This window comes from Lysobacter sp. Soil_N_23 (genome assembly GCF_057656135.1).
The window spans coordinates 111010-168443 of record NZ_JBDGKY010000006.1 but is presented as its reverse complement, the minus strand read 5'-3'; the positions used below and the strand labels follow the sequence as shown (position 1 = coordinate 168443).

Annotated in this window: 49 protein-coding genes and 1 pseudogene (2 of these 50 only partly in view); 32 read left to right on the top strand and 18 right to left on the bottom strand. The window is 67.4% G+C overall.

The genetic code is table 11. The features are described from left to right. From kdpC to AC3A3X_RS07185, 4 genes are all read left to right on the top strand, one after another. Positions 1-189 carry the 3' portion of a potassium-transporting ATPase subunit KdpC gene (kdpC, locus tag AC3A3X_RS07200; RefSeq protein WP_487582343.1) on the top strand. Its footprint begins 435 nt before the window's first position, so only the last 189 of its 624 coding nucleotides appear in the window; the start codon falls outside the window, past its left edge; its stop codon occupies positions 187-189. Positions 190-454: 265 nt separating this feature from the next. After that, positions 455-3088 (top strand): ATP-binding protein, encoded by a 2634-nt coding sequence (locus AC3A3X_RS07195; RefSeq protein WP_487582342.1) that lies wholly within the window; start codon positions 455-457, stop codon positions 3086-3088. A gap of 130 nt (positions 3089-3218) precedes the next feature. Beyond that, entirely contained in the window at positions 3219-3953 is a 735-nt protein-coding gene (locus AC3A3X_RS07190) for a response regulator (RefSeq protein ID WP_487582341.1), read from the top strand. Positions 3954-4024: 71 nt separating this feature from the next. Continuing rightward, the gene (locus tag AC3A3X_RS07185; RefSeq protein WP_487582340.1) at positions 4025-5854 is read left to right on the top strand and encodes a sulfatase-like hydrolase/transferase; all 1830 of its coding nucleotides are present in this window, start codon (positions 4025-4027) and stop codon (positions 5852-5854) included. 38 nt (positions 5855-5892) lie between these two features. On the opposite strand, the gene galE is transcribed toward AC3A3X_RS07185, so the two are convergent. Continuing rightward, positions 5893-6975 (bottom strand): UDP-glucose 4-epimerase GalE, encoded by a 1083-nt coding sequence (gene galE, locus AC3A3X_RS07180; protein ID WP_487582339.1) that lies wholly within the window; start codon positions 6973-6975, stop codon positions 5893-5895. A gap of 294 nt (positions 6976-7269) precedes the next feature. On the opposite strand from galE, the gene AC3A3X_RS07175 reads away from it, so the two are divergent. From AC3A3X_RS07175 to AC3A3X_RS07125, 11 genes are read left to right on the top strand one after another with little or no spacing between them, the layout of a single operon-like run. Then, the gene (locus tag AC3A3X_RS07175; RefSeq protein ID WP_487582338.1) at positions 7270-7887 is read left to right on the top strand and encodes an XrtA/PEP-CTERM system exopolysaccharide export protein; all 618 of its coding nucleotides are present in this window, start codon (positions 7270-7272) and stop codon (positions 7885-7887) included. An 8-nt stretch (positions 7888-7895) separates the two neighbouring features. After that, positions 7896-9458, top strand: a complete 1563-nt coding sequence (locus tag AC3A3X_RS07170; RefSeq protein ID WP_487582337.1) for an XrtA system polysaccharide chain length determinant — start codon at positions 7896-7898, stop codon at positions 9456-9458. Further along, the gene (locus AC3A3X_RS07165; RefSeq protein ID WP_487582336.1) at positions 9455-10198 is read left to right on the top strand and encodes a P-loop NTPase family protein; all 744 of its coding nucleotides are present in this window, start codon (positions 9455-9457) and stop codon (positions 10196-10198) included. The genes AC3A3X_RS07170 and AC3A3X_RS07165 overlap by 4 nt, the downstream gene beginning before the upstream one ends. Positions 10199-10208: 10 nt before the next feature. Next, positions 10209-11531 carry a surface lipoprotein assembly modifier gene (locus tag AC3A3X_RS07160; RefSeq protein ID WP_487582335.1) on the top strand — a complete coding sequence of 441 codons (1323 nt, stop codon included), beginning with the start codon at positions 10209-10211 and terminating at the stop codon, positions 11529-11531. Next, a complete protein-coding gene (locus AC3A3X_RS07155; protein WP_487582334.1) occupies positions 11497-12711 on the top strand; it encodes a glycosyltransferase in 1215 nt (404 codons plus the stop codon). The genes AC3A3X_RS07160 and AC3A3X_RS07155 overlap by 35 nt, the downstream gene beginning before the upstream one ends. After that, a complete protein-coding gene (locus AC3A3X_RS07150) occupies positions 12708-13853 on the top strand; it encodes a glycosyltransferase (protein WP_487582333.1) in 1146 nt (381 codons plus the stop codon). The genes AC3A3X_RS07155 and AC3A3X_RS07150 overlap by 4 nt, the downstream gene beginning before the upstream one ends. Further along, positions 13834-15234, top strand: coding sequence for an O-antigen ligase family protein (locus AC3A3X_RS07145; protein WP_487582332.1), 1401 nt, complete (start codon positions 13834-13836; stop codon positions 15232-15234). The genes AC3A3X_RS07150 and AC3A3X_RS07145 overlap by 20 nt, the downstream gene beginning before the upstream one ends. Next, complete coding sequence (locus AC3A3X_RS07140) at positions 15231-16301, top strand: polysaccharide deacetylase family protein (RefSeq protein WP_487582331.1); 1071 nt, start codon at positions 15231-15233, stop codon at positions 16299-16301. Before AC3A3X_RS07145 ends, AC3A3X_RS07140 begins: the two co-directional genes overlap by 4 nt. A gap of 4 nt (positions 16302-16305) precedes the next feature. Continuing rightward, a complete protein-coding gene (locus tag AC3A3X_RS07135) occupies positions 16306-17091 on the top strand; it encodes a polysaccharide deacetylase family protein (protein WP_487582330.1) in 786 nt (261 codons plus the stop codon). Further along, positions 17088-18230 carry a glycosyltransferase family 2 protein gene (locus AC3A3X_RS07130; protein WP_487582329.1) on the top strand — a complete coding sequence of 381 codons (1143 nt, stop codon included), beginning with the start codon at positions 17088-17090 and terminating at the stop codon, positions 18228-18230. The genes AC3A3X_RS07135 and AC3A3X_RS07130 overlap by 4 nt, the downstream gene beginning before the upstream one ends. 11 nt (positions 18231-18241) lie before the next feature. Next, positions 18242-19498, top strand: coding sequence for a glycosyltransferase family 4 protein (locus AC3A3X_RS07125; RefSeq protein ID WP_487582328.1), 1257 nt, complete (start codon positions 18242-18244; stop codon positions 19496-19498). Between the two features lie 10 nt (positions 19499-19508). On the opposite strand, the gene AC3A3X_RS07120 is transcribed toward AC3A3X_RS07125, so the two are convergent. Continuing rightward, entirely contained in the window at positions 19509-20276 is a 768-nt protein-coding gene (locus tag AC3A3X_RS07120; protein ID WP_487582327.1) for a YdcF family protein, read from the bottom strand. Positions 20277-20401: 125 nt separating this feature from the next. On the opposite strand from AC3A3X_RS07120, the gene AC3A3X_RS07115 reads away from it, so the two are divergent. Beyond that, complete coding sequence (locus AC3A3X_RS07115) at positions 20402-22252, top strand: choice-of-anchor Q domain-containing protein (RefSeq protein ID WP_487582326.1); 1851 nt, start codon at positions 20402-20404, stop codon at positions 22250-22252. Between the two features lie 636 nt (positions 22253-22888). Here the strand turns inward: AC3A3X_RS07115 and AC3A3X_RS07110 are convergent. From AC3A3X_RS07110 to AC3A3X_RS07100, 3 genes are all read right to left on the bottom strand, one after another. Continuing rightward, complete coding sequence (locus AC3A3X_RS07110) at positions 22889-23968, bottom strand: polyketide cyclase (RefSeq protein ID WP_487582325.1); 1080 nt, start codon at positions 23966-23968, stop codon at positions 22889-22891. 183 nt (positions 23969-24151) lie between these two features. Next, positions 24152-24793, bottom strand: coding sequence for a response regulator (locus AC3A3X_RS07105; RefSeq protein ID WP_487582324.1), 642 nt, complete (start codon positions 24791-24793; stop codon positions 24152-24154). Then, the gene (locus AC3A3X_RS07100; protein WP_487582323.1) at positions 24790-25986 is read right to left on the bottom strand and encodes a sensor histidine kinase; all 1197 of its coding nucleotides are present in this window, start codon (positions 25984-25986) and stop codon (positions 24790-24792) included. Before AC3A3X_RS07100 ends, AC3A3X_RS07105 begins: the two co-directional genes overlap by 4 nt. Before the next feature lie 262 nt (positions 25987-26248). On the opposite strand from AC3A3X_RS07100, the gene AC3A3X_RS07095 reads away from it, so the two are divergent. The 6 genes from AC3A3X_RS07095 (at position 26249) to AC3A3X_RS07070 (ending at position 31471) form a co-directional block, all read left to right on the top strand. After that, positions 26249-26878 (top strand): GNAT family N-acetyltransferase, encoded by a 630-nt coding sequence (locus AC3A3X_RS07095; protein WP_487582322.1) that lies wholly within the window; start codon positions 26249-26251, stop codon positions 26876-26878. Between the two features lie 8 nt (positions 26879-26886). Continuing rightward, positions 26887-27654: a septum site-determining protein MinC gene (minC, locus tag AC3A3X_RS07090; RefSeq protein ID WP_487582321.1), complete on the top strand. Its 768-nt coding sequence runs from the start codon at positions 26887-26889 to the stop codon at positions 27652-27654. A 24-nt stretch (positions 27655-27678) separates the two neighbouring features. Beyond that, positions 27679-28488 carry a septum site-determining protein MinD gene (gene minD, locus AC3A3X_RS07085; protein WP_487582320.1) on the top strand — a complete coding sequence of 270 codons (810 nt, stop codon included), beginning with the start codon at positions 27679-27681 and terminating at the stop codon, positions 28486-28488. Positions 28489-28490: 2 nt separating this feature from the next. Further along, positions 28491-28757 carry a cell division topological specificity factor MinE gene (gene minE / locus AC3A3X_RS07080; protein ID WP_158734134.1) on the top strand — a complete coding sequence of 89 codons (267 nt, stop codon included), beginning with the start codon at positions 28491-28493 and terminating at the stop codon, positions 28755-28757. A 45-nt stretch (positions 28758-28802) separates the two neighbouring features. Next, the gene (locus AC3A3X_RS07075) at positions 28803-29285 is read left to right on the top strand and encodes a hypothetical protein (RefSeq protein WP_487582319.1); all 483 of its coding nucleotides are present in this window, start codon (positions 28803-28805) and stop codon (positions 29283-29285) included. A 167-nt stretch (positions 29286-29452) separates the two neighbouring features. Then, positions 29453-31471, top strand: a complete 2019-nt coding sequence (locus AC3A3X_RS07070) for a M2 family metallopeptidase (RefSeq protein ID WP_487582318.1) — start codon at positions 29453-29455, stop codon at positions 31469-31471. A gap of 303 nt (positions 31472-31774) precedes the next feature. On the opposite strand, the gene AC3A3X_RS07065 is transcribed toward AC3A3X_RS07070, so the two are convergent. Beyond that, positions 31775-33082, bottom strand: coding sequence for an OprO/OprP family phosphate-selective porin (locus AC3A3X_RS07065; protein ID WP_487582317.1), 1308 nt, complete (start codon positions 33080-33082; stop codon positions 31775-31777). 90 nt (positions 33083-33172) lie between these two features. Between AC3A3X_RS07065 and modA the strand changes: the two genes are divergently transcribed. From modA to AC3A3X_RS07050, 3 genes are read left to right on the top strand one after another with little or no spacing between them, the layout of a single operon-like run. Beyond that, positions 33173-33958 carry a molybdate ABC transporter substrate-binding protein gene (gene modA / locus AC3A3X_RS07060; RefSeq protein ID WP_487582316.1) on the top strand — a complete coding sequence of 262 codons (786 nt, stop codon included), beginning with the start codon at positions 33173-33175 and terminating at the stop codon, positions 33956-33958. A 5-nt stretch (positions 33959-33963) separates the two neighbouring features. Next, positions 33964-34698: a molybdate ABC transporter permease subunit gene (modB, locus tag AC3A3X_RS07055; RefSeq protein WP_487582315.1), complete on the top strand. Its 735-nt coding sequence runs from the start codon at positions 33964-33966 to the stop codon at positions 34696-34698. Next, the gene (locus AC3A3X_RS07050) at positions 34673-35329 is read left to right on the top strand and encodes an ATP-binding cassette domain-containing protein (protein WP_487582314.1); all 657 of its coding nucleotides are present in this window, start codon (positions 34673-34675) and stop codon (positions 35327-35329) included. The genes modB and AC3A3X_RS07050 overlap by 26 nt, the downstream gene beginning before the upstream one ends. Here AC3A3X_RS07050 and AC3A3X_RS07045 read toward each other — a convergent pair. The 3 genes from AC3A3X_RS07045 to AC3A3X_RS07035 are packed head-to-tail and all read right to left on the bottom strand — an operon-like array spanning position 35326 to position 37680. Next, positions 35326-36135: a TOBE domain-containing protein gene (locus tag AC3A3X_RS07045; RefSeq protein ID WP_487582313.1), complete on the bottom strand. Its 810-nt coding sequence runs from the start codon at positions 36133-36135 to the stop codon at positions 35326-35328. The genes AC3A3X_RS07050 and AC3A3X_RS07045 overlap by 4 nt on opposite strands. A gap of 18 nt (positions 36136-36153) precedes the next feature. Then, positions 36154-36771, bottom strand: coding sequence for a chymotrypsin family serine protease (locus AC3A3X_RS07040; RefSeq protein ID WP_487582312.1), 618 nt, complete (start codon positions 36769-36771; stop codon positions 36154-36156). A gap of 15 nt (positions 36772-36786) precedes the next feature. After that, complete coding sequence (locus AC3A3X_RS07035) at positions 36787-37680, bottom strand: DNA/RNA non-specific endonuclease (protein WP_487582311.1); 894 nt, start codon at positions 37678-37680, stop codon at positions 36787-36789. Between the two features lie 135 nt (positions 37681-37815). Between AC3A3X_RS07035 and cycA the strand changes: the two genes are divergently transcribed. Beyond that, positions 37816-39210, top strand: coding sequence for a D-serine/D-alanine/glycine transporter (cycA, locus tag AC3A3X_RS07030; RefSeq protein ID WP_487582310.1), 1395 nt, complete (start codon positions 37816-37818; stop codon positions 39208-39210). A 160-nt stretch (positions 39211-39370) separates the two neighbouring features. Further along, on the top strand, positions 39371-41497 hold the full coding sequence (locus tag AC3A3X_RS07025; RefSeq protein WP_487582309.1) for a M13 family metallopeptidase: 2127 nt from the start codon (positions 39371-39373) through the stop codon (positions 41495-41497). 558 nt (positions 41498-42055) lie between these two features. Here AC3A3X_RS07025 and AC3A3X_RS07020 read toward each other — a convergent pair. Beyond that, positions 42056-43567, bottom strand: coding sequence for an alpha/beta hydrolase (locus AC3A3X_RS07020; RefSeq protein ID WP_487582308.1), 1512 nt, complete (start codon positions 43565-43567; stop codon positions 42056-42058). A 177-nt stretch (positions 43568-43744) separates the two neighbouring features. Here AC3A3X_RS07020 and AC3A3X_RS07015 point away from each other — a divergent pair, with 177 nt between their 5' ends. After that, positions 43745-45757 (top strand): M13-type metalloendopeptidase, encoded by a 2013-nt coding sequence (locus AC3A3X_RS07015; RefSeq protein WP_487582307.1) that lies wholly within the window; start codon positions 43745-43747, stop codon positions 45755-45757. 198 nt (positions 45758-45955) lie between these two features. On the opposite strand, the gene AC3A3X_RS07010 is transcribed toward AC3A3X_RS07015, so the two are convergent. Continuing rightward, positions 45956-46615, bottom strand: a complete 660-nt coding sequence (locus tag AC3A3X_RS07010) for a rhomboid family intramembrane serine protease (RefSeq protein WP_487582306.1) — start codon at positions 46613-46615, stop codon at positions 45956-45958. A 207-nt stretch (positions 46616-46822) separates the two neighbouring features. Next, positions 46823-47161, bottom strand: a pseudogene (locus tag AC3A3X_RS07005) (MGMT family protein); the annotation flags it as partial. A 40-nt stretch (positions 47162-47201) separates the two neighbouring features. On the opposite strand from AC3A3X_RS07005, the gene AC3A3X_RS07000 reads away from it, so the two are divergent. Then, entirely contained in the window at positions 47202-47612 is a 411-nt protein-coding gene (locus AC3A3X_RS07000; RefSeq protein ID WP_487582305.1) for a hypothetical protein, read from the top strand. Positions 47613-47661: 49 nt separating this feature from the next. Here AC3A3X_RS07000 and AC3A3X_RS06995 read toward each other — a convergent pair whose 3' ends face one another. Together AC3A3X_RS06995 and AC3A3X_RS06990 are read right to left on the bottom strand one after the other, a co-directional pair. Beyond that, positions 47662-48789, bottom strand: a complete 1128-nt coding sequence (locus AC3A3X_RS06995; protein WP_487582304.1) for an anion permease — start codon at positions 48787-48789, stop codon at positions 47662-47664. Between the two features lie 11 nt (positions 48790-48800). Then, entirely contained in the window at positions 48801-49427 is a 627-nt protein-coding gene (locus AC3A3X_RS06990; RefSeq protein WP_487582303.1) for a DUF47 domain-containing protein, read from the bottom strand. Positions 49428-49681: 254 nt separating this feature from the next. Between AC3A3X_RS06990 and AC3A3X_RS06985 the strand changes: the two genes are divergently transcribed. Then, entirely contained in the window at positions 49682-51025 is a 1344-nt protein-coding gene (locus tag AC3A3X_RS06985) for a hemolysin family protein (RefSeq protein WP_487582302.1), read from the top strand. Next, positions 51009-51644: an exopolysaccharide biosynthesis protein gene (locus AC3A3X_RS06980; RefSeq protein WP_487582301.1), complete on the top strand. Its 636-nt coding sequence runs from the start codon at positions 51009-51011 to the stop codon at positions 51642-51644. The genes AC3A3X_RS06985 and AC3A3X_RS06980 overlap by 17 nt, the downstream gene beginning before the upstream one ends. A 131-nt stretch (positions 51645-51775) precedes the next feature. Here the strand turns inward: AC3A3X_RS06980 and AC3A3X_RS06975 are convergent, their stop codons facing one another. The 3 genes from AC3A3X_RS06975 to AC3A3X_RS06965 all read right to left on the bottom strand — a co-directional run bounded on the left by AC3A3X_RS06975 (position 51776) and on the right by AC3A3X_RS06965 (position 55752). Beyond that, positions 51776-53908 (bottom strand): putative bifunctional diguanylate cyclase/phosphodiesterase, encoded by a 2133-nt coding sequence (locus AC3A3X_RS06975; RefSeq protein WP_487582300.1) that lies wholly within the window; start codon positions 53906-53908, stop codon positions 51776-51778. Further along, on the bottom strand, positions 53905-54831 hold the full coding sequence (locus tag AC3A3X_RS06970) for a phosphate/phosphite/phosphonate ABC transporter substrate-binding protein (RefSeq protein ID WP_487582358.1): 927 nt from the start codon (positions 54829-54831) through the stop codon (positions 53905-53907). Before AC3A3X_RS06970 ends, AC3A3X_RS06975 begins: the two co-directional genes overlap by 4 nt. Positions 54832-54957: 126 nt before the next feature. Then, positions 54958-55752 (bottom strand): RNA methyltransferase, encoded by a 795-nt coding sequence (locus AC3A3X_RS06965; protein WP_487582357.1) that lies wholly within the window; start codon positions 55750-55752, stop codon positions 54958-54960. Positions 55753-55902: 150 nt separating this feature from the next. On the opposite strand from AC3A3X_RS06965, the gene AC3A3X_RS06960 reads away from it, so the two are divergent. Further along, complete coding sequence (locus AC3A3X_RS06960) at positions 55903-56721, top strand: inositol monophosphatase family protein (RefSeq protein WP_487582299.1); 819 nt, start codon at positions 55903-55905, stop codon at positions 56719-56721. Positions 56722-57393: 672 nt separating this feature from the next. On the opposite strand, the gene secF is transcribed toward AC3A3X_RS06960, so the two are convergent. Continuing rightward, on the bottom strand, positions 57394-57434 hold the end of the coding sequence (gene secF, locus AC3A3X_RS06955) for a protein translocase subunit SecF (protein ID WP_487582298.1). It continues 922 nt past the right edge of the window; only the last 41 of its 963 coding nucleotides appear in the window; its start codon lies beyond the right edge, outside the window; its stop codon occupies positions 57394-57396.

Below are 57434 nucleotides of genomic sequence, written 5' to 3'. Positions count from 1 at the left end.
CTGGATCCGCACCTGTCGCCGGCCGGTGCGCAGGTGCAGATCGCGCGGGTTGCCAAGGCGCGAGGGCTGAGCGATGACGATGTTGCGGCCGTGGTCGCCGCGCATACCGAGGCGCCGCAGTTTGGCGTGCTGGGAGAGCCGCGGGTCAACGTACTGCAACTCAACCTGGCACTGGATGCGCTCAAGTAACAGGCAAAGGCGGCCCTCACCCCAACCCCTCTCCCGCAAAGCGGGAGAGGGGCTTTGCGTTTGACGAAGACCGGGCAATGACACGGCGGAGCGTTGGCCGCTGGGTCGGGGATTGCGGAGCAGCGGGCCATGGATGGCCCGCGCCCCGCATTCGGACAGGATGTCCGACTAAGGGGCGTAGCAATCCCCGACCCAGCGGCCAACGCCAACCCGAAGACAGACACGCGCACGCAACCGCAACAACCCACGCAGGCACAATGGCCCCATGACCGACACAAGAAGCGCCCAGGCAGACGCACTCATTGGCGAACTGCAGCGCCAGGGCGCCGGTCGCCTGACGATTTTCCTCGGCGCCGCACCCGGCGTCGGCAAGACCTACACCATGCTCAGCCGCGGCCGCGAACTGCAGCGCCGCGGCCTCGACGTCGTCGTCGGCCTGGTCGAGACCCACGGCCGCGCCGAAACCGCCGCCCTGATCGAAGGCCTGGAAGTACTGCCGCGCAAACCCATCGATTACCAGGGCAAAACGCTGGAAGAGCTCGACCTCGACGCCCTCCTCGCCCGCAAGCCCAAGCTTGCCCTGGTCGACGAACTCGCCCACCGCAACGTCCCCGGCAGCCGCCACGAACGGCGCTGGCAGGACGTGATCGAACTGCTCGATGCCGGCATCGATGTCTTCACCACGATCAACATCCAGCACCTGGAAAGCCTCAACGACGTCGTCCACCGCATCACCGGCGTGCGTGTCAGCGAGACCGTGCCCGATGCCGTGTTCGACCGCCTGCGCGACATCGTCCTGGTCGACCTGCCGCCGCGCGAACTGATCGAACGCCTGCAACAGGGCAAGGTCTACGTGCCCGACCAGGCCGCACACGCCCTGCAGGCCTTCTTCTCGCCCAGCAACCTGACCGCCCTGCGCGAACTGGCGATGCAGACAGCGGCCGACCGTGTCGACAGCGACCTGCGCGAAGCGCAGACCGCGCGCGGCCTGCCCGGCGTTCCAATGCGCCGCGGCGTGATGGTGGCGATCGACGGCCGCGGCCAGTCCGAATACCTGGTGCGCGTCGCCCGTCGCATCGCCGAGCGCCGCGACTCGCCATGGACCGTGGTGACCGTGCAGGGCGCGGACACTGCCGGCGAAGCGCAACAGCTCGAACTCGATCGTGCCTTCGCCCTCACCCGCCGCCTCGGAGGCGACGCGCTGGTGCTGCACGGCAACAGCATCGTCGACGCCCTGCTCGACCAGGCTGCGCGATCCGGCGCCAGCACGATAGTCCTTGGCCGCACCCGCGAACGACCGGTCGCGCGCATGTTCAACCGGACCCTGACGCAACAGCTGATCCAGCGCGGCGCCCACTACGAGCTGACCATCGTCAGCACGCCGGAGGCACGTGCGCGGGCGCGCCGCTCCTGGCGCCAGCCCGGTGGCTACCTCAACCGCAGCGACACCGCACTGGCGGTGACCTCGGCCGCGCTGGCCACGGCGCTGGCCTGGATCGCCGAACGCTGGATCGCGCTGGACGACCTGTCGCTGATCTTCATCGTCGCCGTGGTGCTGGTGGCCGCGCGCACACGCATGACCGCGGCCGTGATCTCGGCGGTGCTGTGTTTCCTGGCCTACAACTTCTTCTTCATCGAACCGCGCTACACGCTGCTGATCGGCGCCCGCCAGGGCGTGACGACAGTGGTGCTGTTCCTGATTGCCGCGCTGGTGGCCGGGCGCCTGGCATCGAAGCTGCGCATGCAGGTGGTCGCCCTGCGCGCCGCCAATGCCCAGGCCACCGCGCTACAGACCCTGGGACGGCAGCTTGCCAGCGCCGCCGACCTCGGCCAGGTGCTGCAGGCCGGGCGCGATGCGCTGCGGCGCGCACTCGATGCCGAGGTGATGCTGCAGGTCGGCGATCACCAGGTGCACGCCGAGCTGCTGACCGGGAAGGACCGCGCCGCCGCCGACTGGGCAGTGCGCCACCGGCAGGCCTCGGGGCGCTACACCGACACGCTGGCCGGCTCGGAATGGTGGTTCCAGCCGCTGCCGCTGGGTGAGCGCGAGACCGGCCTGCTCGGCCTGCGCTTTCCGCCGCAGCTGCATCGCCTGGGCATCGAACAACGCCGCCTCGCCGAAGCGATGGCCGAGGACATCGCCCAGGCCGTGGTCCGCACGCGGCTGGTCTCCGACCTGGAGAACGCGCGCATCAGCAACGAGACCGAGCGCCTGCGCTCGGCGCTGCTGTCGTCGGTCTCGCACGACCTGCGCTCGCCGCTGGCCTCGATCATCGGATCGGCCAGCAGCCTGGACCATTACGCCGACGCGATGGACAAGCAGGACCGGCACAGCCTGCTGGAGACCATCCGCATCGAAGGCGAACGCCTGGACCGCTACATCCAGAACCTGCTCGACATGACCCGGCTCGGCCACGGCGGCCTCACCCTCAACCGCGACTGGATCGGCGTCGACGAGCTGATCGGCTCGGCGGTGACGCGTTTGCAACGCTACGCATCCGGGGCCGCGTTCGATGTCTCGATCGAACCCGGCCTGCGCCCGATCTGGGTGCACCCCGCGCTGGTCGAGCAGGCACTGTTCAACGTGCTCGAGAACGCCGCCAAGTTCTCGCCGCCAGGTGCGGCGATCAGCATCCGCGCCCAGGACATCGACGACGGCCAGCTGCGCATCGACGTGCGCGACCGTGGCCCGGGCATTCCGGAGGACGAGCGCAAGCGCATCTTCGACATGTTCTACAGCGTCGAGCGTGGAGATCGTGGCCGCCAGGGCACCGGCCTGGGCCTGGCGATCTGCCAGGGCATGATCGGCGCGCACGGTGGCGGCGTCGAGGCGCTGCCGGGTCCGGACGGGCGCGGCACGACGATCCGGATTACGCTTCCGCGATTGGAGCCGAGTTGAAAACAGGATCCGTCATTCCCGCGAAGGCGGGAACCCGGCGTCGTTGCCTTTGGTCTTCGGATACCGAAGCAACGCCACTGGGCCCCCGCCTTCGCGACGCTTTCGCAGGAATGATGACGACTGAAAGACCATGAGTGAACCCAAACCCGACACCGCCACCCCGCCCGCCCGCATCCTCGTCATCGACGACGAGCCGCAGATCCGCAAGTTCCTCGACATCAGCCTGCGCGCGCAGGGCCATGCGGTCGAAAGCGCGGAGACCGGCCAGGGCGGACTGGAGGCGCTGGCCACGCACGGCGCGGACCTGGTCATCCTCGACCTGGGACTGCCCGACCGCGACGGCCACGAGGTGCTGCGCGAGTTGCGGCAATGGTCTAGCGTGCCGGTGATCCTGCTGACGGTGCGCGCCGGCGAGGCCGAGAAAGTCGCCGCACTCGATGCCGGTGCCAACGACTACGTCACCAAGCCGTTCGGCGTGCAGGAGCTGATGGCGCGCGTGCGTGCGCTGCTGCGTTCGCACGCCGCTCCCGCGGGCTCGCAGCCGCTGTACGACGACGGCCGCCTGCACGTCGACCTGGCGCGGCGCGAAGTGCGCCTGCAAGGCGAGCCGGTGGCGTTGACGCGCAAGGAATACGCCCTGCTTGCACTGCTGATCCAGCATGCCGGCCGCGTCGTCACCCAACCGCAGCTGCTGCGCGAACTGTGGGGGCCGACCCACCAGCACGACACCCACTACCTGCGCATCCTGGTCGGCAAGTTGCGGCACAAACTCGGCGACGATGCTGCAGCGCCGCATTGGATCGCGACCGAACCGGGCGTCGGACTGCGTTTCATCAGTCGGGACCCGACACACTCCGGTCATTGACCTGTGCTAGGGCCGGACCCGGTCGACTGCCACGCAGCGACCGGGCGGGCGGGCCGAGCGAGGGGCGGTGCATGTCCAGGCAGGTGCATTCGAAGGCGGCAACCATCGCGTTGGTCGCTCTCAAGCTGGTGCTGATCGGGACTTACCTGATTGGCACCAATCGCCTGCTGGCCGAGCGCGTTGCGCACATCGGCGTGAAACCCGGGCTGCTCGTGTTCGTCGGCATCTGGCTGCTGTGCCTGGTGTCGATGCTGGCGCTCGCTTTCCACGCGCGCACCATGACCCGGGTCGGCTGGAGCATTGCCTTCTTCCTCGCCAGCACGATGACCCTCAGCCATGCCCTTATCGCCTCGAGCCACCTGGGCTTGTCCGAGTTCGAGCAGCTGCTGGGCCTGATCGGATTCGCCGGCAACCTGGTCGGCTTCCATGACGCCGAACTACTGCAGGCAGCGCTGTGGTCGCTGCTGGGCGTGATCGCCCTCAACCTGCCGCCGGTCTTTCCCTCGCCGTCATGGCTGCCGGCGCAGCTGGCCTGGCCCCTGCGCAACCCGGGCCTGATGCAGCTGCTGCCTATCCTCGTCATCGCCGCGATCCTCTACCTTCGCGGCGGCGAAGGCTCGAACGGCTTCCCAGGCCAGTACAACACCGCTGCGTTCGCGTTCGTGCTCGGCGCCGAGAAGGTGTTCGAACCGGCCACGCCGCAACGCCAGGACGTGGCGCTGCAGCACCCGGGCCAGCAGCCGTTCCGTCACGTCGTGCTGGTCATGGACGAGAGCGTGCGCGGCGACTATGTCGACATCAACGTCGATGACGGCGTCGAGACCGGACTGCGCCCGCTCGGACCGGCCCTGTTCAACTTCGGCATCGCCGCATCGGCCGCGAACTGCTCCTCCACTTCCAACGCCAGCGTGCGTTACGGCGTCACTCGCGACAGTTACCTGCGAGACCTCGACGTCAATCCGTCGTTCTGGCGCTATGCCGACAGCGCCGGTTACCGCACGATCTACATCGACGCCCAGCGCCATGGCGGCAAACTGCACAACTTCATGGACGAACGCGAACGCGACGAAATTGACGAGTTCGTGCAGATCGACGCCTCCGTACCATTGGAGCGCAAGGACGCCGAGGCCGGGCGGATGCTCAACCAGATGCTGAAGCGGCCCCGGCCCAGCTTCATCTACGTCAACAAGGTCGGCTGCCACTTCCCGTACGAGGGCAAGTATCCGGCCGGCAACACGCTGTACTCGCCGATCATGGAACGGACCTACTTCAGCAACGAGGCCGATCCCGATGTCGCCCCGCAGCCCAATGCTTCGGGCACGGCGAGTTCCGAGGATCGCTGGCGCCAGGTCAACAGCTATCGCAACTGCGTGGCCTGGAACACCCGCGAGTTCTTCCGCGAGGCCCTGGCCGACGCGCCGCTGGACGACACCCTGATCCTCTACACCGCCGACCACGGCCAGAACTTCCACGAGGACGGCTCGCCCGGCTCACAGACCCATTGCACGACCGGCCAGGCTGCCGCCGGCGAAGGCCGCGTGCCGCTGGTCGCCATTACCCGCAACGCCGCGATGGCGCCGATGCTGCGCGATGCAGCCGACCACAACCGCGACAAGGCCAGTCACTTCAACCTCTATCCAACCGTGCTGCGGGCGATGGGCTACGGCATGCGGGTCGACGGGCATGGGTCGGACCTGTTGGAGCCGGACCTGTTCGAACCGGACCTGTTCGCCAGCCTGCCGGCCGACAACCAGCGCTTCCTGTCGACGTACTTCGTGCGGTTCGGCCGCGAACCGGTATGGAACCCGATCGGCAAGCCGGCGCAGCTTCGCGATGGCCTGCAGCGGGCGCTGGCCGGGGAAGTCGAGGTCAAGGAAGGCACCGCCAGCGGCTCACGCTGAACCAGTCCAATGTCGTCGCGGCTGAAGCCGCTCCCACTTCAGGCTCCGGCAAGTCGCGCGGCAACCCGGCGCGGACGCTCCACGCGCGGCGCGGCGGCACGGCGCAGCGGCGAGCGGTAGCCTTGCGGATTGATCGCCTGCCAATGCCAGGCGTCGCGGCACATCGCGTCGACGTCGTACTGGGCGCGCCAGCCCAGCAGTTGCTGCGCGAGTGTCGGGTCGGCGAACACTTCGGCCGAATCGCCCGGCCGGCGCTCGACGATCTCGTAGGGAATGCGTCGCCCGCTGGCGCGTTCAAAGGCATGCACCAGTTCCAGCACGCTGATGCCGCGCCCCGTGCCGAGATTGACGGTGAACCCGCGGTCGGCCGCGACCATGTACTCGAGCGCGTCGGCATGGGCCTGTGCCAGGTCGACCACGTGGATGTAGTCGCGCACACCGGTGCCATCGACGGTCGGATAATCGCCGCCGAACACGCGCAGGTGGTCGCGCTGGCCGACCGCGACCTGGCAGATGTAGGGCATCAGGTTGTTGGGTTCGCCACACGGGTCCTCCCCGATCAGGCCCGAGGGATGCGCGCCGACCGGGTTGAAGTAGCGCAGGTTGGCCGCGCGGAACCGATCGTCCGCCCGGCACAGGTCCTCGATCAGCTGCTCGGCAACCAGCTTGGTGCGACCGTAGGGATTGAGCGCCTGCAGGCCGGCATCTTCACGCACCGGCACCTGGCTGGGATCGCCGTAGACCGTGGCCGACGAGCTGAACACCAGCCGGCGCACGCCGGCCTCCTGCATCGCCTGCAGCAAGGCGATGGTGCCGCCGATGTTGTTGTCGAAGTAGTCCAGGGGCTTCCGGCACGACTCCCCGACCGCCTTGAGGGCGGCGAAGTGCAACACGGCGTCGAACCGGTAAGTCGCGAACAGCGCCGCCATCGCCCGCCGGTCACGGATGTCGATCCGATGCAGTGACACCGGTGCACCGACCAGTCGCTGCAGCCGTTGCAACACGCGTGGGGAACTGTTCACGCCGCTGTCGGCGATGACGACGTGGTGGCCGCGGCCACACAGGGTCACGCAGGCATGGCTGCCGATATAGCCTGCACCGCCGCACACGAGAATTCGCATTGGATGATCTCGACGGTGATGGTCTCCACCCGCACCCTGCGCCGAGACACCGTGACACCGGCAGGCTGCTCCCCAGACGTCGGGCAATCCCTCCGTCCTGATCTTTGGAACGCAGAACACCGGCATTTCCGGCACCGGCAGCAACCGGTTGAATGCGAACGCGCATCGCTCGCACCGGATTCGGCAAAAGGGCGCCGGCGAAGGCAACCGGCGCCCCTGGCTCCCCCCGGACGATGGCCGGATCGGGCACTTCCCGCCGTTGGAATGACACGAATGCAAGGGGGGCTTATTGCCATGCGCTTGATCCAGATCGTCCAGACCATGGGCCTGTTGCTGCTGCTTTCGGCGTGCGCCTCTTCCGGCGACACCGCCGGCGCGCCACCTCCGAGCAGCGAACACTCGGTCGACTCCTACCAGATCGGCATCGACGACATCGTCCAGGTGTCGGTCTGGCGCAACCCGGAACTGGGCATCACCGTCCCGGTACGCCCGGACGGCAAGATCTCGGTACCGTTGATCGGCGATGTCTCCGCCGGTGGCCGTACTCCCGACGAAGTCGCCAAGGACATCCAGACCCGCCTGGCCGTGTTCGTGCGTGATCCGCAGGTCGCGGTGATCCTCACCGACCTGCGCAGCCACGAGTACCTGTCGCGCGTGCGCGTGACCGGCGCCGTGCGCCAGCCGATCTCGATTCCCTACCGCCAGGGCATGACGGTGCTCGACGCCGTGCTCGCCGCCGGTGGCGTCACCGAGTTCGCCGCGCCGGCGAAGTCGGACCTGTACCGCAAGACCGGTGACAGCACGCGCAGCTATGCCGTCCGCCTCGACCACATCCTCGAGGACGGCGACCTGTCCACCAATTTCAAGGTCGCGCCAGGCGACGTCATCACTGTTCCGGAACGCACGCTATGAACGGATCCATGGAACTTTCCGTTGCGGAATCCCGGCCATCGACCGTGGCCACGCTGGCACCGGTCGCGATCGAGGAATGCAGGCGCCATCCGGTGCTGCTGGCCAGCATCTTCACCGTCATCGCGCTGTCGGCGCTGGCCTTCGGCCTGCTGTTGCCGAAGAAGTACAACTCGAGCACGACGATCCTGGTGGAAGAGAGCAACATCATCAAGCCACTGATGGAAGGCCGTGCCGTGCCGACCGGTGTGTCCAGCCGCGCCGGCATCACCCGTGAGGTTGCCTTCAGCCGCAAGGTCATGGACGAGATCCTCGAGACCGGTGGCTGGCTCAGGTCCAATCCCTCGCCGCTGATGCGCGAACAGCTGATCGAGCAGATCACCAATCGCACGATCATCTCCAACCCGCGCGAGAACCTGATCCGCGTGTCGTACACCGACACCGATGCAGGGCGCGCCCACGACGTGACCAAGCGCTTCGCCGAGCTGATCATCAAGGAGAGCCTGGCGACCAAGGAGCGCGAAAGCCGCGAGGCCTACGAATTCATCGACTCGCAGGTCCAGCAGTACCACAAGAAGCTCACCGACGCCGAATCCAAGCTCGAGGCCTACCGCAAGTCCAACCCGGACGCGCGCCAGGGCATCGAAGGCGACGTCAACTCCCGCATCGGCGAGCTGCGACGGATGGTCGACAGCTCGCGCATGGAGCTGATGGACCTCAACTCCCAGGGCGAGGCGCTTGCGGCACAGCTCAATGGCGAAAACGAGATCAGCGTGGTGCAGACCCGCTCCGGGCAACTGCTGGCGCGCATGGCCGAACTTCAGAACGAGAAAGACCGGCTGCTCATGAACTATACCGACCAGCACCCGGACGTGATCCGCGTGGAGCACCAGCTGCGTGATCTGGAGGACGAGGTGCGCCGCGAGGATGCGAACCAGCTGGCGCAGAAGAACGGTGAAGCCAAGACGCTCGATGGTCCTGCATCGTTCAATCCCCTCTACGGCGAGCTGAAGAGCAAGTCCGCCGAGAACCGCCGCCGCAGCGCCGCGATCAGCTCGCGCATCGCCACCAGCCAGGCGCTGCTGGACCAGGAGCTTGCACGCAGTCGCCACATAGCCGCCTCGGAAAGCACGCTCGCCGAACTTTCACGTGACTACGAAGTCAACCGCGACCTCTACCAGGACCTGCTCAAGCGCCGCGAGAACGCGCGCGTGTCGATGGGGCTGGATGCCGAGCAGCGCGGCCTGAGCTTCCGCATCCAGGAACCGGCGACCTACCCGCTGCGCGGTGTCGGCCTGCGCCTGCAGCACGTGGCCAGCGCCGGCCTCGGCGCCGCCACGCTGGCGCCGCTGATCCTGCTGCTCGGCTTCGTCCGCCTCGATCCGCGCGTGCGTTCGCCGCACCAGATCGAAAGCCTGGCCGCACTGCCGGTGCTCGGCGCGGTGCCGCGCTACCAGACCGCTCCGGCGCGCCGGCACGGCAACCGCCGTTTCGTCTTCGCCGCGATGATCTTCCTGCTCGTGCCGATCCTCTACGGACTGACCCTGATCGCCAAGATGGTGCAAATGCCATGAATGCAGCGCCGCAGCCCATCATCGAACTCGACGATGTCCAGCTCGAGCGCGACCGCCAACGCTCGATCTCGCCGGTGGCCGGCGTTACCGCGCTCTCGCCGATGCAGCTGGAAGAGCGCGCCATCATCCACCGTGGTGCGATCGCCCGCCCCGAGGTCGACGCATTCCGCGAGCTGCGCACGCGTCTGCTCGCCGCGGTCGAAGGCAGTTTCGTCGCATTGGTCGCGCCGGTCAGTGCCGGCAGCGGCGGCAGTTTCGTCGCCCGAAACCTGGCCACGGCGATGGCATTCGACGAGACCAAGAGCGCCCTGCTGATCGACTGCGACCTGCGCCACCCGTCCCAGCACCACACGATGAAGATCGACACTCCGTACGGCGGCCTGGTCGACTACCTGGAGAATCCGGACGCCGAGTTCGGCGACGTCGTCTACGACACCGGAGTCACGGGCCTGCGCCTGATCCCGGCCGGCACCACGCGCGAAGTGGGTGCCGAGCACTTCTCCTCGTCGCGCATGCGCCTGCTGCTGGACTCGATCCGCAGCCGCAATCCCAATTGCTATGTGTTCCTGGACGGGCCGCCGGTGCGCGGAACGCCCGACGCCCGCATCCTGGCCGACATCGCCGACGTCGTCATCCTGGTGGCCGGCTACGGCCGCGACACCGCCGCGGCGATCTCACTGGCTGCCGGCAACTTCGACCCGAACAAGTTCGCAGGCGTCGTCTTCAATGAAGGCGTATGAAGGAGCGCGAATGGCCAGCGAAGGATACCCTGCGAACGCACGCCGGCTGCGCAGGTCGGCGCTGTGCATCGCGCTGCTCACCGCCGTAACCTGCTCGCAGGCGGCGACGATCAACTACAGCCTGGGCGGATACGCCGAGTACAGCGACAACATCGCCCTGACCGAAAGCGATCCGAACGAGGAGACGACGCTGGGCGGCACGCTCGATTTCGACGTCAGCCAGGTTGGCCGTAACACGACCCTGACCGCACGCGGTGGCATCGAGTACCTGTACTACACCGGCGGCCTCTACGACGACGACGTTCGCACCGGGCTTGCCGGCCAGTTCGCCTGGACTACCTGGCAGGACCGCCTGAAGCTGATCGTCGAGGACTATGCCAGCTACGAACCGATCGACGTACTCCAGTCGAACGCGCCGGACAACCAGCAGCAGGTCAACGTCTTCGTCACCGGCGCGGACCTGAACATCCGCCCCGGCTCGGTCACCGGTGGCGAGCTGAAGGTTCGCTACAACAATTACTACGCCGAGAAGACCGACGATTTCGACGGCGACCGCTACAGCGCCTCGGCCAGCCTGGTTCAGCGTCCAGGCCCGACCACGCGCCTGCGGCTGACCGTGGAAGGAAGCCAGGTCGACTACGACGACACCAGCCTCAACGCCAACTACCGGCGCGAGGACATCTTCGGCAGCTACAACCGCACGCTGGCCAATATCGATGTCGAACTGGTGGTTGGCTATTCGTGGGTGGAACTGACCAGCTTCGACGGCGCCGAGGACAGCTCGCCGCTGTTCCGCCTGGTCGGCAACTGGCGCCCAACGGCGCGCAGCACGCTCAACGCCGGGCTCTACTACCAGTTCTCGGACGCCGCGCTGGACCTGGTTTCGCGCGCCGACACCATCGGCGGGCCGCCGATCGGCGACCAGGCCGATGACCTGACGGTCACGCCGGACGTCTACCAGCAGCGCCGGCTTCAACTTGGCTACCACTTCACGGGCGAGCGCTTCGACTTCGACGTGCTGCCCTACTACGAGAACAACGACTACGTCGACCCGACCGTGGAGAGCGAGGGCAGCTACGGAATCGGCCTTGGCATGACCTACCGCTTCCAGCCGACCCTGTACACCACCGTGCAATTGTCGCGTGGCTATCGAAGCTTCGACGCATTCGAGCGCGACGACGACGACTTCGCCATGTACCTGGCCCTGACCAAGTTGCTGACCGGCAACTGGAGCATCTCCTTCGATCTGCGCCACCAGGAACGCGACAGCAACCTTGCAGAAGCCAGCTATGACGAGAATGCCGCCATCTTCAGCGTTCGCTATACCCGCTGATACAGCGGCCGGCGGTCGCCAGGACCGGCGCATCCGCCTGCTGCTGCTGACCGACACCCCGGTGTTGGCGCCAGGCGGCAGCGAGCGCTTCCTGCAGAACCTGGCGACGCGGCTGCCGCGCGAGCACTACCGCGTCAGCGTGGTCCAGCTGCACGCGGGCTTCATGCCGTCGCCCGGCCAGGCCTGTTTGCGCCTCGCGGGCGTGCATCTGCAATCCCAGCCGGTGAATGCGGTCTACGATCGAAGCGGTTTGCGTGCCTGGATGGCGCTGCGTGGCCTGCTGCGGTCCGAAGGCTTCGACATCGTCCAGTCGCAGCACGAGAAGTCGGACCTGCTCAATGCGCTGCTGCCTCGCCGCAACGGCACCGTGCATGTGTCCAACCGCCGCGACATGGGGTTCAAGAAGAGCGCGCGGCTGCAGCAATTGTTCCGTTTCCTCAATCCGCGCTTCAACACGGTCGTGGCGCCGGCTCGGCAGATCCTGTCGGGCCTGGCCCGGTTCGAGCAGCTCGACGCGCTGCGCATGAGCTGGATCCCCAATGGAGTCGACACGCGCCGCTTCTCCCCCGCCACCGCACAGGCCCGCCAGGATGCGCGTCGTGCGCTTGGCCTGGAACAGCAGGCGGTCGTGTTCGGATGTGTCGCCCGCCTGACCGAGGTCAAGCGCCACATCGACCTGATCGACGCCTTCGCGCAGGTTCATCGCACGGCACGGCAGGTGCGACTGTTGCTGATCGGCGACGGCCCCATGCTGGCGCAGGTCCAGGACCGGATGACCGCGCTGGGCGTGGCCGACGCAGTGGTGCTGCTGAGCTTCCGTGACGACGTCGAGGCTATCCTTCCTGCCCTGGACGCACTCGTACTGGCCTCGTCCAGCGAAGGCATGTCCAACGCGATCCTCGAAGCCATGGCGTGCGGGCTGCCGGTCATCGCCACCGCGGTCGGCGGCAACCTGCACCTGGTCCAGCACGAGACCACCGGTCTGCTGGTGCCGCCGCGGGATCCGATCTCGCTGGCCGCGGCGATGCAGACCCTGGTGCGCTCGCCGCAGCTGGCCCAGCACATGGGCACCGCGGCACGCAGCCGCACCGAGCGCGAATTCTCGCTCGATGCGATGGTCCAGGCATTCGACCAGATGTACCGCCACCTGTTGAACCAGCGCACGCAGAGGCCGGCATGAGCGTTGCCCCGCTGTCGACGCTGCTGCTGCGGTCCAGTGCCGGCCTCTACGGCGCCGACCGCATGGTGCTGGCGCTGAACAACGGCCTGGCCGGCCACGGTGTCCGCAGCCGGTTGCTCAACATCAACAACTACCGCATGCGCGAGCAACCCCTGCACGAGTTGGCATGTGCGCGGGGCCAGGACTCGGTGCTGCTGCCCTGCCGCGGCCGCATCGACACCGGCACCGTCAATGCGTTGGTCGCGCAGATCGCGATCGGCGGCTCACCGGTGGTCCACAGCCACGACTACAAGAGCGCTTTCTACGCCTGGCTGGCCACGCGCCGGCAACCGGCACCGTTGGTGGCCACGCTGCACGGCTGGGTCGAGGGCTCGTCGTCGCTGCGCTTGTACACGCGGTTGGAACTGGCCCTGCTGCGCCGCTTCGATGCACTGGTGGTGGTTGCCGCCGAACAGGTCGAACGCCTGCTGCGGGCAGGCATCCCGCGCTCGCGCATCCACCAGATCGACAACGGCATCGAGACCACGTACGCCGACGGCGCAGGCGCGGCAGTGCTGCGGGACCGCCTCGGGATAGCCGCCGGATCGCATGTCTTCACCGCCGTGGCGAGGCTGTCGAGCGAGAAGAACCTGTCGATGCTGCTGCAGGCGTTCGCACCGGTGGCGGCGCATTCGCCCGGGGCGACGCTGGTGCTCGTCGGCGATGGCCCGGAGCGGGAAGCGCTGCAGGCGCAGGCCGACCAGCTTGGCCTGGCCCGCGGACGGCAGCTGCACTTCCTCGGCGCGCGCGACGACATGGCGGTGATCTACGCCATGACCGATTGCCTGGTGCTGCCGTCGCTCGGCGAGGGCATGCCGCTGGTGGTGCTGGAGGCCATGGCCTGCGAAGTGCCGGTGCTGGCCAGCGCGGTCGGCGACATCCCACGGCTGCTTGCCGGCTCCGAGCACGGCCGGCTGGTCCCCGCCGGCGACGTCGTGGCCTTGCAGGCCGCGCTGGAAGAAGCACTGATGCTGCGCGGGCGCCGCGACGTTGCGGCGCGTGCCTACGTCGACGAGCACCACTCGGCACAGGCCATGGCCGGCCGTTACCTCGATCTCTACTGCCGGCTGCTGGAGACCACGCATGACCGCCGTGCGTCCTGACGCCATCAACCGCCGCGCGGGCATGGGCGGCGCCGGCAATGGCAATTCCGCCGCCGGCACCGCGCAGCCGCGTTTCCCGCTCGCGGCTCGCGCACTCAATCGTGGTGTGCCGTCCGCGGCCGCCGCCGCTGCCCGCCCCGCCACGGCCGCCGCGCGCGTCGCCGAGGTCGCAAGGGCACCGCGCAACTATCCGCTGTACCTGTTCCTGGTCCTGCTGCCGCTGCAGAACATCACCACCGGATACCTGCCCAACATCGGTGGCGGGGTGAACTTCCTCAACATCATGTTCCTGCTGTCGCTGGCGACCGCCTTCGCGATCCGCGGGCGCCTGGTGCCCGGCGAGCCGATCAACTTCTGGGCGATGGCGTATGCCGTCTACGCGGTGGTGTCGTTGTCGATCGGCTACCAGTACGTCACCGAAACCGAGACCCATTTCAACCAGCTCAAGGATCACCTGATCGCGGTGTTCATGCTGTACCTGGTGCAGATGAGCGTGCGCGACTGGCAGGGCCTTCGCATGATCGTCCTGATGATGCTGGTGCCACTGCCCTACATCGCCAAGGTGGTGTGGGTGCAGCACACGAGCGTGGGTCGCGACCATTACACCGACGACCTGCGCATCAGCGGCACGTTCTCGCTGCTCGGCGCCAACGAGTTCGCCGCGTTCTGCGTAACCGTCGCGGTGGTGCTGTTTGCACTGCTGCTGGCCTGCCGGCTGTCGCGCAGGTGGCGCCTGCTGCTGGCCGGTGGCGTCGCCTGCATGGTGCTGGGCGTGCTGTACGCCTACTCGCGCACGGCCTACATCAGCCTGATCGTGGGGATGGTCGCGGTGATCCTGGTCTGGCGCGGCCGCTGGAAGCTGATCCTGCCGCTGGTGCTGGCCGCAGCGCTGCTGCCGAGCGTGCTGCCGTCGTCGGTGGTCGAACGATTCGACAGCACCACCGTGGAAGAAGGCCAACGCGACGAAAGCACCGAGATGCGCATCGAGTACTGGAAGGTCGCCTGGGCGAACTTCCTGCGCCATCCGGTGATGGGCACGGGCTTCCATACGTTCCACCACCGCGAAATCAACCCCTACGGCAAGGACACGCACAACCTCTACATCCGCACCCTCAGCGAAGGCGGCGTGATCGGTGCGGTGATGCTGCTGGGCGTGCTGCTGTCGTTGCTCTACACCGCCTGGCGCGGCGTCACCCGTGCGCGCTCGGGCACATGGCAGTACGCGCTGGCGCTGGGCCTGCTCGGGGCCTGGATCTCGATGATCATCAGCAACCTGTTCGGTGACCGCTTCACCTATTACCCGGTGGTCGCCTACTTCTGGACCTACGTGGCGCTGGTGGTCAAGGCGCGCCAGCTGCCTTCCGAGGAGGCCGGCCGATGACCGCCCCGCTGCGCTCATGGCTTCGTTACCTGCTCGCGCTGTGCAGCCATTACAGCGGGCTGGACTGGCTGTACCGCCAGGTCAGCGGCGCCGGCCTGGTGATCCTGATGCTGCACCGCCTGCGCGACGAACCGGACCCGTATCCGCTGAGCATGTCGCGCGGCAACCTGCGTCAGATCATCCGCTGGCTGCGCGGCCAGCAGGCACTGGTCGGCCTGGGCGAGGGCCTGCGCGACCTGTCGCCGGCGGCGCCACAACGCGTGCGCTACGCCCTCACCTTCGACGACGGCTACCACGACAACCTCGGACTGATCGACGCCAGCCTCGGCCGCGTGCCGGCCGTGGTGTATGTCGCCACCGGGCACATCGGTGGTGAACCGATCTGGGCCTATCGCCTGGCCCATGCCATCGAGTCGCGAAGCCGCGACCAGGTCGACCTCGGCGGCCTCGGCATGGGTCACTTCGACCTTGCCGAACCCGACGATCGCTATCGCCTCTACACCCTGCTGCCGCCGCGCCTGAAGGAACTCGAACCGGCCGAGCTGGAGGCCTGGGTCGACCAGCTGTGCGAACAGACCCGGCCGCGCCCGATCCCGCACGAGAACCGCGAGATGCTGGACTGGGACGATGTCCGCAAGCTCTACGTCAACGGCGTCGAGATCGGCGGGCATACCTGCAGCCACGCCATCCTGAGCCGGCTCGACGAAACCGCCGCGCGCGAGGAGATCGGCCTGGCGCACGCCAGCATCACCTCCGAGCTGGGCATGCCGCCGCGTCACTTCGCCTACCCCAACGGCGGCAGCCAGGACTTCGGCGAGCGTGACGTGCGGCTGGTACGCGAAGCCGGCTTCGAGACCGCGACCACCTCCATCGAAGGCATCAACCGCCCTGGCGCCGACCCTTATCGGCTGATGCGTTTCAACGTCCACGAGCAGCGCTTCCTTGCACCGTCCGGGCGCCTGTCGCGGGCGCTGTTCTTCAGCGAGACCAGTGGCCTGCTTGGCTGGCTGCGCGGATGTCGCGGTGCCGTCGAACCGCTTCACGACCGCAGCGTCCAACCGGGTTGAGGCCATGACCGAAGAAGCCGCCAAAGGCCCTGCCCGGCTGCCGATCCTGATGTACCACGGCCTCCATGCCGATGACCGTTCGCGCGGCCGCTTCGATCCGGTGTACAGCGTGGCGCCGGAGCGGTTCGCACGCCAGCTCGACTGGATCCAGGCGCAGGGCTATCGCAGCATGCTCCTCGACGAGGCGATGCAGCAGCGCGGCGACCGTGCACTGGTGATCGGCTTCGACGACGGCGACGTGTCCAACGTCGAGGTCGCACTGCCGCTGTTGCTCGAGCGCGGCATGAAAGCCGAGTTCTACATCACCACCGGCTTCATCGGCGCGACCGGCATGCTGTCGGCCGACGAGGTGCGGCAGCTGGCGGCGGCCGGCATGGGCATCGGCTCGCACGGCTGCAGCCATGCCTTCCTCGAGGACCTGGACACGACCGCACTGATGTCCGAACTGGACGACAGCCGCAGCCGCCTGCAGGCGTTGAGCCGGCGGCCGGTCGATGCCATCGCCCTGCCCGGCGGCCGCGGTGGCGAGCGCGAACTGAACGCCGCGCAATCCCTGGGTTACCGCCACGTGCTCGGTTCGGTGCCCGGCCGCAACCTGCGCGCGCGCGGCGACCGTTGCCTGCAGCGTCTGGCCATCACCCGCAACCTGGGCATGGACGACTTCGCCGCGCTGGTGCACTGGCAGGGGCTTGCGCCGCGGCTGCTGCAGGCCCGCCACGCGGCACTGTCGCTGCCCAAACGCGTGCTCGGCAACCACGGCTACCAGCGCCTGCGCGAGCGCCTGCTATGACGACACTGGCGACCAGTGCCGAGACCGTGTTCTGGCTGTGCACGGCCATGGTCGCCTATGCCTATGCCGGCTATCCGCTGTTCGTCGCGCTGTTGTCGCAGCGCTACGGCCAGGTGCCGTTCCAGTCGCGCCTGTGCCCGCCGCTGACTGTCGTCGTCGCTGCCTACGACGAAGAACTGCGTATCGCAGCGCGCATCGACGACATCCTCGCCCAGGACTATCCACCGCAGCGGCTGCAGGTGCTGGTGGTCAGCGATGGCAGCCGCGACGGCACCGCCGACGCGGCTGCCATCGGCGATCCGCGGGTGCGCGTGCTGGCATTGCCGCGCAACGTCGGCAAGGCGGCGGCGATCAACGCCGCACTGCGCCAGGTCGAGACCGAACTGGTCGCATTCACCGACGTGCGCCAGCGCTTCGCGCCGCGGGCACTGCGGGCGCTGGTGGCGCCGTTCGCCGACCCGGCGATCGGCGCGGTCACCGGCGAACTGGTCATCGCCGCAGGCAAGGACCGCGCGGCCACCGAAGGCGTCGGACTGTACTGGCGAATGGAAAAACGCCTGCGCGCCGACGAGGCGCGACTGGGCTGGCTGCACGGCGTCACCGGCGCGATCCATGCCATGCGCCGGCACCTGTTCCGGCCGATTCCGGCTGGCACCGTGCTCGATGACATGTGGATGCCGCTGCAGGTGTTGTGGTCGGGTCACCAGGTGTGGATGTCGCGCCACTCGATCGCGCATGACCATGCCAGCGCCAGCGCCGACGAGGAATTCCACCGCAAGCTGCGCACGCTCGCCGGCAACTGGCAGTTGCTCGCGCGCATGCCGGCGCTGATGAACCCCTTCGCCAACCCGGTGTTCTTCGCCTGGTTCTCGCACAAGTTCCTGCGCCTGCTGGTGCCATGGGCACTGCTGCTGGCGCTGGCTGCGTCGGCGCTGGCGAGCGGTCGGTTCTACCAGTGGGCGTTCTACGCGCAATTGCTCGGTTACGCCGGCGCCATGATCGGGCTTGGCCTGCCGAAACTCGCCTCGCGCCTGCCGCTGCTGCCGGCGGCCAGTGGCTTCGTGATGCTCAACCTGGCCGCGCTGCTGTCGCTCCCGGCATCGCTGGCCGGACCTTCGCGGCTGTGGCGGAAGCACTGACGGGAGCGCCGATGGCACGCATCCTCGCCCTGACCAGCCGCCTGCCCTATCCGCCGCGAGAAGGACACCAGCTGCGCGCCTGGCACGTGCTCAAGGCACTGGCTTCGCGCCACGAGGTCACGCTGCTGAGCTTCCTGCGCAAGGACGACGCGCTGGACGAGGCCGGGCCCCTGCGGGACGTGCTCGCGCGCCTGGAGACCTTTGCCATCACCAGCGAGCATTCGCACGTGGCGATGGCGACCGCGCTGCTGCGCGGCACGCTGACGCGCTCGCCGTTCCTCGTCGCCAAGTACGACTCTCCCGCGCTTCGCGGTCGCCTGGTCGAGCTGGCGCGCGATGCCGACCTGGTCCATTTCGACATGCTGCCGCTGTTGGCGCACGTCGACTGCGTCCCGGCCGGCGTGCCGGTCGCGCTCAACGCGCACAACGTCGAGCATAGCCTGCTCGCCAAGCGCGCGCAGATCGAACCGCGCCTGGCCGCACGCCTGTTCCTGTCCAGCCAGGTGCCGCGACTGCACGCGTTCGAGCAACGTGCCTGCCGCCGCGCCGATGCCATCCTGGCCTGCTCCGACCCCGATGCCGCGTCGCTGCGCGGGCTGGCGCCTGGCCGCGAGGTGGACGTGATCGCCAATGGCGTCGACCTCGATGGCAACAGGCCCTCATCGGCCGCACCCGACCCGTCGCGGCTGGTGTTCGTCGGCCAGATGGGCTGGTTCCCGAACCGCGACGGCGTCGACTGGTTCCTGCAGTCGGTGTTCCCGCGCATCCTGGCCGCGCGGCCGGAAGCGCGGTTCGTCCTGGTCGGCAAGGCCGATGGCTATGAAGTCCCCGCCGCGGTTGCCGGCAACGTCCGCCTGGCCGGTTTTGTCGAGGACCTGCGACCGGCCGTGCACCAGGCCGCCGTGTATGTCGTGCCATTGCGCGCCGGCAGCGGCACGCGGCTGAAGGTGCTCGAGGCGATGGCGCTGGGCAAGGCGATCGTCACCACGACCATCGGCAGCGAAGGCATCGCGCTGCGTCATGGCGAGAGCGCGCTGTTCGCCGACGACGCCGAGGGCTTCGCCCAGGCGACGCTGGACTTGATGGACTCGCCGGAACGCGTCACGCGCATGGGTGCCGCAGCACGCCAGCTCGCCGAAGCACGCTACGGCTGGGATGCGATCGGTACGCAGTTGCTGGATCGTTACGACCGGTTGCTGGGCCAGGCGACCGTGCCGGAGCACGCGCCTGCGATCGGGCCACCGCTGGCCTTCGTGCGCACCTCGTAGCCAGCGGGCGCTAGCGCGATGCCGTCGTCGCCGCGTCCTTGCCTGCGCGCATGCGGTAATCGACCATGCCCGCCATCTCGTAGAGGGCGGTCTGCGTCTTCTCCACCGCCGAAACCTGCGGCAGGAAATAGCCGATGCTGCCCATCGGCACGTAGGCCGAATCGCTGGCGTGCGCGCAGGGCTGGAACCCGGCGCTGTGGAACGACAGCAGCGCCCGCGGAAGGTGCGCAGCCGAGGTAACCAGGCGCATCTGCGCGGGCAGCGTGCCACGCAGGGCGAAGGCGCTTTCCCAGGTGGTGGTCGAGGCGACCTCGGTGCGCAGCGCCGACGCCGGCACGCCCCAGTCCTGCGCCAGTCGTACCAGCAGCGACGCTTCCTTGATCGCGAACGGCCCACCGCCGGCGATCACCAGCGGCGAGCGCGGGTCGGTGCGCCACAATTCCACCGCGCCACGCAGGCGTCGCCAGCTGGCCTGGGTCAGCGCGGCGTAGTCGTCATCGGCGCGGGGTTCTCCTTCCAGGCCACCGGCCAGGACCACGATCGGCGTGCCCGGCGCCGTGCAGTGCGCACTGGCCGGTATCCGCGATTCGAGATCGCCGATCAGTGCATTGGCCGCCAGGGGCGTGCACAGCAGCAGCACCGCGAACATCAGCACGATGCCAAGCGCGCGCACGGGCGCCCATAGCCGGGACCAGGTCAGCCACAGCAAGGCGGCCAGCAACAGGCCCCAGGTCAACGGCGAGAGCAGGAGGTGGTACATCGCGCCGAAGTCTTGCATGAACGCGGCGCCGGTGCGAGGTGGCTGCGACCGGGTTTAGGCCGAACCGCGACGGCCACCGCGTTCTACGGGGTGTACCGGGCGAACGACCGCGGGTACACCCTGCCTTCCTTTCGGGATCCGTCATGCGCGCCCTCCCCCGTCGCCACCCGCTTCGCCTCGAAATCGTGATGTTGTACCTGTTGGCGGTACTGGTGCTGGGCGCCTGGCGCGATGCAGCGGCGGCAAGCACCTATTACGTGCGCACCGACGGCGGCGACGAAAAGCAGTGCAACGGCCGCGCCGACGCGCCCTACCCCGGCAGCGGCAGCAAGCTCGACTGCGCGTGGAAGAGCCCGCTGTACGCGCTGCCGACCGATGACAATCCGCGCATCGATCGCGGCGACACGCTGATCATCGGCCCAGGCGACTACATGATCGGCTGGGGCGCCCCCGGTGCCGGCGACGACAGCGCCCGTTGCTACGAGGAAGCGCCTTACGACTGCTATCCGGCCGCACCACCGAGCGGGCGCAGTCCCGAAGCGAAGACGCGCATCCTCGGCCACGGCCATGACACCGGCTGCAAGGCGCCGCCGAAACTGTGGGGCACCCAGCGCGTGGACATGGTCCTGAACCTGCAGCGCACCGACAACGTCGAAGTGGGCTGCCTGGAGATCACCGACCGCAGCGACTGCGTGGAATTCCACACCGACGACAACGTGCGCTGCGAGCGCGACAAGTCGCCCTACGGCAACTGGGCATCGGTGGGCCTGTACGCCAAGACTTCGCGCAACGTCTGGCTGCACGACCTCAACATCCATGGCCTCTCCGGCCGCGGCATCATGGCCGGCCATCTCACCGACTGGACCGTCGAGCGCGTGCGCATCGTCGCCAACGGCTGGGCCGGCTGGGACGGCGATGTCGGCGAGGACGAGAGCTCCAACTCCGGCGACATCATCCTGCGCAACGTCGAGATCGCCTGGAACGGATGTGCCGAGCACTGGCAGAGCGGCGAGCCGTTCGCCTGCTGGGCGCAGGAAAACGGCGGCTACGGCGATGGCCTCGGCACCGCCCGCACCGACGGCCACTGGCTGGTCGAGGACTCGCGCATCCACCACAACACGTCCGACGGCCTGGACCTGCTCTACACGGACGAATCGAAGACCGCGACCGTGGTGGTGCGGCGTACCTACGCCGCCGCCAACGCCGGCAACCAGATCAAGACCGCCGGCAACGCCCTGATCGAGAACTCGGTGATCATCGGCCAGTGCGGTTACTTCCACAAGAAGTTCGACATGACCTGGAGCGACATGTGCCGGGCCATGGGCAACGCGCTTTCGATCGGAATCGGCCGCAACCAAAAGGCCATCGTCCGCCACAACACGATCACCGGCGAGGGCGACTGCCTGATCCTGACGTCTGGCGGCGACGACAGCTCGACCGTCGAGATCCTCAACAACGCGCTGGTCGGCCAGCCCGACTTCCTCGCCAACGGCGACGACAACAACGGCGAGCTCACCTGCGGCCACTATGCCGACAAGAGCAAGGCAGTGGTCCGCTTCTCCGGCAATGCCTTCTGGAACGTCAAGGACGACCAGTGCTTCAAGGGCAATCTGTGCGGGCGCAACCCGCGCCTGACCGGCATGGAGATGAACGACTTCGACGCGGTTCCGCTCGCCGGAAGTCCGCTGATCGACGGCGCGACACAGTCCACGGACGCCGGCGCCGATTACCTGCACCACTCGCGCCCTTCCGGCGCGGCGGCAGACATCGGTGCGATCGAAGTGCAAGGCGGCAAGGCGGCGACGCCGGCCGCCAGCGGCGGAGACACAGCGACGCCGGAGCGCGCCGGGGCCGATGCATCTGGCCCGGCCATTGCCGACCCGGTGGCGCCGATGCAGGCATCGCCCAAGGCAATCGGCTCGATCGTGATCGCATCATTGCTGACGGCGGGCATCGTCATCGGTCTGCGCAAGCAACGCGCTCGCTACCAGTAATTCGGGGGCATCCGCACGTGGGGCTTCCTGCTCCGGTGTGGCGTTGTCCGCCGGGCTGGGGGATTGCTCCGCCCCTTCGTCGGACATCCTGTCCGAAGGCGGGGCGTGGGCCATCCATGGCCCACTGCTGCGCAATCCCCCAGCCCGGCGGACAACGCTCTGCCAAGTTATTTCCCGGTCTTCGATGACGCCCACAAACCGTCATCCCCGCGAAGGCGGGGACCCAGCGTCGTTGCTCCCATGCCCGTCATTCCCGCGAAGGCGGGAATCCACCAGCGACGTTGGCTTCGTACTTGCGCACAGTCCAGAGCGTGGTCCAGGGTTCCCGCCTTCGCGGGAATGACGGGTTTCAGACGGAGATCGGGCAATAGAGTGCCGAAGCGTCGTTCGACGGGCCGGGGATTGCGCAGCAGCGGGACATCGATGTCCCGCGCCCCGCCTTCGGACAGGATGTCCGACGAAGGGGCGGAGCAATCCCCGGCCCGGCGGACGACGCCGCTCCGCAGACGCATGCCCACCGCACCGCACAGCACCAGCAGGCCCCTCACTACGTTCGGGACGACAAATGCAAAACAAAACGCGCCGCGGAAATCCGCGGCGCGTTCTGGTTTACAGCGGTTGCGGGTGAAGCGCGTCTTACTTGACGGCCCAGAACACGTCGTACTCGCCTTCTTCGGTGAAGCCGGCAGCGACGCCCGCCTTCCACGACTCGTACGGACGCTCGACGGTCTCGTAACCGTGGGTCATCGCCCAACCGCGCAGGGCATCACGCACCTTCGTCAGGTTGGCCATGTGGCCCTTGAACGACGGCACCATCGCCACCTTCGCCGGCTCGTTGAACACAGCCTCGACCGGACCTTCGACCTTGACGTCGAGCTTGGTCGACGCGCTGGCTTCGTCACCGGTCTTGCGGACCGGCTGGGCAACGTCGAAGGAGTAGATGTCGGAGCCGAACTCGTTGGTGACGATGCGGACCGGACCGGCCGGCTCGAGGCCGTTGGCGGCCATCACCTTCTTGATCCACTCCATGTTGCTGTTGATCTGGCCCATCACCTTGTCGTTGTTGCGCTCGACGGCGGCAGTCACGACCAGCAGGTTCTCGGCCGGGCGATCGACCACCTTCGGCGCCTTGGCCGGATCGTCCTTGCTCAGCTCGGCGTAATCGTAGTTCGGCACGGCGGCGAGCATGTTGCTCAGGCGGCTCAGGCCCATCTTCATGTCTTCGCCGACGTTGCTGCTGACGTACAGGCCAGCGTAGCGACCGATCAGGTTCCAGCCGTACTCGACGTCGTAGGTCTGGGTGATCTCGACGTTACGACCACCGCGGCCGGTCGGCTTGAGCGTGAAGACAGTGCGCTTGTTGTTGCCCGGCTCGATGTCGGTCAGGGCATAGGCAACCTTCTTGCCCGGGATGCTCTCGGTGATTTCCCAGCTGCCCTGGCGCAGACCCTTCTCCTGGGAGTCGTAGTCCATGCGGGCGCCGACACCCGAAACCGGGCCGGAGAACTTCAGTTGCATCTTCGGATCGCGCAGGACCAGCGGGTTCCAGTCCTTGAAGCGGCGCAGGCTGTTAAGGGTGTCGAAAACAATCGTCACTTTGCGGTTGGTTTCAACCGAGTGCTGCAAATGACGGCTTGCCGGCAGCGCGATGCCTACGATGAGGAACAGCGCGGCGACAATCGCCAAGGAAATCAAAATCTCGATCAGACGGGTCATTCAGGTTTCTCCGAGGGCCGGCACCCGGTCGGACCGGGACACAGACCCGCAATCGTATCAAGGAAGCTGCGGGCGGTGTAGGCGCCAATTCGGAGAAGTGACGGCGGCCGGGGCTTCAGCCCCGGTCTGCGCAGCCGCCCGCCATCGGGGCCGAAGCCCCTCCCACAACCATCCGGGGCAGCCTCAGACCAGCTGCAGCTCGAAGGCCTTGAGCACGGCGCGGGTGCGGTCACGCACGCCCAGCTTGGACAGGATGTTGGAGACGTGGTTCTTGATCGTGCCCTCGGCCACGCCCAGCGAATTGGCGATCTCCTTGTTGGAGAACCCCCCGGCCATCAAGCGCAGGATCTCGGTCTCGCGCTCGGTCAGCGGATCGGGACGGTCGAGGCTGACGAAATCGTTGCGCATGTGCTCCAGCCCCGACAGCAGGCGCTGGGTCACCGCCGGTTGCATCAGCGAGCCGCCGTCGGCCACCGCCTGGATCGCGCTGACCAGTTGCTCCAGCGACACGTCCTTGAGCAGGTAGCCCTTGGCACCGGCCTTGAGGCCGGCCAGCACCAGCTGGTCGTCGTCGAAGGTGGTCAGGATGATCGTCGGCGGCAGGCTGTTGGTGCGTGCCAGTGCCTGCAGCGCCTCCAGCCCCGACATCACCGGCATGCGCATGTCCATCAGCACCACGTCGGGATTGATCTGCGGAATCAGTTCCACCGCATGGCGGCCGTCGCCGGCTTCGCCCACCACTTCGATTCCCTCGGCCAGCGCCAGCAGGGAACGAACGCCCTGCCGCACCAGCGTCTGGTCGTCGACTATCAACACACGGATCATGCGATGGCTCCTTCGCAGGCAGCGGCAGCAGCCGCCGAGGCCGGCAGCGTCAGGTGCAGGCAGAAGCCTGCTTCCGGCCGGGTTTCGATTTTAAGGTCGCCGCCGTGTTGCTGCAGCCGTTCGCGCATGCCGCGAAGGCCGTTACCGGCGACGAAAGTGTCCGCACCATGGCCGTCGTCGCGCGCGCTCATCACGATGCAGTCGCTGCGACGGCCGGCGTTGATCCACAGATTGCGGGCGCCGGCGTGGCGCACCGCGTTGGTGATGATTTCCTGCGTGCAGCGCAGCATGACATGGGCGCGCTCGGGATCGTCCAGGGTCAGCGGCGTCTCGATGTCCATGTGGATGTCGAGCGCGGGTACGTTCTCGGCCAGCGGCAGCAAGGCCGCGCCCAGGTCGATGGCACCGCCTTCGCGCAACTGGCTTACCGCTTCGCGCACGTCGGTCAACAGCAACCGCGCCAGCGTGTGGGCCTGCTGCACGTGCTCCTTGACCCGGCCCTCGGACAGGTGGCCGGCCACTTCCAGGTTCAGGCTGAGCGCGGTCAGGTGGTGGCCGAGCAGATCGTGCAGCTCGCGCGAGATGCGGGTGCGCTCGTTGACGCGCACGCTCTCGCCCAGCAGGGCGCGGGTGGCACGCAGTTCGGCGTTGAGGCGGCGCTGCTCCTCGCGCGCCTCGGCCTGCTGGCGGGCGACCAGGGCGGTGACGAACACCAGGCTGGAAAAGCCCATGTACGCCAGCGACTGCAGAACGGCCAGGACCGGCGGGAAGTCCAGGGCGCCGACGAACACCGGGATGATCGCGACGTTGCCGCAGATCAGCCAGACCAGGCCGAACCGCACCGGCATCAGCCACGGCAGCAGCCCGGCCACGACCATCAGCAGGATGCTGCCCAGGCCGGTGCCCGAGAAGTAGCCGACCCCGATCGCGCAGGCGGTCAGGACCAGCAGCAGGCCATGGTCGACCACGCCCGGACGGCGCTGGCCAAGCTGGCGGGTGATCCACCAGTAGACCGCGCCGAAAGTGAGGTAGACCGACAGCCAGCGCAGCACCTGCAGGGTCGGCGGGCCTTCGGCATCGGGCGCCAGCAGGGTCGGGTCGAGCCAGACGTTGAGCAGCCACAGGCCCACCGCGCCCCAGGTGAACAGGCCCGCGTAGCGCAGCAGTCGAGTGTGATTCAGGCGGGCGAGCATGTCGGCATGCTAACTGCATCAAGGGCCTGGGGAGCCGTCCGAAAGTCATGCTGGAGCAACATGCTGCATCAATACGGGGCGTTGTGATGTCCTTCCAGCCGGGATTCCGACCGGCGGGATGGACGGCCACCCCCGCGTCTACCCCCTCGCCTCCCGTTCGCTCCGCATTTCGCGCCGCCGGTCGCCCATGCGTGACGGCCATGCGATAATCGCCCGGCCGGACGTGCCATGCGTCCGGTTTGCAGAAATACTGGAGCCCGGAATGTCGATCGTCGTCCGCGACGTGCGTGAGCACGAGCTGGATTCCGTCCTTGCACTGAACAATGCCGCCGGCCCCGCGATCCTGCCGCTGGATGCGGCCCGACTGCGTCATTTCTTCGAAACCGCCGAATACTTCCGCGTCGCCGAGCGCGACGGCGCCCTCGCCGGCTTCCTGATCGGCATGGGCAGCCACAGCGAACACGACAGCAGCAATTTCCGCTGGTTCCGCGAGCGCTATCCCGATTTCTTCTATATCGACCGGATCGTGGTGGCCAGCCGCCGTCGCGGCGGTGGCGTCGGCCGCGCCTTCTATGCCGATGCCCAGAGCTACGCCGAGTTGCGCTACCCGCAGATGGCGTGTGAAGTGTTCCTGGAAGGCAGCAACGACCCCGCCCTGCTGTTCCACGGCAGCTTTGGATTCCACGAGGTCGGACAACACATGATGACCGAGGCGGATGTACGCGCCGCGATGCTGATGAAACCGCTGTGCAGCTATGCCTGGGTGCGCGACACCTACGGCGATGCGCTGCCGCAGGTGCCCTGGATCATCCAGGCGCGCGGTCCGCGCAACCACGGCGGCCCCAAGGCCGCCGATGCGCTGATGCAGCGGCCCACGGGAACCGGCCTGTGAGCGCGGCGATGGACTTTGAACCGGCCGGCGAACTCAAGATCGGCCAGGTCGGAATCGCCAACCTCCGCATCCGCACCCTCGACGTCGACCGCCTCGTCAGCGAAATGCGCGACCGCGTCCAGCGCGCGCCCAAGCTGTTCGCGCGCGCCGCGGTGGTGCTCGACTTCGGCGGCCTCACCCGCACCCCGGACCAGGCCACCGCCACCGCCCTCATCAAGGGCCTGCGCGAGGCCGGCGTGCTGCCGGTCGCCATCGCCTACGGCACCAGCGAGATCGAACAACTGTCGCAGGCACTGGGGCTGCCGCTGCTGGCGAAGTTCCGTGCGTCGTACGAACGCGACGAAGCCGCTGCCGCGGCAGCACCCGCGCCGCAGGCGGCAGCGCCGCCGCGCCGCGAGACGGAACCGGCAGCCGCTGCCAAGACCAGCGCCGCCACCGCGTCGGCATCGCCGGGCATGATCCAGTCCAAGCCGGTGCGCTCGGGCCAGCAGATCTACGCCGAGAACCGCGACCTGACCGTTCTCACAACGGTCGGCGCCGGTGCCGAGGTCATTGCCGACGGCTCGGTGCATATTTACGGGCCATTGCGTGGTCGCGCGCTCGCAGGCGCGCAGGGCAACGAGCAGGCACGGATATTCTGTCGCGAATTCCATGCCGAGCTGGTTGCCATCGCCGGGCACTACAAGGTATTGGAAGAAATTCCCAAGGACCTGCGCGGCAAGGCCGTGCAGGTGTGGCTCGAAGACCAACAACTAAAAATCGCGGCACTTGACTGATGCCGCATCAACGGAGGATTTAACTTGGCCGAAATCATCGTAGTCACCTCGGGCAAGGGCGGCGTTGGCAAGACCACGACCAGCGCCAGCCTTGCCTGCGGCCTCGCCCGTCGAGGCCACAAGGTTGGCGTCATCGACTTCGACGTCGGCCTGCGTAACCTCGACCTGATCATGGGTTGCGAACGTCGCGTGGTTTACGACTTCGTCAACGTCGTCAACGGCGAGGCCACGCTGAGGCAGGCACTGATCAAGGACAAGCGCTTCGACAACATGTTCGTGCTGGCTGCCTCGCAGACCCGCGACAAGGACGCGCTGACCAAGGAAGGCGTGCAGAAGGTCCTCGACGACATGATCGCCGACGGCTTCGACTACATCGTCTGCGACTCCCCGGCCGGCATCGAGAAGGGCGCCTACCTGGCGATGTACTTCGCCGACCAGGCCCTGGTCGTGGTCAACCCGGAAGTGTCCTCGGTGCGCGACTCCGACCGCATCCTCGGCCTGCTCTCGTCCAAGACCCGCCGCGCCGAGAACGGCGAGCGCGTCAAGGAGCACCTGCTGCTGACCCGCTACAGCCCCAAGCGCGTGGAAACCGGCGAGATGCTCAGCGTCGGCGACGTCGAGGAGATCCTCGGCCTGAAAACGGTCGGCGTGATCCCCGAGTCCCCGGACGTGCTCAACGCCTCCAACAAGGGCGAGCCGGTGATCCTGGAGACCGAGTCCGACGCTGCCCAGGCCTACGACGATGCCGTCGCGCGCCTGCTCGGCGACACCCGCCCGATGCGTTTCACCACGGCGGACAAGAAGGGCTTCTTCAGCAAGATCTTCGGAGGTTGAGGATGGGCCTTTTCGATTTCCTGCTGGCCAAGAAGCAGACTGCGTCGATCGCCAAGGATCGCCTTCGCATCATCGTCGCGCACGAGCGCGCCGGTCGCGGCGGCACCAGCCCGGATTACCTGCCGATGCTGCAGCGCGAGCTGCTCGAGGTGATCCGCAAGTACATCAACGTCGACGCGGACGCGGTCAAGGTCGACCTGATCGGCGACGGCGACAACAAGGTCCTGGACATCTCGGTGGCGCTGCCGGAAAACCCGGCGCAGGCCTGACGCTCCCCCTCCCCTGCGCCGGCCGCAGGGGAGGCAGTACCACCCATGCTCACCCTTTCCGACATCGACTCCGCCACGGTTGCCACCCTGCTCGCCCGCTATGGCCTGCAGCTCGAGCGCGTGGCCGATGGCCAGCCCATTCCGGGCAGTTACTGGGGCGAGTGCGAAGCCGGCCTGATCGGCCACAACGTCTACGCCCGCGGCGACACGCCGCTGCATTCGCTGCTGCACGAAGCCGCGCACCTGATCGTGTTGCCGCCCGAACGTCGCGCCCAGGTGCATACCGACGCCACCGACTCGATCGAGGAAGAGGACGCGGTATGCGTGCTGCAGGCGCTGCTGGGCGATGCCCTGCCCGGCGTCGGCCGCGATCGCATCCTGGCCGACATGGACGGCTGGGGCTACACCTTCCGCCTGGGCTCGGCCCGCGCCTATTTCGAGCACGACGCCGACAATGCCTGGAAATGGCTGCACGAGCGCGGCCTGGCCGACGCGGCAACCCGCACGCTGCCCGCCAGCCCCGTGTAGGAGCGAGCTTGCTCGCGATCAGGCGGCACCGGCAGCCGTTCGCGAGCAAGCTCGCTCCTACCCCGATGGTCTGGGCGGGACATTCGCACCTTGCACGACCGCGGACGGGCCACTAGCCTTCGGGGGCCTCGTCGCAGCAGCGCGGGCCTTACCCGGAGAGAACGATGATGAAACCTGTACGCGCCCTGCTCGCGCTCGGCATTACCGCCGCCGTGATCGGACTGGCCGGCTGCAAGAAGGAGCCGACCCCGACCACGACGACCACGGGCGGTACGGCCGCCACCGCGCCCGCAGGCGAGACCGCCGACCAGTTCATCGCCCGCGTCAACGACGAATACCGCAAGATGTTCCCGGAGATGAGCGCCGCGCAGTGGCTGTCGTCGACCTACATCAATGACGACAGCGAGCTGCTCGCAGCCAAGGCCAACGAGCGCTACCTCGCCCAGCTCAACAGCTGGATCGAGCAGTCCGAGCGATTCGAAGGCCAGCAGATGTCGCCCGCCACGGCGCGCGCGATCCGATTGCTGAAGCTGTTCACCGCGATGCCGGCGCCGAAGGATCCGGCCAAGCTCGAGGAACTGAGCAAGATCGCCTCGAAGCTTGAAGGCATGTACGGCGCCGGCAGCTACTGCACTGGCGACGGCGACGCGAAGAAGTGCCGCCAGCTCGGCGAGCTCGAAGACGTACTGCGCAGCAGCCGCGACTACGATGCGCAGCTCGATGCCTGGCAGGGCTGGCACACCATCGCCCAGCCGATGCGCAAGGACTACACGCGCTTTGTCGAGCTGGTCAACGACGGTGCCCATGACCTGGGCTTCGCCGACACCGGCGAGATGTGGCGCTCGGGCTACGACATGAGCCCGGCCGAGATGTCCGCCGAGACCGACCGGCTCTGGGGCCAGGTCAAGCCGCTGTACGAACAGTTGCACTGCTACGCCCGTACCCGCCTGGAAGCCAGGTACGGCGACGACAAGGGTCACGTCGCCGGCAACATGCTGCCGGCGCACCTGATGGGCAACATGTGGCAGCAGGACTGGGGCAATCTCTGGGACATCCTCGCGCCGTACCAGAACGCGGGCAACCTCGACATCACCGGCGCGCTGGAATCGCAGTACCGGGCTGCGTATGACGCGCAGCTGGTCAAGCACGCAGGCCAGCGCACGCCGGCCGACCTGGCGCAGATCGAGCAGGACGCCAAGCTCGCCTCGGCCAAGCTGATGACCGAGCGCGCGCAGGACTTCTACACCTCCCTGGGCATGCAGAAGCTGCCGGCGAGCTATTGGGACAAGACCCAGTTCATCAAGCCGCGCGACCGCAACGTGCAGTGCCATGCCAGCGCGTGGGACATGAACATGGCCGGCGACGTGCGTACCAAGATGTGCATCAAGCCGAACGAGGAAGACTTCACCGTCATCTACCACGAACTCGGCCACATCTATTACGACCTGGCCTACAACAAGCAGCCGCCCTTGTTCCAGCAGGGCGCGCACGACGGTTTCCATGAAGCCATCGGCGACACCATCGTGCTGTCGATGACGCCCAAGTACCTGCAGTCGATCGGCCTGGTCGGCGACCAGCAGCAGAGCAACGAGGCCCTGATCAATTCGCAGATGCGCATGGCACTGGCAAAGGTCTCGTTCCTGCCGTTCGGCCTGATGATCGACCGCTGGCGCTGGGGCGTGTTCGACGGTTCGATCAAGCCGGGCGAGTACAACAAGGCGTGGTGGGAACTGAAGGCCAAGTACCAGGGCGTGGCCCCGGTCACCGCCCGCGGCGAGGACTTCTTCGACGCCGGCGCCAAGTACCACGTGCCGGCCAACACGCCGTACACGCGCTACTTCCTCTCGCACGTACTGCAGTTCCAGTTCTACAAGGCGCTGTGCGATTCGGCCGGTTACAAGGGCCCGTTGTACGAGTGCAGCTTCTACGGCAACAAGGAAGCCGGCGCACGCTTCCAGGCGATGCTCGACAAGGGCGCCAGCCAGCCGTGGCAGAAGACCATGAAGGAACTGACCGGCGGCGAGAAGATGGACGCCTCGGCGGTGCTGGAATACTTCGCGCCGCTGCAGACCTGGCTCAAGCAGCAGAACGAAGGCAAGAGCTGCGGCTGGCAGGCCAGCGGCACGGCCGCCGCTGCACCGGTGGCGAAGCCGGAAGCCAAGCCGGATGCTGCGAAGAAGGGTTGAGTTCCAGTTCGTGCGATGAAAAGAGGCCGGCGCTTGCCGGCCTTTTTTCTTCGCGTGAGTGCTCGCCTGGCTGGTGGGGAGCAACGTCCATGGGTTCCCGCCTTCGCGGGAATGACGGGCATGGGGGCAACGACGCTGGGTCCCCGCCTTCGCGGGGATGACGGTCTTCCAGCGACGGTGGAAGCCCCTCTCCCGTTTACGGGAGAGGGGTTGGGGTGAGGGCCGCCGAAGACCATGCAATGTATTGCCGAAGCGTCGTCCGCAGACGCAAGCCCAATCAGCGACAAGGCGCCACGGTCTCGCTCAGTAGGCGAACTGCAACCGCGCCTGGAACACCGTCGGCTCGTCGCCGTCCATCGGCCCGCCGTCGACATCGAGCACCTTGACGACGTTGAAGCTGGCGCGCAGGTACTGGTTCAGATACCAGTTCAACGCGGCGGTGGCATTGCGCTCGCTGCCGCCGTCGATGTTGCCATCGCCCAGGTCGATGCTGCTCAGCCGCAGCGCGACTTCGAACGCACCCCAGCCGTCGTTGCCGAAATTGTGCGAGGGCTTGATGCCGTCGAAGTAACCGCGGTTGCCCAGGTAGGGACGTGCCTCGCCGGTGAGCGTCCACGCCGCCTGCGCATACCAGCCGTTGAAATCCAGCTCCGGCGCGTTGTCGCGCGCGACCTGGGCGAGCTGGTACTCAGCCTGCAACGATGCCGCGCCGATCGCACCTGCCAGCTCGAGGCCAACGGTGGTGTAGGAGTCGACATTGCGGATCTCGCCGGTATCGACGAAACGCTGCGCGAGGATGTTCGACTCGGGCTTGCTGCGGAAGCGCACCGTATCGAACTTCGGCCCGGTCGCATTGGTGCTGTTGTCCTGCGTCGGCGCGCGCCAGGTGGCGCCCAGGCCCAGGTGGATCAGCCCGTCGCTGGACATCAGAGGCGCCCAGCTCACCCGGGCGGCCGCGCCATAGCCGTCGTTGCCCGCCTGCGCATTGCCGACCGGCTCGCCGAACAGACCGCCGTTGAGCGACCAGTTCGAGCCCGACGTACCCAGGCCCAGACCCGGCGCACGCGTGATCACGAACGCAAACGGCAGGCCGCGCTCCATGAAGGTGAGGTTCTTGTCGGAGGCATAGGCCTCCATGCCGAACGGCTGCTTGAACTGGCCCAGCGTCACGGTGAAGGGTTTGAGCGCGTTGTAGCTGACATAGGCATCGGTGACACCGGTGGTGCCGCTGAACTCGTATTCGACGCGGTACTGCCAGTCGGTCAGGAACGTACCGCCGATCGACAGCCGCGAGCGCCGCAGCTCCGAACCGTCCGACAGGTGCGCCTGGTCGTCGTGGTAGTCGGCGAAGTCGAGCTGCTGCAGCGTTCCGACCTGGAAGGTGGGTGGCGCGGAGGTCGTGCTGTCCTTGCTCGACAGCTTGAAGCCTTCGTCGGTGTTGACCGTCGCTTCGGTCTTCTGCTCGGCCTTGAGCTCGGCGTATTCCTCGGCGGTGATGATGCCCTTCTGCGCCAGCAGCTCGAGCAGGCCGCTCTTGGCCTGCGCGGGCTGGGCGGTCTGGGCGCACAGCAGGACGACGGCCGCCGCGGCGGCAAGCGGGACGGGACGCATGGCTTGGACTCCCCGGCAGGCCGCACACGGGCGGCGGAATGCGCTATATATCTCGCTATATAGCGTTCAACTGCCGCCCGGAGCAACACCATGCCCGCCCTGCCCCAGCTTGCCCGCCGCTTTGCCCGCAGCCTTACCCTTGCAGCGCTGCTGGCCCTCGCCGGCCCGGTCGCCGCCGAGGAACCGGTCCGCGTCTTCGCCGCAGCCAGCCTCACCAATGCCCTCAACGACATCGGCGCCGCCTGGGAAAAGGCCGGCCATCCCAAGCCGAGCCTGGCCTATGCGGCCTCCTCGGCGCTGGCCAAGCAGATCGAAGCCGGTGCCCCGGCCGACGTCTTCGCCTCGGCCGACCTGACCTGGATGGACTACCTCGATCAACGCGGCCGGATCACCGCCGGCACGCGCATCAACCTGCTCGGCAACGACCTGGTGCTGATCGCGCCCAAGGGCCGGAACGTCCCGGTCGAGATGAAGCGCGGCTTCGACTTCGCCGGCGCCTTCAAGGGCAAGCTGTGCACCGGCGAGCCGGGCGTGGTGCCGGTGGGCATCTACGCCAAGCAGAGCCTGGAGGCGCTGGGCTGGTGGGCGGGACTGAAGGGCCGCATCGTCGGCACCGACGACGTGCGCACGGCGCTGGCGTTCGTCGAGCGCGGCGAGTGCCCACTCGGCATCGTCTACGCCACCGACGCGAAGATCAGCAGCAAGGTCGACGTGATCAAAGCCTTCCCCGACGACACCCACAAGCCGATCGTTTACCCGTTCGCGGTGGTCAAGGGCGCGCGTCCGGAAGCGCAGGCGTTCGTGCAATTCGTGCAGACCTCCGCCGCCGCTGCGGATATCTTTGACCGCTACGGGTTCACCCGCCTCAAACCCTGATCCGCATGTGGCTGTCGCCAGAAGAGTGGGATGCATTGCGCCTGTCGGCGAAGGTGGCGCTGTGGTCGACCGCTGCCTGCCTGCCGTTCGGCATCGCGCTGGGCTGGCTGCTGGAGCGCCGCCGTTTCCCCGGCAAGTTCTGGATCGACATGCTCGTGCAGCTGCCGATGGTGCTGCCACCGGTCGTGCCGGGCTACCTGCTGTTGCTGCTGCTGGGCACCAACGGTCCGCTTGGCGCATGGCTGCAGGCCACCTTCGGAATAGTGGTGGCATTCACCTGGAAGGGCGCGGTGATCGCCTCGGCGGTGATGGCGTTTCCGTTGATGGTGCAGCCGATCCGGCTGGCGTTCCGCCTGATCGATCCACGTCTGGAGAACGCCGCGATCACCCTGGGCGCGCGGCCGTGGAGCGTGTTCTTCAGCGTGACGCTGCCGCTGTCGGTGCCGGGGATCATCGCCGGCAGCTTCCTGTGTTTCTCGCGCAGCCTGGGCGAGTTCGGCGCGACGATGGCCTTCGTCGGCAACATTCCCGGCGAGACCCGCACCCTGCCGCTGGCGATCTACAGCCTGACCCACGTGCCCGACGGGGAAGCGGCGGCGATGCGACTGTCGTTGCTGTCGATCGTGCTGGCCGTGGCGGCGTTGCTGCTGAGCCGCTGGGTCAGCCATCGCGCAGAGCGCAAGCTCGGGTTCCAGGACCACAAGGACGCCGACCATGGGGGCCGACATGCTGAGCTTTGACCTCGACTTCGCCCGTGGCGATTTCACGATGGCGGCGCGTGCCGAGGTCGGTGCCGGAGTGACGGGCGTTTTCGGCCCGTCGGGTTCGGGCAAGAGCACGCTGCTGGCATTGATCGCCGGCCTGCTGCGCCCCGGCCGCGGCGTCATCCGCGCCGACGGCGAGGTGCTGGTCGATACCGCCAGCGATCGCTTCGTACCGCCGTGGCAGCGGCATTTCGGCCTGGTGTTCCAGGACGGCCAGCTGTTCCCGCACCTGACCGTGCGCCGCAACCTGCTGTACGGCCACGACCGCATCGCGCCGCAGACGCGCCGGCATGACCTGCAATCAGTGGCCGAACTATTGGAGATCGTGCCGCTGCTCGACCGCCGCCCCGCCCTGCTGTCCGGCGGCGAACGCCAGCGCGTCGCCCTCGGCCGTGCACTGCTCTACTCGCCGCGCCTGCTGCTGCTCGATGAGCCGCTGTCGTCGCTGGACGACCGCCTGAAGCAGCAGATCCTGCCGTTCCTGCGACGCATCAAGGAAGAGACGCGCGTGCCGATGCTGTACGTCACCCACTCGCGCAACGAGATCGACTACCTGGCCGATGCCGTCATCACGATGGATCGCGGACGGCTTGGCGTGGCGGCTTAGGCCCCGACCGCGAGGATCACACTCGATGCCTTGAAGATCGCCGCGGCCTCGACGCCTTCGGCCAGCTGCAGCGCCTGCGCGGAGGTGTTGGTGATGATCGACGCGACCGAGTTGCCGCCGCCCAGGTCGATCACCACTTCGGCATTGACCGCACCCGGCTGCACGCGCGCCACCTTGCCCTGCAGTCTATTGCGCGCCGACAGCTTGACCCCGGCATCGGCGCCGGTGGCGACTATCACGCTCGACGCCTTGACCAGCGCAACCGCGCTGTCGCCCACCGCCAGCGCCATGTGCTGCAGGCTCTCGTGGGTGATGATCGCGACGATGCGCGCGCCGCCTGACAGCTCGAGTTCGACTTCGTCATTGACAGCGCCGGTGGCGATGCGGACGACCTTGCCGGCGAAGTGATTGCGCGCACTGGTGAGCATGGCCAGTCTCCCGATGGTTTCCAGTTCCGCCGCCGCGCCGGACATGCGCGCATTGAGGCGCTCGATGAAACGTGCGTTCTCTTCCTCGACCGCCCGGTAAGCCGCAACCAACCGCCGACCGTGATCGGTCAGGCGCGTGCCGCCACCGCCCTTGCCACCGACCGCGCGCTCGACCAGAGGCTGTTCGGAGAGGTTGTTCATGGCATCGATCGCATCCCACGCCGCCTTGTAGCTCAGGCCGACCTCCCTGGCCGCAGCGGTGATCGACTCGGCGTCAGCGAGCGCGGCCAGCAATGCCATCCAGCGCCGGCCGCCGAACGGGCCGCGCTTGGCTTCAACGGTCAGTGCGCTGTTGATCCGGAACAACGGGGCGGTCATGGCGGCGAGTCTGGCCAGCTACAGCACAAGCCGCAACCCCAGCCGCGACAGCGCCGCCTTCAACCGCAACGCTCGCCCCGCACCCTGCTGGCTCTGCGAGACGTGGATACCGACCAGCCTTGCATCTTCGGTCATCCATGCCGCACCCGAATCGCCTGCGGCGTAGGCGGCATAGCCGGGCGGCATGCCCGCCTCGGGCAATACCTGGAAACCCTCGGCATCGACCTGGCCGATGCGCGCCCGCGTCACTCCGGTCGCGAATCCCGACTTCATCACCGCCATCCCGCTGACGGGTTCGGCAACGTCCTGCCAGGCCCCCAGCTCCAGGATGGCCGGCGTCGTGGCGATGGTGCGCGCGATGCGGAACGCAACCACGTCCAGGCCGGCGACGACCTTCATGTCCGTCAACGGTTCCGACACCAGCGCCCCGACCACGCGCAGATCCGGCTGGAACACATCCATGCGCAGCGCGTTCGTGCGCGTGATCACGTGCCTGGCGGTAATGCCCCAGCGGTCCTGGCCGTCGCTGGTGGCCAGGCAGCCCAGCGTGCCGAACGTGCCCAGTTCCGCCGACGAGATCGCCACGCCGGCGCGCAGCGGCCGATAGCGCAGACGGTAGTTGGCAATCCCAACCATGGTCGGATCAGCACGTCACGGCGGGTCGATCTGCCCGGCGCTCGCTTCCAGGCGCTGCGAGTCCGCCGGTTCCAGCTCGGGCATGAAGTCGAGCCCCGAACGCTCTTCGATCCAGCGCACCGGCTTGATGAAATCCGCGTGCGAGTACGGCGATGGCGGCTTGGCGTTGGCGATCACGAACGCGACGGCGTCGACGGCCCCGTTGGCCTGCTCGCTGACCACGATCTTGAACAGATGCGTCGGCACGGCCACGCCTGCGCCGATGGTGAAGTACTCGACCCAACCGTCGGCGGTCACGGCCTGCTCCTCTTCCGGGTCGTAGAGCAACGCGCCGGTGATCACCCAGGTGACGGCGCTGTCGGCGGCCATCGTGCGCACGCGTTTCTCGACCTGGCTCCAGACGCCGGAGTTGAACCCGCCCAGCTGCGGCGACATGTTCGACAGGTAGAAGGTTTCGTCGAGCAGGCGCTTGCTCCAGGCGTGATCCTCGGCCGGCGCATGGTGGCCGCGCGCATAGCCCGAACCCTTGTAATCGGCCAGCTCGGCGCGCGGACCGGACAGTTCCGGATCGGCGCGGAAGTGGTCCTTGCGCGGAAAGCGGCTGTCGAGATGCGCCGGTTCCAGCCGCTCGCAGACCCACAACGGAATCCGGTACTGGCCACTGTGCTCGAGCGCATAGCCGTCGCGGACGACGAACTCGGTGAAGCCATGGTCCCAGCCGGGTGCGTGCTGCGGCATCCCGAACGGGCACAGCTCGGCGACCTTGTCGACCTCTTCCGCAGTCAGTTCGCTGCCCTGCAGCGCCTGGAAGACGGTGTGCTGCGCGCGCTCCATCCGTCTGGTCGGCGCATGCGTGGCGCACGAGGCCAGCAGCACGCACGTCGCCACTATGGCCAGGCGCTGGTTCATGGTCCGTCACTCGCTCTAGGCCGCACGCCACCAGAGCAGACAACGCAGCGCTCGCGGCCCGGCGGCCAGGCCTATGGCGGCGGCTCGCCGCTTCCCCTATGTTGTCGGCACACCCAACGACGACGGCCGCGCCACATGTCCGATTCATCCGTGCATCCGGATCACCTCAAGCGCAGCCTGTCCAACCGGCATCTCCAGCTCATCGCCATAGGCGGCGCCATCGGCACCGGCCTGTTCATGGGCTCGGGCAAGACCATCAACCTCGCCGGCCCATCCATCCTGCTGGTCTACCTGATCATCGGCATCATGCTGTTCTTCGTGATGCGGGCGATGGGCGAGCTGCTGCTGTCGAACCTGGAGTACAAGTCGTTCATCGACTTCTCCACCGACCTGCTCGGGCCGTGGGCCGGATTCTTCTGCGGCTGGACGTACTGGTTCTGCTGGATCATCACCGCCATTGCCGACGTCATCGCCATCGCCGCCTACGCGCAGTTCTGGTTCCCCGGGCTGGCGCCATGGATACCGGCGGTGATGTGCGTGGTACTGCTGCTGTGCCTGAACCTGGTCACGGTGAAGCTGTTCGGCGAGATGGAATTCTGGTTCGCGCTGATCAAGATCGTGGCGATCTGCGCGCTGATCGTCACCGGCCTGGGGATGGTCGCCTGGGGCTTCCAGTCGCCGTCGGGCCACGTCGCCTCGCTGTCGAACCTGTGGAGCGACGGCGGCCTGTTCCCGACCGGCATCGCCGGATTCTTCGCCGGGTTCCAGATCGCGGTGTTCGCCTTCGTCGGCATCGAAGTGGTCGGCACCACCGCCGCCGAGACCGCCAATCCGGAGCGCAACCTGCCCAAGGCGATCAACTCGATCCCGGTGCGCATCATGCTGTTCTACGTGCTGGCGCTGGTGGCGATCATGGCGGTGACGCCGTGGCGCGAAGTGGTGCCGGGCAAGAGCCCGTTCGTCGAGTTGTTCGTGCTCGCCGGCATCCCGGCCGCGGCCAGCCTGATCAACTTCGTCGTGCTGACCTCGGCCACGTCCTCGGCCAACAGCGGCATCTTCTCGACCAGCCGCATGCTCTACGGCCTGGCCCGGGAAGACCACGCGCCGAAGTCTTTCGCGCTGCTTTCGCGCGCGGCGGTGCCCTCGCGCGGCCTGCTGTTCTCGTGCCTGTGCCTGCTCGCCGGCGCGATGCTGGTGTATGTGATCCCGAACCTGGTGACGGCCTTCACCCTGATCACCACGCTGGCCGCGGTGCTCTTCATGTTCGTCTGGTCGCTGATCCTGTTCGCCTACATCGCCTACCGCCGCAAGCGCCCGCACCTGCACGAGGCCTCGAAGTTCAAGATGCCCGGCGGCGTGGCCATGTGTTACGCCTGCCTGGTGTTCTTCGCCTTCGTCCTGGTCCTGCTGACCCTGCAGGCCGATACCCGCCAGGCACTGCTCGCCAGCCCGGTCTGGTTCGTCCTGCTGGGCATCGGCTACCTGTGGCGGCAGCGCCGGATCGTGGCGCTCGAGGCCGGGTCGGTCTGAGCTTCGCTGGGGGGCGACCACGTCGCCCCCCGTTCAGGTCCTCGGCCACGGTGCCAACCCTGCCGGCCAGCCCACCATCGTGACCTTCGACACCCCCCTACAGAGCTGAACCAGTCTAATGTCCGCCGATGCCCCGCCCAGGGGTCGTCGTTTCAATCCCATGCCTGACCGGCCGGAGCCATCAGTGAGCCTCAACAAACCGCAAGTCCTCGTACTTTCCCTCGCCGTCGTCACCGCCCTGGCCGCCTGTGCCAAGAAGGAAGAAGCTGCAGCGCCGGCTGCCGACGCCAAGCCGGCCGAAGCCGTCGCCTACAAGCTCGACGAGAGCAAGCTGCCCGGCGTGAACCGTTTCACCGTCGCCGACCTCGACTCCAGCAAGGACGCGTGCACGGACTTCAACGGTTACGTCAACGGCAAGTGGCTCGCCGCCAATGCGATCCCGGGCGACCGCACCTCGTGGGGCGCCTTCGAGATGCTCAACGAGCGTTCGATCGCCGTGCAGCGCCAGCTCGCCGAGCAGGCTGCCGCCGACACCCAGGCCACCGGCGTGGAGAAGATCGTCGGCGACTTCTGGGCGACCGGCATGGACGCGGCCAAGATCAACGAGCAGGGCATTGCCCCGCTGAAGGGCCACCTCGACGCGATCGCCGCGCTCGACAACCAGGAAAAGATCGCCGACTACCTGCGCACCAGCGCGGCCAAGGGTGAGAACGTCCTGTTCGGCTTCGGCGCCGAAGCCGACTTCAAGGATTCCAAGAACAACATCGCCTACGCCTCGCAGGGCGGCCTGGGCCTGCCGGACAAGGCGTACTACTTCGACGCCGACAAGAAGGACAAGCTGGCCGCTTACGAGCAGCACGTCGCCAAGGTGCTGGAGCTGAGCGGCGTTGCCGCCGCCGACGCCGCCAAGCAGGCCAAGGACGTGGTCGCCTTCGAGACCCGCCTGGCCAAGGCCTCGATCGACAAGAAGACGCTGCAGCGCGACGTCTCGCTGTACTACAACCCCGTCAGCCCGGCCGACGCCGACAAGCTGGCGCCGAACTTCCCGTGGACCAAGTTCTTCGAATCGCAGGGCGTGACCGTGCCGGCGATGTTCTCGCTGGCGATGCCGGACTTCCACAAGGAAGTCAGCAAGATGCTGGCCGACGTGCCGGCCGCGCAGTGGCAGACCTACCTGCGTTTCCACACCATCGACAGCGCCTCGCCGTACCTCTCGGACGCCTTCGTCCAGGAGAACTTCGCCTTCTACAACCAGACCATGCGCGGCCAGAAGGAGCTCAAGGAGCGCGGCAAGCGCGTGCTGGCGACGATCGAGGACCAGGCCGGCGAAGCGCTGGGCCAGATGTACGTCAAGGTCGCCTTCCCGGAAGAGTCGAAGGCGCGGATGCAGACGCTGGTCAAGAACCTGTCGGAGTCGCTGAAGGGCCGCATCGAGCACCTGGCCTGGATGGGCGACGACACCAAGAAGAAGGCGATGGAGAAGTGGGCCGCCTTTACTCCGAAGATCGGTTTCCCGGACAAGTGGCGTGAGTGGAACGGCCTGACCACCGGCCGCGACAGCTACATCGGCAACGTGCTGGCCGCCCAGGAGTTCAACTACAAGTGGAACCTGGGCAAGATCGGCAAGCCGGTCGATCGCACCGAGTGGGGCATGCCGCCGCAGATGGTGAATGCCTATTACAACCCGCTGCAGAACGAGATCGTGTTCCCGGCCGCGATCCTGCAGCCGCCGTTCTTCGATCCCAACGCTGACGACGCCACCAACTACGGCGGCATCGGCGCGGTGATCGGCCACGAGATGACCCACGGCTACGACGACCAGGGCAGCCGCTTCGGGCCGGCCGGCAACTTCGAGGTGTGGTGGACGGATGCCGACGCCAAGAGCTTCTCCGGCCGCACCGACAAGCTGGTGCAGCAGTTCAACGGTTACGAGGCGGCACCGGGCCTGAAGGTGAAGGGCGATCTGACCCTGGGCGAGAACATCGCCGACCTGGGCGGCCTGGCCACGGCCTACGACGCGATGAAGAAGGCCACCGACGGCACGCCGGATCCGAAGACCGACGGCCTGACCCGCGACCAGCGCTTCTTCCTCAACTGGGGCACGGTGTGGCGTCGCAACTTCACGCCGGACGAGCTGAAGCTGCGCGTGAACACCGACGAGCATGCACCGGCGACGTTCCGTGCAATCGGCGCACCGTCGAACCTGCCGGCATTCGCCGCTGCGTTCTCGTGCAAGCCGGGCCAGCCGATGGTTCGCGAAGGCGACAAGCAGGTCGTGATCTGGTGATGCGGTAACGCTTTACTCCTGGCCCTCGTCGGCAAGGCAGAAGGCCCGGGAACTCCCGGGCCTTCTTTTTTTGGTCGCCCTGTCAGCGTCATCCCGGCGAACGCCGGGATCCAGGCCGACACGCCTTCCGCCCTGTCACCGTCGTCCCGGCGGACGCCGGGATCCATCTTGACGTTGCCTCGCCTTCGGAGCGGCGTTGTCCGCGCTCACCCCAACCCTCTCCCGCAAACGGGAGAGGGGCTACGACCGTCGTCCCGGCGAACGCCGGGACCCAGGCCATCACCCTTTCCGCCCAATCACCGTCATTCCCGCGAAGGCGGGAACCCAGTGACGTTGCATCCGGTAACCGCCATCCCAGAGCAGACGAAAATCCAAGGACGTTACGTCCTGCCACCGTCATCCCCGCGCAGGCGGGGATCCAAGGACGTTGCTTTCGGCTTTGCCGCTCTAATGGCGGAAGCTGTTGTTGCCTTCAAGGGGCGAGAGCAACGGCAACCGCAAAATGGATCCCGGCGTTCGCCGGGACGACGGTGAGGGAGCGGGTGAGTGAGCGGCACCCTACTTCGCCGGAATCTTCTCCGCCATGCGCGCCAGCATGTACGCATGGAACGGGTTGTAACTGAGCCGGCTCAGACTCTCCTGCGAAACCACCAGCACATTGCGCTCCCCACGCACCGCCAATGCCCCCAACTGCACGATCGCCCGCCCCGACGGCACATCCCCGTAAAGCGCATCGTCCGGCGCGAACGGCAGGCCGATGTGCGACAACGAATACACGTCAGCCGGATAGCGCACACCGACAGGCTGCTGCTTGACCACTCCTGAACCAACGTCCCGCGTGCGCGCCACCACCGCCGCATCCTCGGACGACGCCGCACCCACCACAGTGAGCGTGTAACGTCGCGCCGGATCCTGCAGCACATCGCCCACCCAGTCGGTCGCCGTCGTACGCAACACCGGCGCGATCACACGGCTGCGGTTGACGTCGAACAGCACCAGCTCGCTGCCATTGGCCGCCAGTCGATCGAACAACCGCGTCATCACCGCCTGCGCACCGACGGTGTCGTCGACCACCGACTGGAACGCCAGGATCGGCGGCACCTGGTCGAGGCGCCGTTGCGTGGCCACCTCCTCCATCACCACGCGCAACTCGTCGGTCACCAGGTACGACTCGCGCGCCGCACGCACCGGGAAGGAGTTGTACTTGAACGCGTTGAACTCCGGCAGCACGTCCAGCCAGGCCGACTTGGCGAAGCGGCTGAAAAACGCCGGCCAGCCGGCGATGCCGGCGAAGCGGGCAAACCGGTTCACCTCGATCATCGGCGACATCAGCACGATGCGGTCGACGTCGCGCTTGTCGCCGCGCTCGATCCGCGCCAGGACGTAGTGCATCGCCAGCGCCGCGCCGTTGGAGTAACCGACCAGATGAACCGGCAGGCGCCCCGCGGAACGGCGCCGGGCTTCGGCCATCGTCATCTCCAGTGTCGCGTGCCACTCCTTGCGTCCTGCCTTCGTCAGGCCCGCCGGCACGGTGCCGTGTCCCGGCATCCGCGGCGCGATCGCAATGAAGCCATGTCGTCGATACAACTCGGCCACGCTGCGCATGCTGTACGGCGAGTCGGTCAGGCCGTGCACCAGCACGACCACGCCTTTCGCTGTCCCCTCGGGCTCGAGAACGTAGGAGAGGTTCCAGTCGTGGCCGAACGCTTCCGGCGAGGTCAGGCTGGGGGCGTAATAGCGATTGAGCAGGGTGCGGTCGTCCGCCTTCATGGCGCTGTCGAGCTTGCGACGCAGTTGCTCGTACATGCGCTGCTCGGCGGCTACGTAGCTTTGCCAGTTGCCGCCGGCAATCTCGCTGGCGCTGGGCTCGTCGGGAACGATCGTGTGCCAGGGTTGCAGCGGCGGCCCCTGGGTCGACAGGCAGGCGCGCACGCCGACGACCACGAGCACCAGCAGCGCCACGAGCACCACGCCCATGCGCAACAGCGCGCCGGCGATGGCAAGCAGTCGCGACACGAGGGACGATTCCGGCTGCGGATCCAGGTCGTCATCATCGGGGGTGGTGGCCATGCGCGGTCCCCTGCTTGGGCAAGATGCGACGGATGGTCGCACGATCCGCGGCCACCGCCAGTGCTGCACAAACCCGTCCAACCCCTGCGCCCGGCAGCGCTCGTGGTGCCCAGATGGGCATCACATGGCCGCTGCTAGACTCCGGGCCACCCCGTCTCCCCCGGTACGGATTCCGCCATGAACCTACGCCCGCTTGCCTGTGCCCTGGCCCTGAGCCTGATCGCCGGACTCGCCTCGCCGCCCGCCGATGCGCAGAAGAAGCGCGCCGCCAAACCCAAGGCCGCCGCCGCGGCAAGCGCGTGCAGCGACTTCTATGCCAACGCCAACGCAGACTGGCTTAAGCGCAATACGTTGCTGCCCAACGTCGGCTCGGTTTCGGCGCTGGAGCAACTGGGCGCACGCTCGCGCCAGCAGCAGCTGGACCTGCTCGATGCCGCGTCCAAGGCGCCACAGGGCAACGTGCAGCGATTGCTCGGCGACTTCTGGGCCAGCGGCCTGGACGAGGCCGCGGTCGAACGCGACGGCGCCCAGCCGATCGCGCCGCTGATCGGTCGCATCGATGCGATCAAGAATGCCAAGGACATCCCGCCGGCGATCGCGGCACTGCATCAGGTCGGCATCCCGGTGCTGTTCAACTTCGGCGCCGACATCGATCTCAACGACTTCAACCGGCACATCGGCTACTTCGCACAGGGCGGACTCGGCTTGCCCGACCCGGCCTACTACACCCGCACCGATGCCGACACGCGTGCGCTGATGGGCCGTTACAACAGCTACGTGCAGAAAATCCTGGCCTTGACCGGAACGCCGCAGGCGCAGTTGGCGGCCGATGCGCAGGCGGTGATCGACCTGGAAACGCGGATCGCCTCCGCATCCAGGCCACTGCTCGACCTGCGCGACCCGCGCGGCAACTACGGCCCGGTCGCCACCAATACCCTGGGCAAGAAGTACAAGCGCCTGCAACTGGACCAGTTCCTCAAGGTCCAGGGCGTCAGCGACGACACCGTGTCGATGGCGAACCCGGCGCTGTTCGCACAGCTCGACGGTCTGGTCGGCAGTCTCAAGCCGGCGCAGTGGAAGGCGTATCTGCGCTGGCGTATCGGCGATGCGATGGCACCGTACCTGGCCAAACCGTTCCGCGATGCCAGCTTCGAGTTCCGTGGCCAGGTGCTGCAGGGCCTGGACGCGCCGCCGTCGCGGCCGCAGGCGGTGCTCGATGCGATCACGCTCGCCGCCGGCCCGATGGTCGGACACGAGTACGCCGCGCGCTACCTGCCCGCGGCCACCGACAAGCGCGCCGAGGAGATCGCGGCGAAAGTGCGCGATGCGCTTGGCCAGGCGCTCGATCGCGACACGCGTTTCAGTGCAGCCGCCAAGGCCGAAGCCAAGGCCAAGCTCGCCGCACTGAAGATCGAAGTCGGTACGCCCAATCGCGACCTCGACTACACCGTGCAGCCGATGGGCCGCGGCAGCTTCGGCAGCAACATGCTGATCGCATCGACCTGGCGCCATCGCGAAGAGATGAAGCGCATCGGCCGCGGCAATGCCGACCGCCGCTGGGACGTGTTGCCGCAGGAACCGTCGCTGGCCTACGACATCACCCAGAACCGCCTGATCGTGACCGCGGCGATGCTGCAACCGCCGGTGTTCGACACCGGCAAGTCGGCGGCCTGGCTGTACGGATCGTATGGCGCGCTGGTCGGACACGAACTCAGCCACGGCTTCGACAGCCGCGGCCGCTTCGTCGATGCCAAGCAGGAGTTGCGCGACTGGTGGACACCGACGGAGGCCTCGGCCTGGGATGCGCTGAGCAGGCGCGTGGCCACGCAGTACGGCGGCTTCGACTATCCGGGTTTGAGCGGCACGCGGGTCAATGGCACGCAGACGGCAGCCGAGGACATCGCCGATATCGCCGGCGTCGAGCTGGCCTGGGCGGCGTGGCGCGCATCCGAACCGGCCGCAGCCAAGCAGGCCAGCCAGGACTTCTACAAGGGCTGGGCCGCGTTGTGGCCGCAGCACATGACCACCGAGGCCGCGAAACAGCGCGCGGCCACCAGCGTGCATGCACCGGGCCGCTGGCGTGCGAACGGACCGCTGCTCAATCAGGGCAGCTTTGGTGAGGCGTTCGCGTGCAAGGCCGGTAGCGGCATGCAGTTGGCGGCGGATCAGCAGGTCAGGTTGTTCCCGTAAGGGAGACGAGCAAAGGCAAAGTCAAAATGGATCCCGGCGTTCGCCGGGATGACGGTGACGATGCTGATGGGGTGCAGGCCTGGGTCCCGGCGTTCGCCGGGATGACGTGACAGTGCTGATGGCTGCGGGCCTGGGTCCCGGCGTTCGCCGGGACGACGGGGGGGAACGAAAGTGTTCGCCCGGAATGACGGTGACGGGTTAGCGCACCACCCGCATCCGCGGCGGGCCCTTCTTCTTGCCGAACGGCGGCTGTCCACGCCAGTAGCGGATCAACAACCAGCCAAACAACATCCCGCCCAGATGCGCGAAATGCGCCACGCCCGGCATCGCATTGGTCACGCCGAGCAACAACTCGATCGCACCATAGACCAGCACCAGCGTCCGCGCCTTCATCGGAATCGGCGGAATCAGCAGCATCACCCGCTGGTTCGGGAACAACAGTCCATAGGCCAGCAACAGACCGAAGATGCCGCCCGACGCACCCACGGTCGGATAGGCTTCACCACCCTGCGACATGGTCCACATGCCCACGCCGATCTGGCACAGCGCCGCGCCGACCACGCACACCAGGTAGTAGGTCAGGTAACGCCGATCGCCCCACACATGTTCCAGCGGCGCGCCGAACATCGCCAGCGCCAGCATGTTGAACAGCAGGTGGGCGAAGTTGCCATGCATGAAGCCGTAGGTGAGCAACTGCCACGGCATGAAGCCGACGCCGTCCAGCTCGCCGCCACCGGGCGGCCACAGCATGAACTGCGCGAGGGCTAGGGGGTTGTCTTCGAGCGCCCATTGCAACAGGAACACCAGCCCGTTGGCGATCAGCAGGGCCTTGGTGACGCGGGGAAGGTTGGAAAACATTGCGACTCCTGGGGGTGCGCTACATGGTAGCCGCAGACCGGCGCCATCTGGCCGGAGGAATAGTTCGCGGAGCCTGCGGCCTCAGCCCGGGCGCTTGGCGCGTGCTGGTGCCTTGCCAGGTGCGGCTAAGGACTTTGCAGGGCTTGTCCGCGCGCGTCGCGGCTTGACCGCCGCGGCTTCTATGGCATGGGGGGCCGTCATGGGCGCGCCCCACATCTGCTCGTCGAGCGTGGCGGCGGCGCGCTGGCCGCGGACGCGCCCGGCCTCGACCCGCACGCCCTCGGCACGCAGCCGCTGGCCCTGCTCACGGAAGCCTTTGGACCCTTCGGGGAAGGCGATGCGGCCGTCCGAGCGCAGGACGCGGTGCCACGGCAGGTCGGGATCGTCGTTCTGTCCGAGGATCCGCGCCACCAGGCGCGCCCTGCCCGGCAAGCCGGCGCGACGCGCGACCTCGCCGTAACCTGCGACTTCGCCGGCCGGGATCGCGCGGATCGCGGCCAGGATGCGCGTTGCAGCGTCGTCCTTTGCGACAGTGGGCTTGCTCATCGCGGTAGCATACCGATCATCCCCCTGAAGGAGCCGCCACGTGCGCAACTTCGAATCCATCCGTCGCCATCTCAAAGCGGCCGACTTCAACACCACCGAACATGGCGTCGACTTGATCTGTATCGAGCTGTCGCTCGAGCAGGGAACGCGTCACCAGGCGATCTTCCTGTCCGAACTGGACGACGACGACGGCCGGCCGTACCTGCGGGTCAGCACCGCGGTCTCGCCGATCACCGGCCTGGATGCCAAGCGTGCGCTGATCTTCAACTGGCAAAGCCGCGTCGGCTATCTCGCCATCGGCGATCTCGACGGCGTGCCGCACCTGCAGCTGTGCGAGAACCGTCCCTACGATGGCCTCGATGCGGCCGAGATCGACCGGCTGGTGCTGGAGATCGGCGGACTGGGCGACCGGATGGAGCGGTCGCTGTCGGCGGGCGGGGATTTGTTCTGATCTTGGCTCCCTCTCCCGCTTGCGGGAGAGGGTTGGGGTGAGGGCTGCCTTACGCCCAGCCCATCACCCGGAACAACTCGAAGAACAACCAGGCAATGCCACCTGCGGCCGGGATCGTCAGGATCCACGCCCAGATCATCTTCTCCACCACCGTCCACTTGATCGCGTTGAAGCGCTTGGCCGTGCCCACGCCCATGATCGCCGACGAGATGTTGTGCGTGGTCGACACCGGGATGCCCAGCGAAGACGCCGCCATGATCACCGCCGCGGCACTGGTCTCGGCGGCGAAGCCGTTGATCGGGTGCAGCTTCACCAGCTTGTGACCCAGCGTCTTGATGATGCGCCAGCCGCCTGCCGCGGTACCGGCGGCCATGACAATGGCGCAGGCGAACTTGATCCAGGTGTCGATGTCGTTGTTTTCCAGCGCCTCGCGCGAGGGATGCAGGAATGCCAGCCACGACGGCAGGTTGTCGAGCGTACCGGCCGACTGCGCGCCGACCAGCGCCAGGGCGATGATACCCATCGTCTTCTGCGCATCGTTCATGCCGTGGGCAAAGCCCATGCCGGCAGCGCTGACCAGCTGCGCCTTGCCGAAGAAGGCATTGACCCAGCGCGGCCGCGCCATGCGCGCGAGGAAACCGCCGCTGCTGGCCATCGCCGAGATGATCGCGAACAGCAGGCCCATCACCAGGAAGCCGGAGGCGAAGCCGAGCAGCGGCGAACTGAACATCGGTACCACCACCTTCCACAGCACGCCGGCGCTCTTGTACCAGGGGTCGCTCGGCTGCGACCAGATCACCGCGTGGAAGTTGTTGCTGGCCGCCGCCACCGCGGCGCCGCACAGGCCACCGATCAGCGCGTGCGAGGACGAGGACGGCAGGCCCTTCCACCAGGTGATCAGGTTCCACACGATCGCGCCCAGCAGTGCGCACAGGATCAGCTGCGAGGTGACCTGGACGACGCCGTTGTCGAGCAGGCCCGACGCGATCGTCTTGGCCACCGCAGTGCCCCACAGCGCGCCGAGCAGGTTGGTGGTCGCCGCCATCGCCACCGCCTGCATCGGCGACAGCACCTTGGTCGCGACCACGGTCGCGATCGAGTTGGCGGTGTCATGGAAGCCGTTGATGTATTCGAAGGCGAGCGCCGCGAATACCACGACCAGGACCAGGGTCAACATCGGCCCGGCCCTCAGGAATTCTTCAGGACGATTTCGTAGGCCACCACGCCGGCCTCGCGGCAGCGGTCGATGGCCTTCTCGAGGATCTCGAAGAACTCCTTGAGCAGGAACATCTGCAGGTTGTCCAGGCGACCGGAATAGATGTCGCGATAGAGCTCCAGCATCAGCCGGTCGGCCTCGTTCTCGATCGAACGCAGCTGGTCGTTGAGCGCCTTCATCGGCTCCAGCTTCAGGTGTCGCAGCTGCTGGACCATCTGCACCACGACCGCCGAGGCCTGCTCCAGCATCGCCGCGCGCGGCGCGAAGTCGATGTGTTCCAGGTGGCGGGTCGCCAGCGAGTAGCGGTCGGCGAACTTCTCGACCTGCTTGGGGATCTTGTACAGCGCCGTCCCCAGCGCCTCGATGTCTTCGCGCTCGATCGGGGTGATGAAGCTGTTCACCAGCTCCTGGCTGATCTTGTCGGAGGCGTCGCGCTCGCGCTGGCGGGCCAGCTTGAAGGCGTCCAGGGCCGGTTGCCGGTCGGCCGCCTTGAGCATGGCGTGCAGCGCCTTGGTGCTGTCGTGGGCGGCGACGGCGGCGTCCTCCAGCAGGGTATAGAACTGGTTGCCTTGGCCGAAGATCGTTTGCAGGGAGAACATGCGGGAGGGGCCTCGTGGTGCCGGACAGGTGGTGCGGTGGGAGCAGCGGGCGGAATTATGACGGTTCGGAGACAGCCGCGCTCGCCCCAAGGGTTGAATTCCGCGGTCCTGCTACCATCCCTGCCCTTGCTGCCCCCTATTTCCAGCCCCCGGCCCATGGACGACGACCCAGAACAGCCCTCCGCACACGCCTGCCCTCCTTTCCCCCATCACGGCGTGTGCACTCCGGCCTGCCATCCTGAGGTAGGGACCGCATGCTGGAACTGCTGACCGTCATCGCCCTGATCATCCTCAACGCCTTCTTCGCACTGTCGGAGATGGCGCTGATGACCTCGCGCAAATTGCGCCTCAAGCAGATGGCCGAGGACCCGGCCCACCCCAGCCGCGGCGCGCGCACCGCCCTGGCCCTGGCCGAGCATCCCGACAACCTGCTGTCGACCGTGCAGGTCGGCATCACCCTGATCGGCGTGCTGACCGGCGTCTTCGGCGGCGAGGCGATCGGCCTGGCCATCGCCGGCTGGCTGCATGAGCTGTGGCCGTCCGCGCACCAGTACAGCCGCGCCATCGGCATTGGCACCGCGGTCAGCCTGATCACCGCCGCGCAGGTGATCTTCGGCGAACTGATCCCCAAGCGCCTGGCCCTGACCAACCCCGAGCGCATCGCCAGCGCGATCGCGTTGCCGCTGTATGGGTTGTCGCGCGCGGCCCGGCCCGTGGTGGCCACGCTGGGTGCGATCAACCGCCTGGTGCTGCGCATGCTCGGCATCAAGGACGACGCCCGCAGCGCCATCAGCGAAGAGGAAATCCGCCTGCTGGTCAGCGAGAGCCACGAGCAGGGCGTGATCGACGCCGACGAGCGCAAGATGATGAACCGCGTGCTCAGCCTCGGCGACCGCACCGCCGAGAGCCTGATGACGCCGCGCACGCGCATCGCCTGGCTGGATGCCTCCGCGGATTTCGCCGAGAACCTGGCGACGATGCGCGAGACGCCGTTCTCGCGCTATCCGGTCTACCGCGGCAACGACAGCGAGGTGCTCGGCATCCTCGAGGTGAAGTCGCTCCTCGACCGCCTGGACGAGAAGGCGCCGGACCTGTTCAAGCAGGTGCGCGAACCGTTGTTCGTCTCCGAATCCACGCACGCGATGAAGCTGCTGGAGATCTTCCGCGAGGAACAGCAGTCGCTGGCGATGGTGGTCGACGAGTACGGCGACATCAGCGGCATGGTCACCGTCGCCGACCTGATGGACGCGGTGGTCGGCCGCATCCATTCCAGCATGGGCCATTCCGGCGAAGCCGAAGACGACAGTTCGCCGGTGGTGGAACGCGCCGACGGCTCGTACCTGCTCGACGGCTCGCTGCCGATCGAGGACCTGCGCGAACTGGTCGGCGGCGGCCGCCTGCCGGACGAGGACGAGCACGACTTCCACACCGCTGCCGGCATGGTGATCGCCCACTTCGGCCGCATCCCGTACGTCGGCGAGCACTTCGACTGGAGCCTGTGGCGCATCGAAGTGGTCGACCTCGACGGCCCGCGCATCGACAAGCTGCTGCTGCAACGCATCGAACAGGAACCCACCCCGGATGACACAGCGGGCTAGGCAGGAGCGGCCCCACGAAGCCGGTACGCGCGCACTGCTCGACGGCTTCGCGGTAGGCGACCCGAACGAGCAGTTGCGCATGAGCGACGTGCTGCACGGCCTGGGCGACCGCTCGTTCGGCATGCTGCTGTTCGTCTCGACAATCCCGGCCTTCATCCCGATACCCGGACTGGGCGGCGCGATCAGCGGCCCGCTGGTGATCCTGATCGGGTTGCAGCAGTTGTTCGGCATGCGCGAACCGTGGCTGCCGGCATTCCTGGCCAAGCGCGGCCCGCACCGCAGTGCGATGGCGCGCTTCCGCGACCTGCTGGCGCCGTGGCTGACGCGGCTGGAGAAGCTGGTGCGACCGCGCGCCACGGTGATGCTTGATCACCGCCTGGCCGATTTCTTCACCGGCCTGCTGCTGGTGCTGCTGGGGCTGCTGCTGTCGCTGCCGATCCCGTTCACCAATTTCCTGTTCGGCGGATTGCTGGTGGTGTTCGCGCTGGCGCTGATTGAACGCGACGGGTATCTGATGGGGATTGCGTGGGTTGCGGGTGTGATCGCGATCGCCGTGTTTGGCGTGCTGTCGGGCAGCCTCGCAGCGGCCGCGGCGCGGTGGATCAACATGGTGGCTTGAGAAAGCCGTCATCCCCAGAAATTGCCGTCATCCCCGCGAAGGCGGGGACCCAGTGACTTTGCATTTGACGGCCGGCCTTCGGCCGCAACGGCAAAATGGGTCCCGGCGTGCGCCGGGATGACGGAGTGGGCTCAGCAGGCCACTGCCAGAAACTCTTCCGCCGTCACCGGATGCCCCAGCCAGTAGCCCTGGGCGAAATCGCAGCCGCGCTCGCGCAGGATCGCGTACTGCCCTTCCTTCTCCACACCCTCGGCCACCACCAGGATCCCCAGCGAGTGCGCCATGGCGATGATGGCCGTGGTCAGCGCAAGGTCATCAGGGTCGCGCAATACGTCGGCAACGAAGCTGCGGTCGATCTTGACCCCGTCCACCGGCACCCGGCGCAGATGGCTCAGTCCCGAGAAGCCGGTGCCGAAGTCGTCCAGCCACACCTTCACGCCCATCCCGCGCAGCTGCGAGAGCAGGCTGCTGGCATGGCGCTCGTCGCCGATCACCGCCGTCTCGGTCAGTTCCAGGTGCAGCAGGTCGGCCGGCAATCCGGTTTCGCGCAGCGAGGCCTCCACGACATCCGGCAGGTCGCCGTTGCGCAGCTGGCGCGGTGACACGTTGACCGCCAGGAACAGCGGCTCTTCGCCATTGCGCGATTCCTGCCAGCGCACGGCATCGGCGCAGGCCTGGCGCAGGACCTGCGGGCCCAGCACTTCGATCAGGCCGCTTTGCTCGGCCACGTCGATGAACACCGACGGCGCGACCACGCCCAGCTCCGGATGTTTCCAGCGCAGCAGCGCCTCGGCGCCGATCATCGCGCCGTCGACCAGGCGGAACACCGGCTGGTACGCCAGGCTCAGTTCGCCGCGGTCCCACGCACCGCGCAGCTCGTGCTCCAGGTGCACGCGGCGCTCGACCGCCTGGTCCATCGCGCGGCTGTAGAAACGGAAGCAGTTCTTGCCGGCGACCTTGGCCTGGTACATCGCGATGTCGCCGTTCTTCATCAGCGAGGCCGCGCCCGAGGCGTCTTCCGGGAACAGGGTGATGCCGATCGAGGTACCCAGGAACACCTGGCGGTCCTGCACCAGGATCGGCTCGCCCAGTTCGGTCACCAGCGTCTCGGCCAGGTGCGTGGCGATCTTGCGCACGTCGCCATTGGGGTCGTTGCCGGCATCGACGAGGATGACGAACTCGTCGCCACCGAAGCGCGCCAGCATCGCCTCGTCGCCACCGATGCGCTGCACGGTGTGCTCGATCCGACGCGCGCACTGCAGCAGCACGTCGTCGCCGGCATCGTGGCCGAGGGTGTCGTTGACGCGCTTGAAGTCGTCGATGTCGGCAAACAGTAGCGCCAGCTGGCAGCCGGCGCCGTGCAGTTGCAGCAGACGCTGGTCGAGCGATTCGCGGAAAGCCAGGCGATTGGCCAGCCCGGTCAGCGCGTCGGTGTAGGCCATGCGCCGGATCTCGCGATCGTGACGGGCCAGGCTGCGGCTCATCCGGTCGAAGGCCAGCATCAGGTCGCCGACTTCGTCGTTGCGGTTGTCGATGGGCGTGGCGGTATCGAAGCGACCGGCCTCGATCGCGCGCGCCGACTCGGCCAGCTCGCGGATCGGGCGCACCAGCAGGCGCTGGATCAGCCACAGCGACAGTGCGCCGAAGGCGAGCATGCCCGCGCCGAGCAGGCCAATCCAGATCACGTAGCGCTGGCTGAGCGTGTCGAGCCGGGCGCGCAACTGGCCCACGGCCTGGTCCTGGTAGCGCCGCATCGCGCCCAGGTCGTAGCCGATGCGTACGCCGCCGATGCGCTGCTGGCCGATCATGATCGGCGCCGACACATCCATCACCTTCTCGTCGCACTGCGTCAGCAGCGCCCTGGAAGCGATGACCTTGCCGGCCATCGCGTCGTCCATGCGCTTGCCGTAGTTGACGATCGCCTCGCTGCCGTCGTGCAGGACCTGGCCGGCGTCGTCATAGACGATCACGTAGCGCACGTCGGGGTTGCGCAGCGTGGCACGGCTGAGCACGCCGATCGCGTCGAGATCGGAGTAGTACAACGGGTTGGTCAGCGTGGCTGCCAGCTGCGAGACGGCGCCCTCGCCCTGCCGGCGCAGGCTTTCGCCCATCATCGTGCGCATGGTCTGGCGGCTGACGCCCTCGACTTCCATGCGCATGCGCTCCTGCCGGTTGAACAGCAGCGCGACCAGCGCAAGCACCACCAGCAGCGCGATGCCCATCAACAGCATGAACTTGGCCTGCAGGCCGAAGCGAAGATTCATTCGACCTCCGCCCGCACCCGCGTAACACCCTCGGCGATGTGATCCAGCGCGCGCCTGGAATCGGGATCGACCGGCATGAACCGCGTGGTGCCGAAGAACCTCAGCAAGGCGTCGCCGGCTTCGGGATCGCCGGCGGCGTCGATGAGCACTTCGCGCAGGCGCGCTTCGACCCGCGGGTCGAGGTCGCCGCGCACCATCTCGATCGCGCGTGGGTAGTCCTCGCTCTCGGCAATCACGACCAGGTCATTGCGGAACGCCGGCGGCATCCGCCTCGGGTTGCCCCAGTCGAGATTGCTCATCACGCCGACATCGGCCAGGCCTTTGTGCACCCAGGTCGAGATGTTGAGTTCGGACCAGGCGAACATGTAGCCGACCGCACCGCTTTCGATGCGGTCATCCGGCGACAGCAGGATCTCCAGCGACAGCCCGCGATCGAGCAGTTCGATCGCCGGGACGAAGTAGGCGCTGGTCGAGGTTGGCCGCTGGAAGGCGACGCTGTGGCCGCGCAGGTCGGCGATCGAGCGCAGGCCGCTGTCGCGACGGGCAAAGAACAGGCTGTGGTAATGACTGGTGCCGTCGCGCTCGGTCAGCAGCAACGGTTTGGCTGCGGCGCGCTGGCGCAGCAGCATCGCGGTCCCGGTGGTTTCGGTGACCCAGTCGACCCGCCCGCGGCGCAGATAGCTGGCCATCTGCTGCGTGTCCTTGGCCATCAGGATGCGGCCCTCGCGGATGCCGACATCGGCCATGCGCGGGACCACGTAGTCGAGCAGCGGCTTGAGCTGCTCGTAGTGGGTCTTGGGGTCGTCGCTGATGCGGCCGAGCACCAGCACGCCGGAGTCATTGCCGGCCTTTGTCGCAAACGACACGGCCGCCGATGCCAGCGCGAGTACGGACAACAGGGCAATACGACTCAGGCTAGCGATCAAGTACGGACGACCCGTCAAAGTGCCGCGGCCAGCCTAATACGAAACGCCGGCGGGCCGATACTGCAAACCGACGGTCGAACCGCAGTTCGGGCCTCTGGTTCATGCCTCCGGGCCAGGCCTCGGTCAGTCCCCTTTCCGGGCCAGGGACGCCATGCGCTGGGCGTCGGCCAGGACCCCGCGCAGGATCCGTACCTCGCGCGAGTCCAGCCCGGCCCGCAGGTACAGCCGGCGCAGCTTGCGCATGGCCGACTCCGGGGCACGCCCCTTGTGGAAGTCGATCGCGTCGAGGGTGTCGGCGAGCTGGGCAAAGAAGCCTTCCATCTGCGCATGCGATGCCGGCGGCTCGCGCCGCTCCGGGCCTTCGCTGTCGGTCCCTGCTCCGGCCCGGGCCGGGGTTGCAGCGGCAGCGGCCAGCACGGCCAGGCGCAGCTCGTAGCTGAGCACCTGCACGGCGGCGGCGAGGTTGAGCGAGCTGTAGTCCGGGTTGGCCGGAATGTGGATGGAGGCGTGGCACAGCTGCAGTTCGTCGTTGCTCAGGCCGGTGCGCTCGCGGCCGAACACCAGCGCAACCTCGGCGCCGGCCACCGCCTCGCCGACCGCGCGGGCGGCGGCGTCGCGCGGCAGCAGTTCCTCCAGTGCGACGCGACGGCTGCGCGCCGTGCAGCCCAGCACCAGGCGGCAATCGGCCACGGCCTCGGCCAGGGTCGCGCAGGTGGTGGCTTCGGCCAGGACGTCGTCGGCGCCGGCGGCCAGGGCGTAGGACTCGACGCTGGGCGCCTTTTCCGGAGCGACCAGCACCAGCCGCGACAGCCCCATCGTCTTCATCGCCCGCGCCGCCGAGCCGATGTTGCCGGGGTGCTGGGTGCCCACCAGGACGACGCGCAGGCGGTCGGCCGGGCCGGGGCCCTGGGTGGACAGTACGGGGGTTGGGTCGGACACGTCGTTGGACACGTTATCGGCTTAGGCAGTCACGGCCTGCAATGGTAAACTCCGCGCCCCGGCCCCGAGCCGGTCCGCTCTTTGCCGCCGCCAGTCCGTCCCCCACCTCCCCCTACGAGGCCGCTTGCCATGCAGAAACCCGCCGTCACCCTCATGGTCAAGGCCGCCCGCGCCGCCGGCAACGTGCTGCTGCGGCACATGAACAAGCTCGACGCCCTCAACATCGTCGAGAAGGACCGGATGGACTATGCCAGTGAAGTCGACAGCCTGGCCGAGAAAGAGATCATCAAGGAATTCCGCCGCGCGACCCCCGACTACGCCATTCTTGGCGAGGAAAGCGGTCCGATCGGCAACAGTCGCTTCACCTGGGTCATCGACCCGCTCGACGGCACCAGCAATTACCTGCACGGCATCCCGCATTTCTGCGTGTCGATCGCGCTGGTCGAGAACGGCGAGCCGGTCCACGGCGTGATCTTCGATCCGCTGCGCAACGAGCTGTTCACCACCAGTCGCGGCAGCGGCGCCACGCTCAACGATCGCAAGATCCGCGTCGGCGAGCGCAAGGACCTCAATGGGGCGATGCTGATCACCGGTTTCCCGCCGCGCGAGCGCGCCCGTGCCAGCGCCCACCTCAAGTGCATCGACACGCTGTTGACCGAGGCCGAGGACATCCGCCGCACCGGTTCGGCCGCGCTCGACCTGGCCTATGTCGCCTGCGGTCGCGCCGACGCTTACTTCGAGGCTGGCGTGAAGCCTTGGGACATCGCCGCCGGCGCGCTGCTGGTGCGCGAGGCTGGCGGCAAGGTGGTCGACTTCCGCGGCCGCAGCACCGGGCCGATGGACACCCGCGGCCAGATGCCGCGCCAGCTGGTCGGCGGCAACCTGAAGATCTGCGATGCGTTGCAGAGCAAGATCGTCAATACGGGGTATGCGTCGGCGTTCGATTGAGGCGCCCTGCACTGACCACAAAAGAAGCCGCGCATTGCGCGGCTTTTTTCTTGCCCCCCATCAACGTCATCCCGGCGAACGCCGGGATCCATCTTGATCGTGATCGTCGACGTGGTTGCGTCTGCGGAGCGGCGGACACCGCTCTGGCATGTCATTACCCGGTCTGCGATAGCGCCTCAAACTGCCATTCCTGTAGAGCGAAGGCGCTGGGTTCCCGCCTTCGCGGGAATGACGGGCATGGAGCAACGACGCTGGGTCCCCGCCTTCGCGGGGATGACGGTCTTCCAACAACGGTGGGAGCCCCTCTCCCGCTTGCGGGAGAGGGGTTGGGGTGAGGGCCACCGAAGACCGGGCAACGAAATGCCGGAGCGTCGTTCACCGCGCTGGGGATTGATCCGCAGCGGGACATGGATGTCCCGCGCCCCGCCTTCGGACAGGATGTCCGACGAAGGGGCGGAGCAATCCCCAGCGCGGTGGACGACGCCGTTCCGCAGATAGCAAGCCATCACGGCAACATGGATCCCGGCGTTCGCCGGGATGACGGTGACTTGGCAGATAGGCTGCGGGCCTGGATCCCGGCGTTCGCCGGGATGACGGTTCGAGGTGTGAGGCGCAAAGAAAAGAAAAAGGCCGCGCGATGCGCGGCCTTTTCCATCGAACAAACCGCAGAGGTTACGGACGGCGAGCCAGCGCCGCCTCGTCCTTGGCCTTCG

Excerpts from the sequence above, each read along its gene's own strand:
- AC3A3X_RS07195 (WP_487582342.1), top strand. The coding sequence starts at position 455 with ATGACCGACACAAGAAGCGCCCAGGCAGACGCACTCATTGGCGAACTG.
- AC3A3X_RS07190 (WP_487582341.1), top strand. The coding sequence starts at position 3,219 with ATGAGTGAACCCAAACCCGACACCGCCACCCCGCCCGCCCGCATCCTC.
- AC3A3X_RS07185 (WP_487582340.1), top strand. The coding sequence starts at position 4,025 with ATGTCCAGGCAGGTGCATTCGAAGGCGGCAACCATCGCGTTGGTCGCT.
- galE (WP_487582339.1), bottom strand. The coding sequence starts at position 6,975 with ATGCGAATTCTCGTGTGCGGCGGTGCAGGCTATATCGGCAGCCATGCC.
- AC3A3X_RS07175 (WP_487582338.1), top strand. The coding sequence starts at position 7,270 with ATGCGCTTGATCCAGATCGTCCAGACCATGGGCCTGTTGCTGCTGCTT.
- AC3A3X_RS07170 (WP_487582337.1), top strand. The coding sequence starts at position 7,896 with ATGGAACTTTCCGTTGCGGAATCCCGGCCATCGACCGTGGCCACGCTG.
- AC3A3X_RS07165 (WP_487582336.1), top strand. The coding sequence starts at position 9,455 with ATGAATGCAGCGCCGCAGCCCATCATCGAACTCGACGATGTCCAGCTC.
- AC3A3X_RS07160 (WP_487582335.1), top strand. The coding sequence starts at position 10,209 with ATGGCCAGCGAAGGATACCCTGCGAACGCACGCCGGCTGCGCAGGTCG.
- AC3A3X_RS07155 (WP_487582334.1), top strand. The coding sequence starts at position 11,497 with ATGCCGCCATCTTCAGCGTTCGCTATACCCGCTGATACAGCGGCCGGC.
- AC3A3X_RS07150 (WP_487582333.1), top strand. The coding sequence starts at position 12,708 with ATGAGCGTTGCCCCGCTGTCGACGCTGCTGCTGCGGTCCAGTGCCGGC.
- AC3A3X_RS07145 (WP_487582332.1), top strand. The coding sequence starts at position 13,834 with ATGACCGCCGTGCGTCCTGACGCCATCAACCGCCGCGCGGGCATGGGC.
- AC3A3X_RS07140 (WP_487582331.1), top strand. The coding sequence starts at position 15,231 with ATGACCGCCCCGCTGCGCTCATGGCTTCGTTACCTGCTCGCGCTGTGC.
- AC3A3X_RS07135 (WP_487582330.1), top strand. The coding sequence starts at position 16,306 with ATGACCGAAGAAGCCGCCAAAGGCCCTGCCCGGCTGCCGATCCTGATG.
- AC3A3X_RS07130 (WP_487582329.1), top strand. The coding sequence starts at position 17,088 with ATGACGACACTGGCGACCAGTGCCGAGACCGTGTTCTGGCTGTGCACG.
- AC3A3X_RS07125 (WP_487582328.1), top strand. The coding sequence starts at position 18,242 with ATGGCACGCATCCTCGCCCTGACCAGCCGCCTGCCCTATCCGCCGCGA.
- AC3A3X_RS07120 (WP_487582327.1), bottom strand. The coding sequence starts at position 20,276 with ATGCAAGACTTCGGCGCGATGTACCACCTCCTGCTCTCGCCGTTGACC.
- AC3A3X_RS07115 (WP_487582326.1), top strand. The coding sequence starts at position 20,402 with ATGCGCGCCCTCCCCCGTCGCCACCCGCTTCGCCTCGAAATCGTGATG.
- AC3A3X_RS07110 (WP_487582325.1), bottom strand. The coding sequence starts at position 23,968 with ATGACCCGTCTGATCGAGATTTTGATTTCCTTGGCGATTGTCGCCGCG.
- AC3A3X_RS07105 (WP_487582324.1), bottom strand. The coding sequence starts at position 24,793 with ATGATCCGTGTGTTGATAGTCGACGACCAGACGCTGGTGCGGCAGGGC.
- AC3A3X_RS07100 (WP_487582323.1), bottom strand. The coding sequence starts at position 25,986 with ATGCTCGCCCGCCTGAATCACACTCGACTGCTGCGCTACGCGGGCCTG.
- AC3A3X_RS07095 (WP_487582322.1), top strand. The coding sequence starts at position 26,249 with ATGTCGATCGTCGTCCGCGACGTGCGTGAGCACGAGCTGGATTCCGTC.
- minC (WP_487582321.1), top strand. The coding sequence starts at position 26,887 with ATGGACTTTGAACCGGCCGGCGAACTCAAGATCGGCCAGGTCGGAATC.
- minE (WP_158734134.1), top strand. The coding sequence starts at position 28,491 with ATGGGCCTTTTCGATTTCCTGCTGGCCAAGAAGCAGACTGCGTCGATC.
- AC3A3X_RS07075 (WP_487582319.1), top strand. The coding sequence starts at position 28,803 with ATGCTCACCCTTTCCGACATCGACTCCGCCACGGTTGCCACCCTGCTC.
- AC3A3X_RS07070 (WP_487582318.1), top strand. The coding sequence starts at position 29,453 with ATGAAACCTGTACGCGCCCTGCTCGCGCTCGGCATTACCGCCGCCGTG.
- AC3A3X_RS07065 (WP_487582317.1), bottom strand. The coding sequence starts at position 33,082 with ATGCGTCCCGTCCCGCTTGCCGCCGCGGCGGCCGTCGTCCTGCTGTGC.
- modA (WP_487582316.1), top strand. The coding sequence starts at position 33,173 with ATGCCCGCCCTGCCCCAGCTTGCCCGCCGCTTTGCCCGCAGCCTTACC.
- modB (WP_487582315.1), top strand. The coding sequence starts at position 33,964 with ATGTGGCTGTCGCCAGAAGAGTGGGATGCATTGCGCCTGTCGGCGAAG.
- AC3A3X_RS07050 (WP_487582314.1), top strand. The coding sequence starts at position 34,673 with ATGGGGGCCGACATGCTGAGCTTTGACCTCGACTTCGCCCGTGGCGAT.
- AC3A3X_RS07045 (WP_487582313.1), bottom strand. The coding sequence starts at position 36,135 with ATGACCGCCCCGTTGTTCCGGATCAACAGCGCACTGACCGTTGAAGCC.
- AC3A3X_RS07040 (WP_487582312.1), bottom strand. The coding sequence starts at position 36,771 with ATGGTTGGGATTGCCAACTACCGTCTGCGCTATCGGCCGCTGCGCGCC.
- AC3A3X_RS07035 (WP_487582311.1), bottom strand. The coding sequence starts at position 37,680 with ATGAACCAGCGCCTGGCCATAGTGGCGACGTGCGTGCTGCTGGCCTCG.
- cycA (WP_487582310.1), top strand. The coding sequence starts at position 37,816 with ATGTCCGATTCATCCGTGCATCCGGATCACCTCAAGCGCAGCCTGTCC.
- AC3A3X_RS07025 (WP_487582309.1), top strand. The coding sequence starts at position 39,371 with ATGCCTGACCGGCCGGAGCCATCAGTGAGCCTCAACAAACCGCAAGTC.
- AC3A3X_RS07020 (WP_487582308.1), bottom strand. The coding sequence starts at position 43,567 with ATGGCCACCACCCCCGATGATGACGACCTGGATCCGCAGCCGGAATCG.
- AC3A3X_RS07015 (WP_487582307.1), top strand. The coding sequence starts at position 43,745 with ATGAACCTACGCCCGCTTGCCTGTGCCCTGGCCCTGAGCCTGATCGCC.
- AC3A3X_RS07010 (WP_487582306.1), bottom strand. The coding sequence starts at position 46,615 with ATGTTTTCCAACCTTCCCCGCGTCACCAAGGCCCTGCTGATCGCCAAC.
- AC3A3X_RS06995 (WP_487582304.1), bottom strand. The coding sequence starts at position 48,789 with ATGTTGACCCTGGTCCTGGTCGTGGTATTCGCGGCGCTCGCCTTCGAA.
- AC3A3X_RS06990 (WP_487582303.1), bottom strand. The coding sequence starts at position 49,427 with ATGTTCTCCCTGCAAACGATCTTCGGCCAAGGCAACCAGTTCTATACC.
- AC3A3X_RS06985 (WP_487582302.1), top strand. The coding sequence starts at position 49,682 with ATGCTGGAACTGCTGACCGTCATCGCCCTGATCATCCTCAACGCCTTC.
- AC3A3X_RS06980 (WP_487582301.1), top strand. The coding sequence starts at position 51,009 with ATGACACAGCGGGCTAGGCAGGAGCGGCCCCACGAAGCCGGTACGCGC.
- AC3A3X_RS06975 (WP_487582300.1), bottom strand. The coding sequence starts at position 53,908 with ATGAATCTTCGCTTCGGCCTGCAGGCCAAGTTCATGCTGTTGATGGGC.
- AC3A3X_RS06960 (WP_487582299.1), top strand. The coding sequence starts at position 55,903 with ATGCAGAAACCCGCCGTCACCCTCATGGTCAAGGCCGCCCGCGCCGCC.